The sequence below is a fragment of the Actinoplanes lutulentus genome, assembly GCF_003259845.1.
GTDB classification, from domain to species: Bacteria; Actinomycetota; Actinomycetes; order Mycobacteriales; family Micromonosporaceae; genus Actinoplanes; species Actinoplanes lutulentus.
Window position 1 is genome coordinate 399,514 of sequence record NZ_QLMJ01000003.1, and the last position, 57,671, is coordinate 457,184.

Here is a 57,671-nt window from a genome sequence, read left to right on the forward strand (position 1 = left end):
GAGACTCTTGACTCAATCCGCCCCCGGTCGGGGGTACGCCGATACGATCGGCGAAGTCGGGACAGCGCCGTCCTGGAGCCACCTGAGTCTAAGGAGCGCCCCGATGACAGAGCAGCCTGCCCATCTCGATCGAGAGGGTTCCGACGCAGCACTCCGTGCCGACATCCGCCGGATCGGCACGCTGCTCGGTCAAACCCTGGCTCGCCAGGAAGGCCGGCCCCTCCTCGACCTGGTCGAGGAGATCCGCGCGCTGGTCCGCCAGGACGCCCGCGCCGCCGCCGACCGGCTCTCGGCCATGGACATCACCACCGGTACGAAACTGGCACGCGCCTTCTCCACGTACTTCCACCTCGCGAACATCACCGAGCAGGTGCACCGCGCCCGTGACCTGCAGCGGCGTCGCGCCCGCGACGGTGGCTGGCTGGACCAGGCCGCCGAGCGGATCGCTGAGAAGGGTGTGCCCGCCGACGAGATCGCCGCGGCCGCCCGCCGCCTCGCCGTCCGCCCGGTCTTCACCGCGCACCCGACCGAGGCCGCCCGCCGCTCGATCCTGTCGAAACTGCGCCAGGTCGCCGACTCGCTCGACGCCGAGTCCGCCGCCGCCGCGCTGTACGGCGCGACCGACACGACGGTCTCCACGAAGCGGTTCGCCGAGCTGATCGACCTGCTCTGGCAGACCGACGAGCTGCGCCTGGACCGGCCGGACCCGACCGACGAGGCCCGCAACGCGGTCTACTACCTCAAGGATCTGTACGCCGAAGCGGCGCCGCAGGTCCTCGACGACCTGGCCGAGACGCTGCGCCGGCTCGGCGTGGAGACGGCGCCCACCTCGCGGCCGCTCACGTTCGGCACCTGGATCGGCGGTGACCGCGACGGCAACCCGTTCGTCACGCCGAAGGTCACCCGCGACGTCCTGCTGATCCAGCATGAGCACGGCATCCAGGCCACCGAGCGGGCCATGGACAAGCTGATCGACGAGCTGAGCGTCTCCCGCCGGCTTCGTGGCGTCTCGCTGGACCTCTCCGCGAGCCTCGCGCAGGACATGGACAACCTGCCGGAGATCGCCGACCGGTTCCGCCGGGTCAACGCCGAGGAGCCGTACCGGCTCAAGGTCCGCTCGATCAAGGCGAAGCTGGCGAACACCCGGGCCCGCCTCACGAACAACACCCCGCACGTGCCCGGCCGCGACTACCTCGGCAGCGACGAGCTGATCTCCGACCTGGAGCTGATGCGTGCCTCGCTGGCCCGCAACTCCGGTCAGCTCCCGGCCATCGGCATCGTCTCCACCGCGATCCGGCAGGCCTCCGCGTTCGGCCTCCAGCTGGCCACCCTCGACGTGCGTGAGCACGCCGAGAAGCACCACGAGGTGCTCCAGCAGATGTACACGCAGGTCGGCGAGATCGACGATTACGCGACGCTGGACCGGGCCGAGCGCACCAAGCTGCTCGCCACCGAGCTGACCGGGCGGCGGCCGCTCTCCAGCGCCGACACCCCGCTCACCGACTCGGCGCGCAAGACCTTCGACGTGTTCCACACGATCCGCGAAGCGCAGGACACCTTCGGCCCGGACGTGATCGAGACGTACATCATCTCGATGACCCTCGGCGTCGACGACGTGCTCGCGGCGGCCGTGCTGGCCCGCGAGGCCGGTCTCGTCGACATCCACACCGGTCGCGCGCGGGTCAACATCGTGCCGCTGCTGGAGACGCCGGCCGAGCTCGACGCCGGTGGTGACCTGCTCGACGAGATGCTGTCGCTGCCGGCGTACCGGGAGATCGTCCGGGCCCGCGGCGACGTGCAAGAGGTCATGCTCGGATATTCGGACTCCAACAAGGAGGCCGGTATCACCACGAGCCAGTGGCGGATCCACAAGGCGCAGCGGTCGCTGCGTGACGTGGCCGCCCGGCACGGTGTCCGGCTGCGCCTCTTCCACGGCCGGGGCGGCACGGTCGGCCGTGGTGGCGGTCCCACGCACGAGGCGATCCTGGCTCAGCCGTACGGCACCCTGGACGGCGCCATCAAGGTGACCGAGCAGGGCGAGGTCATCTCCGACAAGTACACGGTGCCCGCGCTGGCCCGGGAAAACCTGGAGCTCACCGTCGCGGCCGTGCTCCAGGCGACCCTGCTGCACACCAACATCCAGGTCGACCCGGTGCGCCTGAAGGTCTGGGACGCGGTCATGGACACCGCCTCCGACGCGGCGTTCGCCCAGTACCGCACGCTCGTCGAGGACCCGAACCTGGCCGCGTACTTCTGGGCGGCCACGCCGACCGAGCTGCTCGGCGCCCTGAACATCGGCTCCCGCCCGGCGAAGCGCCCCAACGCGGACGCCGGCCTGAGCGGCCTGCGGGCCATCCCGTGGGTGTTCGGCTGGACGCAGACCCGCCAGATCGTCCCCGGCTGGTTCGGCGTCGGCACCGGCCTCGCCGCGGTCCGCGCGGCCGGCCAGGGCGGCGAACTCGACGCGATGCACGAGAACTGGCAGTTCTTCCGCACGTTCCTCTCGAACGTCGAGATGATGCTGGCCAAGACCGACCTGTCGATCGCCCGCCGGTACGTCGAGACCCTGGTCCCCGAAGAACTCCACCCGATCTTCAACTCGATCGAGCGCGAGTACGAGCTGACCGTCCAAGAGGTCCTCGCCATCACCGGCCACACCGAGCTGCTGTCGTCCCAGCCGGAGCTGAACCGCACCCTGGGCGTCCGCGACACGTACCTGGAGCCGCTGCACCACCTCCAGGTCGCGCTGCTCCGCCAGTACCGCGAACTCGGCGAAGCCGGCCGCCAGATGCCGACCGCCCCGGGCGCCCGCCGAGGCCCGTCCGACTCGACGGCCCTGGAACGAGCCCTCCTCACCACCGTCAACGGCATCGCCGCCGGCATGCGCAACACCGGCTGATCACTTCCGATTCACCGCGACGGCCGGGGCACGGTGTGCCCCGGCCGTCTCTGTCTCATCGCTCCAGGTCAGGCGCGGCCTGCAGCCTCGACGGATTGGTCAGATAGAGCCGAGTCCCGCGTCGCACCAGGTCACCGCGAACGGAAACCGGCTGCATCTCCTCGTGGGCGCGGGTCGCCATGGAGTAATCGGTGTCCGGCAGATTCATCCAGACCCGGCGAAGCCGTTCATCATCGTCGATCGTGCCCGACACACTGATCTCCCCGGAGCCGGTTCCCTCTCGGTGCAGCCGGACGACATGACCGGTGACCAGCACATCCTCATCGGGCACGCGCTCCCGCAGTTCCTGCGCCGCCGACTCCAGCACCGGCAGGTGATCCCGCCGAAATCGGATGGGCCGCAACTGCCGCGCCCGCATCGGTCGCGAGGGAGCCAGCCGGAGTGCGACCTCGAACGCATGGCCGGCCTCGCCGCCGAGTCCCACCAGAGCCTCACACAGGTTGGCGCTGACGCCTGCCGGGACCGCCTGAGTGAAGCCATCGAGTCCGTCAGCGGTCATCAGGGCATCGCCCGCGGCGGTGTGCGCTGCGCGCACGGCGTCGTACAGCTTGAGGGAGACCTGCCGCTCGAACGGCTCGGCGGGCTCCAACGCATCGGAGACCTCGTCGTCGAAGAAGGTCGCCTGCTGCGATGAAAGCCTCGGAGGCACCGGTGTGTGCACCGACAGGACAAAGCTTCCCTCTGACGGCGAGCCGATCCGGACCTCGCGCAGGAACCGCAGCACCTCCGCCGTTTTCCGGGCTGGGTGGACCGCACGAGGCTGCTCCGCGCTCACCGCCGACGCCGCGGCGGCGACCAGGTTCCGGAGGCTCTCGAAGGCCTGGACCCCGTCATCCAAACCGATGGTTCCGGGAGCCCGGTCCGCAGGGAACGTCCGGACCGAGTGCACATCAGCTGACACCGTGGAGATGTCACCGAGCACGTCCAACTCGGAACGGTCCTCGGTCAGCGCCAGCACGGAGAGCAGATCCCGGACCCTCAGGGCGTAATCCCGCAGGCTCGAATCCTGCGGCTGCAGAGCTTCGAATTCGTCGCCGCCGACCGATTTCACCCAGTGAATTCCGCCGCCATCGCGGTCACGGATCACCCAGTCATTGGCCCGCAGGTACATCGCAAGCTCCGACGGCGACCGCGCCGCGAGGGCGGCCTGGTCGGTGACGTGAGCCCGGATCATTGCGCCGCTCCTTCCAGGTCGCCGGTCAGCAGGTGCCCGAGTGCTTTCACCGTCAACAGGTTGCGCAGAGGAACCTCGACCAGAACGCTGCCCGGAGAACCTTCGCCGGTCGGGAGGATCTCCCGGTCCGCCAATGAGAGCCAGTTTGCGGCGGTCGACAGCCGCATGTGCTCATTGGTACAGACTGCGTAGTCGGCGGCGTCCGAAGGAACGACGACCACAGCCAGGAATCTCGGGACCTGAAATCCGGAGCCGGCGAGATGGTTGTAGTGGCTGACCTGAAGCCTTTGCAGGATGATCGCGTCTCTGAGCACCGGCCCGGATGACGACTTGACCTGGACCTCGATCCGGGGTGATCGGAGTGAGCCGCGTGGCCCCGGGTGGGCGATCTGCCAGTCGACTCCGTCCAGGTCCAGGTTCATCCGTGCTGTCGTGAAGCCGCCCGCGCATGCCAGAGCATGAATGAAACCTTCACCGTGCAGGCCCTGATGAACGTTGCTGTTCAACGCTGATGACCCCCGACCACCGACAACAAGCGTCATAAGCCTAGTTGTCGGACGCCTAGATCACCAGCGGGAGATCTCGAGCGATCTGCCAGCGTCACAGGGGCGGCAGATCGCTCAAGATCTCGGGTTCAGCTGGTTTCGCCGGCGAGGCTGAAGCTGCCCAGGCGGTTGATGGCGGCCAGGGTGCAGCCGACCACGAAGACCGCGCTCATGATTACCGCTGTGCCCAGGCCGACCTCGGAGTCGAGGATCGTCGAGGGGTTGATCTTGTTGGCGATGGTGATGACGTACTGCTCGATGGAGAGGACCCTGGTGCCGCTCAGGAAGCGGCCCAGCAGGCCCTCCCAGACCAGGATGTAGACCAGGCCGAGCAGCACCGGGCGGCGGGTCACCAGGCTGAGCAGCACGAACAGGGCCGAGTACGCGAACGCGCCGACCACCGCTGCCACGGCCAGGGCCGCGCCGAACTTGGCCGAGTCGGCCAGGACACCGGCCACGAAGAGCGGCACGGCTGAGGTCACCGCGGAGGCACCGGCGGCCACCGCGTATTTCGCCAGGATGATGTCCCGGCGGGGCAACGGCTTCGTGAGGATGTGGACCAGCGTGCCGTCGTCCACCTCCGAGCCGAGGACGCCGGTGCCGACGATCAGCGAGACGACCGGGAGCACCACGGCGAAGCCGAGGCCGACGATGACCGCTTCGCCCCACTGGTCGCCGGGCAGGTCGTACGCCCGGCAGATCGCCGCCAGGCCGATGAGCAGCAGGGGCAGCGGCAGCAGGATCAGTGCCCGGCGCCGGCCGAAGAGGCCGCGCGCCGTGATGAGTGCGACGGTCGACATCAGGCCTCCAGCAGGTAGGAGAAGACGCTCTCCAGGGATTCGTCGGAGGGCACCAGCTTGTGCAGCCGGATGCCCTGCTCCAGGGCGATACGCGGCAGCGCGCGGGTGAAGCTGCCGTAGTCGGAGGCCCGCACGGTCATGCCGCCGGCTTCCATCTCGATGCCGCTCACCGATTTCTCGCCGATCAGCGCGACCGCGAGCCGGCGGTCGTCGGAGCTGCGCACGGCGAACACGTGCGGCCGGTTCGTCATCAGGCGACGGATCTTGCGGTAGTCGCCGGAGGCGGCGAGGCGGCCCGCCACGATCACCTGGACCAGGCCGGCGACCTGCTCGACCTCTTCCAGGATGTGCGAGCTGAACAGGATGGTGTGGCCGCGGTCGCCGAGCGAGTGCAGCAGCTCCATCATGTGCATCCGCTGACGCGGGTCCATGCCGTTGAACGGCTCGTCGAGCAGCAGCACCCGCGGGTCGTGCACGAGCGCCGCGGCGACCCGGGTGCGCTGCCGCATGCCCTTGGAGAACGTGCCGATCCGCCGGTTGGCGGCGCCGGTCATCTCGACCAGCTCCAGCGCCTTGCGGGCCGCGCCGGCCGGGTCCTTCAGCTTCTGCATCTTGGCGCAGGCCAGCACGAACTGCTCGGCGGTGAGGAACGAGTGGACCGCCTCGCGCTCGGTGACCAGGCCGAGGTCGCGGTAGACGGCCGGGTTGCGCCAGGTCGGCTTGCCGTCGATGGTGACGGTGCCGCGCGACGGCGCCAGGAATCCGGCCATCATGTGCAGCACTGTGGTCTTGCCGGCGCCGTTCGGCCCGAGCAGGCCGGTCACGCCGCTGCCCAGCGACATGGTGATGTCGTTGACCGCGACGACGTTGCCGTACCAGCGGGTCACGTTCGTCAGGTTGACCACGTCGGTGCCGGTGCTGGTCTCGGGGGTGAGAGTTTCGGTCGTCACAGCGCGGCCACCTTCCGGTAACGGGCGAGCAGCAGCAGGAGGCAGGCGGCGATCAGACAGACCGCTTCGATGCCGTAGATCGGGCCGAAGCGGCCGAGGTCGAGGCCCGACATGCTCTCCGGCTCGTTGGAGAGCCACTGGCCGACGCCGGCGATCAGCGACATCGGGCTGGCCAGCCCGGCCATGTGGTTGGCGGCGCTGGACGGCAGCACGCTGAGCACCACCACGATGGGCGTGGTGAGCAGGAAGATCGCGACGATGCCGCCGGCGGCGAACGCCCGCTTGCCGGTCAGTGACGCGACCAGCAGGCCGATGCTGCTGAACAGCAGCGCCCAGAGCAGGCTGTAACCCCAGCCGGGCGCCAGGTCGAGGAACTCGTTCCACACGCCTTTCGCACCGTCGTCGGTGGTGAACGCGGCACCCAGGAACATGATCAGCTGCGGTACGCCGAGCAGCAGCCAGACGGCGGTCACCATGGCGGCGAACTTGGCAGCCACGTAATCGGCGGCGCGCAGCGGGCGGCTGAAGTAGAGCGGCAGCGTGTTCGACCCGATGTCACGGGACATCAGCTCCGGCCCGAGGATCGCGACGAAGAAGATGATCAGCCAGGCCATCTGGTCGTCGAACTGCACGTACGTGAAGATCGTCTGGCCGGTCTGCGAGCGGACGGCCGCCAGGATCACCGCGACCAGCAGCATGATGCCGGCCACCATCCAGGGGAAGATCTTCGCCTTGGCCGAGCGGCCGAAGCCGAACGAGGCACGCAGGCCGTGCACGTAGAGAGCGAGCACGGCGGCGCCGCGGCCCAGCCGTGGCCCTTCGTACCGCTGGTATCCAATGTCGTGGATGACGCCGGTCTCAGACATCGGCCGTCTCCTTCGTGGTGAAGAGCTCGGCCACCCGGTGCCGGCGCTGGTCCAGGCGGTGCAGGGACAGGTCGAGATCGCTCACCGCGCGCAGGATCTGGTCGTAAGCGGCGTCCGAGTCCAGCGGGACGAGAAGCATCCGCCCGTCGCGGGTCACGGCCATTCCCCTCTCACTCAGAGCGGCGGCCAGTTCGTCCGTACCCTCGCTGACCTCGACCGCGAGAACGTCGGAGGCCTCGGTCATGCTCGAGATGCGGTCGGCGCGAAGCAGCCGGCCGCCTTCGATCGCGATGAGCGAATCGCAGATTCGCTCGACCTCGCCGAGCAGGTGCGAACAGACGACCACGGAGATGCCGAACTCGGTGCCGATGCGGTGGATGAGCGCCAGCATGGCGTCGCGGCCAGCCGGGTCGAGGCCGTTGGTCGGCTCGTCGAGCAGCAGCAGGTCAGGGTCGTGCACGAGCGCCTGGGCCAGCTTGACCCGCTGTTTCATGCCGGTCGAGTAACCGCCGATCTGACGGTACCGCTCCTCGTAGAGCCCGACGTGGCGCAGCGCCTCGGAGGCGCGCTCGCGGGCTGCCGTGCGAGGCAGCCCGCTCATCCGCCCCAGGTGGGTGACGAACTCGGCGGCCGAGACGTCCTGTGGCAGGCAGTCGTTTTCCGGCATGTATCCGACGCGCGCACGGACCTGGTCGGTCTGGACGACCGGGTCCAGGTCGAAGACCCGGACCGAGCCCGAGCTGGGCGCGATCAGCCCCAGCATGATCTTGATGAAAGTGCTCTTGCCGGCGCCGTTGGCGCCGACGAGCCCGATTACTCCCGCATCGACGGAGACGGTCAGGTCGGCTAGGGCGGTCACCCCGCCGCCGTACGTCTTGGTCAGCGCCTCTGTAGCGATGATGGTCACGGCCTCAGCCTAGAAAGGCATCGCACCCCAATGGATCCGGAAGTAACCCTGAGCGCTCTCAGGGTCTCTCAGGCTCCTCACAGCAAACCTAACCACCGACCGCCACCTGAAAGACCGGCAACTTGCCCAGTTTGCGGTATTCACGCAGGGCGGCCGGGGTGCTGTCGACCGACGAGTTCTGCCCCTTGTGGTTGTGCGGGGTCTCGAAGTGCACCATCGCCTTGATGCCTGGATAGCGGGTGATCCCCCGGCCCACCTCACGGTAGAACCGGGCCATGTGACCCGGGTTCCGTTTCGAGAACCAGACACCCCACTCGGCGACCATCAGCGGTTTGCCGGGGTGCTTCGCGCGTACCCAGTTGTAGAAGCCGGGCCAGCCGGGCTTGCTCGCCGACCGGCGGTTGAGCAGCTCCTCGAAGCCGCCGTGACCGTAACCGGGGTCGCTGTACGAGTACGTGTCGAACCCGATCCAGTCGACCACGTCGTCGCCCGGGTACATCTGGGTGAACCAGCTCTTCGTGGTGTGCGGGACATACGCCATGTGGATCAGCACGGTCACCACGTTGGTCGCGCCCCTGGCCCGCAGCCGATTCACCACGTGCCGGAACATCGCCGCGTAATCGCGAGCCGTGTAACCGGAGCCGGGCCTCTCGCGTACCTGGTCCTCGGCCTCGTGATGGATCGCGAAGAAGAACCGTTCCCGATAGTTCTTCCGCAGATGAACAGCAAGACGATCAAGAAAGGCATCGGTACGCCGATCGCCCCGCGCGATTCCGGCCCAGGTCGTGCTCTCCGGCTTCCAGTTGAGCAGCAGGATCCGCTTGCGACCCGGCTCCCGGGAGATCGAGATCTCCTGCTCGGTCGGGAAGACCCCGTTGATCCCCCGGTGGTACGCGTGGAACACCGCCTGATGCCGCCCGGTCTTGCGCTCGAACTGGCGCAGCGCCTGAAGCCCCCGCGACTCGGTCTTGGCACCCGGGGCGACACCCCAGAGCACCCCGCAGGTCGGTACGAGTTTGGCGCCGGCCTGGCAGCGCCGCGCCTCGACCCGGTCGGCCGCGTTCCGTACCCGCACCTGGGTGTCGTTTCCGCGCAGCACGGGGGCCTGGAACGGCCGTAGGCCCGCGCCGGGCTCGCCGGCCGAGCCCGGGCCGATTCCGCCGTACCCGTCCGGCAGCGGGGCGTACGGCGCCTCCAGAGGGGCCAGCATGCCGGGCATCGGCACGTCAGCAGCGGGGGCGCTGGCAATCGGGGTGCTGACCGTGGGGTCACCGGGTGGGTTGTCGCGCAGGCCGAGCTGGTCGATGCCGCCGGTGAACGCCCAGGAGAGCGTGACGATCACCGACATGGCGAAGGCCGTGATCATTGCTGCCAGATGCATTAGCCGGGGTTGGGTCAGTCTCACAACCACGCAGTATCAAACGAACACCCTATTTTGTCCAGAAATGACGCGAAATAATGCGTTATTGGGTTTAAGTCGTTTTCACTGCCTCGGCCGGGCTTCTCGTCAAGAAGATCCGCAGAAGGTAGTGAGCCCATCTCGACCGACTCGATCGAGGCTGCGAAACTGTCCCCCAAGTCGGGAGCAGGGGGATGCGAAGGTGAATGGTTCGGTACTGCCCGAGGACGTGCTGAGGGACGCTCCGTCCTTCACACCACGTCCGTACGAGTTGGCGGACCTCGAACTGCTGCTCTCCGGTGCCTACACACCGCTGACCGGCTTTCTCGGACGCGCTGACCTGGTGTCTTTGTCCCGCACCGGCCGGCTGGCCGACGGCACGCCGTGGCCGGTCGCGGTCACGCTGGAGATCCCGGGTGAGCTGGCACAGACGCTGGATCCTGGTGATCCGCGGCGGCGCACGGTCGTGCTGACCGACCCCGAGGGCGCACCGGTCGCAGCGATCGAGGTGACCGACGCCTGGCAGACGGGCGTCAACCGGTTCGGCATCGGCGGCCAGGTGCGCCGGATGGGCGACGGCGGGCACGGCCCGTTCCAGCGCCTGAGGCGTACGCCGGAAGAGGTGATCGCACTGCTCCCGCCGGGCCGGGTTCTCGGCGTGATCGCCGACCGGCCGCTGCACCGGCCACAGCTGGCGCAGATCGCGCACGCGGCCAAGACCCTCGCCGCGCACCTGCTGATCCTTGTCCCGGTGAGCGGCCCCGGACCGGACGGCCTGCCACCGGAGGCACTGGTCCGCTCGGTCTTCGCGGCCCGCGACCGGATGCCCCCGGCAACGATCGTGGCGGTGCCGTTGCTGACCCGCGGCGACGAGATGCGTGACGCGTTGCTGCGCGCGAAGGTCGCTCAGGCGTACGGAGTGACCCACGTCCTCTCCACCGAGCACACCCTCTCCGGCGCCGGAGTGCGGGTGCTGGTGCCCCGGGAGCTGGCGTACGACAACCGGGACGGCCAGTGGCGCTGGCGCGACGACATCCCGCCGCGCAACCGCCGTCTCGCGATGACGCCGGCCGAGATCGACGACCTGCTGGACCGCGGTTTCCCGCTGCCCGAGTGGCACACGCCGCCGGCCGTCGCCAAGGAACTGGCCCGGGTTCGCCCGCCGCGCCGGCACCGCGGCCTGGTGGTCTTCTTCACCGGCCTCTCCGGCTCCGGCAAGTCGACGATCGCCCGCAACCTGGCCGACGCCATGCGGGAGAACGGCGACCGGACCATCACCCTGCTCGACGGCGACGTGGTGCGCCGCGAGCTGACCGCCGGCCTCGGCTTCAGCAAGGCCGACCGGGACGCGAACGTGCGCCGGATCGGCTGGGTCGCGGCCGAGGTGGGCCGGCACCGCGGCATGGCGGTGGCCTGCCCGATCGCACCGTACGAGGCGGCGCGCGCGGCGGCCCGCCGGATGGCGGTGGAGGCCGGAGCCGGGTTCGTCCTGGTGCACGTGGCCACCCCGCTGGAGGTCTGCGAGCGACGGGACCGCAAGGGTCTCTACGCCCGGGCACGTGCCGGGCAGCTGCGCGGGATGACCGGGATCGACGACCCGTACGAGGAGCCCGGCAACGCCGAGTTGACCATCGACACCACCACCATGACCGTGCCGGAGGCGGTCGAGGTCGTGCTGGCGCACCTGGTGGAGAACGGCTGGGTGGAGCCGAAACTGGCGTAAACCCATCACTCGCGGCAGGAGTGTGACGTTAGCCCCCTGGGGCGAAACGCCCGAAACACTCCTATACCCGGAAGGGCCGCCGAACTCTGATGGAAGCGTCTCGTCCTGCATCCACCGATGTCTCTCAGTACCTGGGAGCGTTCCGCCGGCACTGGTGGATCGCCCTGGTGGCCACGGGTGCGGGACTGGGCGCGGGCACCGCCCTGTCACAGACCATGCCCAAGGTCTACGAGTCCTCGACCTCCGTGCTCGTCCAGTCCGTCGACCAGGACACCAACGCCCAGGGCGGCCGCACCAAGGGTGCGGTCAACCTGGACACCGAGGCACAGCTGGTCGGCTCCGGGGCGGTGGCCGTGAAGGCGGCCACCCTGATGCGCTCCGGCCTGTCACCGATCGAGCTGGCCCGCTCGGTGTCGGTGCAGGTGCCGGCGAACACCACGGTTCTGGTGATCACCTTCAAGGCGGAGAGCCCGCAGAACGCCCAGTTCGGGTCGCACGCGTTCGCTGAGGCGTACCTGCGCAACCGTGAGGAGACCGCGCGGGCCCAGCTGGACCGGCAGATCAAGTCGCTGAATCTGAAGGTCAAGCAGCTGACCGGCGCGCTCACCGGGATCAACACGAAGCTGGCGGCCGCCGCGGCGGGCAGCTCCACCGAGAGCAACCTGCTGAGCCTGCGGAACAACTCGCAGAACCAGCTGAACTCGCTGACCGGCCGTCTGAACGAGCTGACCACCACGATGGTGGGCGGCGGCAGCATCATCAGCGACGCCCGGCTTCCGGACCGCCCGACCAGCCCGAACACGATGATCAACATCGGTACCGGCGGGATGATCGGGCTGCTGATCGGGCTCTGTCTGGCGTACCTGCGGGAGCGCTTCGACCGGCGTCTGGTCACCGCGGCCGACGTGCGGGACCGGGGCCGGGTGCCGGTACTGGCAGCACTCGACGACCGGAGCACCCCGCACTTCGACGACGTGGTGCAGCCGTACGGTCCGGGCGGCCGGGTCTTCAACCGGCTCCGCAACGAGGTACTGGCGAGCCTGCGCGAGGGTGACCAGATCATCGTGGTCACCGGCATCAGTCGTGGATCGGCGAGCACGCTGGTCGCCGCGAACCTGGCTGCCGCGCTGGCGCGTACCGGAAGTGATGTGATCCTGATCGGGGCGCACCTGCCGGACAGCGTGGTGGACGCCGCGCCGCTGGCGCGGATGCTCGGGGTCTCGGCCATGCCGGGCCTCTCCGACCTGCTGGCCGGGCGGGTCACGCTGGCCCGGGTGCTGCAACGCACGCCGCGCATCCCGTCGCTGCGGGTGATCACCACCGGTGGCGCCGCCACCGCCGCCGGGCTGATGCAGTCGCAGCGGCTCAAGGACACCCTGTCGGCGCTGCGTCAGCACGGTGGGTACGTGGTGATCGAAGCGCCGTCGACCAGCAGCAGCGCCGACGCGCAGAGCCTGGCGAGCCTGGCCGACGCGGCGATCCTCGCGGTCGAGCTGCGCCGGTCGCGCAATCCCGCCCTGATCGACGCGACCGAGCAGTTGCAGCGGGTCGGCACCCGCCTGCTCGGCGCGGTGGTGATGCCGAGGCTCGCGCCGATGAAGCCGGGCGACTTCGTGGCCCCGGCGGTGACCCTGGCACCGGAGGAGGGCCACACCCAGCGGCTCCAGTTCGCCGGCTCGCCCCGCCAGCGCCCCGCCGAGAGCGCCATGGACGAGACAGCCATCATCGAACGCATTCCGGGCTCCGCGGACGGCGACGAGAAGTGACAACGGTCGCGGCGGTTCCATTCGCCGGGCCGGCCCACCGCAGCGTCAAGAACCGCTCTCTGCCGGCCTGGCCGGTCGCCGGCATCCTGCTGCTCTACCCGCTCTGGTGGGCGCTCGGCCTGGGCGTGCTGATCTTTCCGCTGATGGCGGCGCCGATGCTGTTCATGCTGGTGCGCCGCCGTGCGGCCGGGCGGCCGCTGCGCCTGCCACCCGGTTTCGCCTGGTGGGCGATCTTCCTGATCGCGGTGGTGGTCAGCGTCGCGGCGCTCGGCGCCGACCCGGCCGGCACGGTGGCGGAACGGGCGAGCGCCCGGCTTCCAGCCGTCGCCTACAAGCTTTCGATGTACCTCTCGCTCACCGTTCTGCTGATCTACGCCGGCAACCTCACCGAGGCGGAATTGTCCCGCCATCGTTTGGTACGCCTTCTCGGCGGCATGTTCGTCCTGACCGTGGCCGGCGGCCTGCTCGGCATGGTGGCCGGCAATTTCGAGTTCACCTCGCCGGTCGAGTGGCTGCTGCCCACAGGTGTCCGGAGCAAAGGTTTCGTGCGGTCGCTGGTGCACCCGTACGCCGCGCAGATCATGGACCTGGTCGGCGGGGAGAAACCGCGACCGGCCGCGCCGTGGGGTTACACAAACACCTGGGGCAACAACTTCTGCCTGCTGGCCGGATTCATGCTGGTGGCCGCCTGGGCCAGCCGCAGCGCCGGCAAGAAAGCCCTCGCGCTGCTCTGCGTCGCGATCTCGATCATCCCGGCGGTGGCGTCGCTCAACCGGGGCCTGTGGATCGGCATCGGCGTGCTTGTCGCGTACGTCGCGATCCGGTACGTCCTGGCCGGCCGGCTCTGGATCATCGCAGCGGTGCTGGTGGCGGGCGGCGCGCTGTGGGCCGCCATGGTCGCCACCCCGCTCGGCACGACCGTGCAGGCCCGCCTCGACAACGGCAAGTCCAACGGGGTCCGCTCGTTCCTCATCGAGAAGGCCGTCGAGGGTTTCGTCGCGTCACCGGTGATCGGGTACGGCGGCACCCGGAACACCCTCGGCGGGCGCAACTCGATCACGGTCGGCGAGAGCGCCGGATGCGAGCGCTGCGGCAACTTCACGGTGGGCGGCAACGGACAGATCTGGCAGTTGCTCTACTCGCACGGCGCGGTGGGCACTGTCGGATATCTCGGCTTCTTCGGGTACGGCCTATGGCGTTTCCGCCGCGACCGGAGCCCGATCGGGGTGGCCGCGAGCGGCGCGATCGTCACCTCGTTCTCGGCGATGCTCTGGTACAACTCCCTGGTCACCCCCCTTGCCTTCATGGTTCTGGCGTACGCGCTGCTCTGGCGCGACTGGATCGAGGGGAACGACCGAACATGAGTCCAGTGAGGACGGCACCGGCGGCGTTGAGCGCGGGCGACGCCGCGCTGCGGACCCAGTACCTGAACGAGGTGCTCGGGCTCCTCTACCCGCCACCATGTGACACCGGCGGCGGCCCCGGCCCTGTGATCACCGAGTATCTGGTGGTTCCGAACGCACGCCGGCCTCGGCTGCTCGTACCGTCGCTGAATCCCGCGGTCGCCGCGGCGGCCGTCCGCCGGTACGCCGAACCGCAGGGCCGCCTGGCCCGGCTCAAACGCGATGCCGTGGTGGCCGCCGTACACACCCGTGCCACCGGCCTCTTCTTCCGGGACCGGATCAAGATCACCGGACCGTCCTCGGCCGGCATCGACGGGTACCTGAGCGACGCCCTGCGCCGCGACCTGGCGGTGAGCATCCACATCGGTCCGGCCCGCGCCAACCGCAAGCCGGTGCTCCAGCTACTCAGCACCGAGGGCGAGACGTTCGCCTTCGGCAAGATCGGCACCGGGCCGCTGACCCAGGGCCTGGTACGCGCCGAGACCGCCGCGCTCTCCGTGCTGAACGACTGCGAGCTGACCAAACTGGCCGTGCCGCGCGTCCTGCACGCCGGACAGTGGCGTGGCCTCGAAGTGCTCGTCCAGTCCGCGCTGCCGGTCTGGCTGCCCCGGGCGCCTCTCACCCAGAAACGCCTGACCGCCGCGATGCTCGACGTGGCCGGCTGCCAGGGATTCACGTCCGGGCCGCTGACCGGCAGCGCGTACTGGCAGAAGCTGCGGGCGCGGCTGGCCGCCGTGGCGGACCGGCCGGAGGGCGCCGGGCTGGCGGCGGCCGTGGACGTGCTCGCCGCGCACTCCGGCGACACCACGCTGCGGTACGGCGCATGGCACGGCGACTGGGCGCCGTGGAACATGGCGAACCTCGCGAACGCGCTGCTGGTGTGGGACTGGGAACGGTTCGCCACCGGTGTGCCGGCCGGGTTCGACGCGGTGCACCACGAGCTGCAGCGCCGCATCCAGTCGACCGGGGACGCCCGGGCCGCGGTCGAGGCGACCGTGCGCAGCAGCGACGAGTTGCTGGCCCCGTTCGGCGTCGCGCCGGTGTCTCGCGAGATCACCGCGCTGCTCTACCTCGTCGATCTGGCCGTCCGTTACCTGACCGACCGGCAGGCCGAGGCCGGTGCGCGGCTCGGCGTGCTCGGCACGTGGCTGCTGCCGGTGCTCATCCGCCGCGTAGAGGAGCTCTAGACACCATGGACGTACGCAAACTGCCCGCACCGGTGAAGCGGGTCGTCCACCTGGGCTCCCGCTCGTACGGCCGGCTCACCTCGGAAAACCGGATGCTCCCGTCGTTCCTGATCTGCGGCGGTCAGCGGGCCGGCACCACCTCGCTGTACCGCGCGCTGGCCGCGCACCCGGTGGTGCTCAAGGCGGTGCTGCACAAGGGCGTGCACTACTTCGACACCGGTTACCACCGCGGACTCGACTGGTATCGCGCGCACTTCCCGCTGCTGCGCAGCGCCGAGAAGATCGCCGAACGGTACGGGGTACCGGCACGCACCTTCGAGTCGAGCCCGTACTACATGTACCACCCGCAGGCGGCCGCCCGGATCGCCGGCGATCTGCCGTACGCACGGCTGCTCGTGCTGGTCCGCGACCCGGTCGAGCGCGCGTACTCGCAACACCACCACGAGGTGGCGCGGGCCTTCGAGACGGAACGCGACTTCGGCGCCGCGCTGGCCCTGGAGCCGGCCCGGCTGCACCGCCAGGAGGAGCGGCTCACGATCGACCCGGGCTACTACAGCTTCGCCCACCAGCATCACGCGTACCGGGCCCGCGGCGAGTACGCCCGGTACCTGAGCGTGATGGCCCAGCACGTCGGCCGCGAGCGCATCCACGTGGTGGAGAGCGAGCGTTTCTTCACCGACCCGGAGCCGGTCTACGACGAGATCTGCGCGTTCCTCGGCCTGCCCGCCGGTCTCGAGAAGCCGGCGTTCGAGCGGCACAACGCCCGTCCCCGGGCCGGCGACATGGATCCCGGTCTGCGCCGGGAGCTGAGCGCGTACTACCAGCCGCACGACGAGGCGCTGGCGAGCTGGCTCGGGCACACGCCGATCTGGCGCCGCGCGTGACGGTGACAGCCCGGTCCCGGGATCCCGACCAGGCGGCCCGCGGCGCGGCGCGGGGCGGGCTCGCGAACATGGCGGGCTCGGCGCTGGCCGGCGGCACCGGCGTGGTCGTCACCTGGATCGTCGCCCGCGCCCTCGGGCCCGAGCCGGCCGGCGCGTTCTTCGCCGCCACCGCCGCGTTCGTGCTGGCCGGTGGCCTGGCGAAGCTGGGGACACAGACCGGCCTGGTGTATTGGCCGGCCCAGCTGCGCGCGACCGGGCGCAGCCATCTGCTCGGCGCCTGCCTGCGCACCGGCATCCCGCCGGTGGCCGTGTTCTCCCTGCTGCTGGCCGTGGTGATGTGGTACGCCGCACCGGAGATCGCCCGGCTCACCGCGGCCGAGTCGCCGCACGTGGTCGCCGACCACTCGGCCGGTCTGCGGGTGCTGGCCGTCTTCATCCCGTTGCAGGCGATGACCGACGTGCTGCTGACGGTGACCCGTGGTTACCGCATCATGCGGCCGACCGTGCTGCTGGATCGGGTACTGCGCAGCGGGCTGCAACTGCTGGCCGTCACGGCGGCCGGGGTGGCCACCCTCTGGATCACGGCGTCACTTCCGGTCTTCGCGCTGGCCTGGGCGGCGCCGTACCTTCCGGTGGCGATCCTCGCCGGGTGGGCCGCTCGTCGTGCGTACCGTGAAGGTCGTCCGGAGACGGTGACCACCCACCCGGAGGAACGCCGCCGGCTACGCCGGGAGTTCTGGCTCTTCACCGGGCCGCGCGCGGTCGCGGCGGTCGCGCAGCTCGCCCTGCAGCGAGTCGATGTTCTGCTGGTGGCCGCGCTCGGCGGCCTCGCGCCGGCGGCGGTCTACGCGGTCGCGGGCCGGTTCGTGGTGCTGATCCAGTTCGCCAACCAGGGTCTGTCCCAGTCGGTGCAACCGCGGCTGGCCGAGGCGCTGAGCACCGGCGACCAGGCGGCCGCGAACCGGCTCTATCAGACCGCGACCGGCTGGCTGGTGCTGGTCACCTGGCCGATCAACCTGCTGGTGATCGCGTGTGCGCCCTGGTACCTGCGGCTCTTCGGCGACGGTTATGCCGCCGGGCGGCCGGTGGTGCTGGTGCTGGCCGGCGCGATGCTCGTGGCGACCGGCTGCGGGATGGTCGACATGGTGCTCGCGATGGCCGGCCGCACCTCGCTGAACCTGGGAAACGTGCTGGCCGCGCTGGTCGTGATGGTCGGCATCGACCTGCTGCTGATCCCCCGCTGGGGCGCGCTGGGCGCGGCGACCGGCCTGGCCTGCGCGATGGTCGTGAACAACCTGTTGCCGCTCACCCAGATCTATCGCAGCGCGCGCCTGCACCCCTTCGGACCCGGAACCCGCGCCGCCGCGCTGCTCTCACTCGGCTGTTTCGGAGTGCTGCCGGCGGTGGCCGGCCCTCTGACCGGTCTCCTGCCGGTGCTGGCGGTGGCCGTGCCGGCCTACTGCGTGGGCGCCTGGCTGCTGCGCCGCGAGCTGTGCCTCGCCGCGTTCGCCCGACGATCTCATTTGGAGGACAGTTGACCAGCGATTACACCCAGGTGTTCCAGGACACCGACGCGGTCGAGAAGTACGAGACGGTCACTTACGCGCCGGACAGTTACGCGTCGCGGATCAACGAACGACAGCGGAACTACCTGCGTACGCTCGTGCGCCGCGAGTTCCCCGAACATCCACCGGTGCAACACGACTTCGCGTGCGGCACCGGGCGGGCGGTCCGGGCACTGCACGGACTGGTCCGGGAGGCGCATGGGTACGACACCTCGGCCGAGATGATGGCGAAGGCCGCCGACGTGGGATCCCGGGCGTACTGGCACCAGATCCCGATGGACGGCCCGGTGCCCAGCCCGGTGACGGCCGGATTCCCGTCGCTGGTCACCATCTTCCGGCTGCTGCTCAACGTCAACGACGGGGTACGCGACCGCGCCCTCGCGTTCGCCGCCAAAGCACTGCCGCACCGGGGCTCCGGCCTGCTCGTCGTGGAGAACCACGGCAACGCCGGCTCGCTGCGGCACCTGCGCGCCCGTCGGCACGACGGCGAGCGCTGGTTCGCCGAGCTCTCCCATGAGCAGGTCGAACGGCTGCTGGCCCGGCACGGTTTCGAGATCGTCGAGCGGCGCGGGTTCTCGATGCTGACGCCGTCGCTGCACGATCACCGGGTGGCCCGGATCGCCGACGCGGTGGGCCGCCGGCTGCCCGGCACCGACGGTTACGCGGTGAACGTGCTCTACACGGCGCGGCGGGTCCATGCGTAAGGCAGCGGTCGCCGTGGTCCTGCTGTCGCTGCTGCTGGCGGGCTGTACCGGCGACGACGAGAAGAAACCCGAGCCGGCGCCACCGCCGGATCTGAAGCGCCCGCCGGCGGCCGTCGCGGTCAACCCGGGACCGTACGAGAACGGGCCGTTCGAGCCGCCGGAGAAGGGCGCGTACCTGGGCGCCTGGATCAAGCCGGACGAGCTGACCCACGTGGGCCGGCTCGCGGCGGTCGGCGGCCTTGAGGAGTCGCTGGGGCGCCGGCTCGACTTCCTCAACACGTACCGTCGCTTCGACCAGATGATGGGCACTCCGTCGGACAAGGAGTTCCTGTCCCAGGGCGCGAACCTCATGATCAGCTGGGCGACCGGTGACAATCGGTCGATCCTCGCCGGTGATCACGACAAGCTGATCCGCAAGCAGGCGCGGGCGGTCCGGCGGATCAAGAAGCCGGTGATGCTGCGGATGCGCTGGGAGATGGATCGACCGAACCTGCGGGCCACCATGTGGTCCGGCGCCGATTACATCGAGGCCTGGAAGTACGTCCGGAACATCTTCCGCGAGGAGCGGACGAACAATGTGTCGTGGGTGTGGTGCCCGACGGCCGAGGGGTTCATGCGGGGCGAGGCGCCGGACTTCTACCCCGGCGACGACCAGGTGGACTGGACCTGCGTGGACGTTTACGCGGGTGCGCAGTTCCAGCCGATCGGCTCGCTGATGGGCCCGTTCCTGGACTGGGCGGCGAAGCGGCCGAAACCGATCGTGATCGGCGAGTTCGGTGTCGCCAAGGTGTGGGGATCGGCGAGCCGGGCGGCGTGGCTGAAGGACGCCGAGCGGACCTTCAAGGCGAACCCGCAGATCAAGGCGATCGCGTACTTCGAGTCGAACCCGGATCGGAACAAGGAGAACCAGCATTTCCAGCTGACCGGGGATGCTCCGGCGTTCAAGGCGTTCCACACGATGGTGAAGGACCCGTACTTCAACCCGTGAGTCCGATCGTCAAAAAGTGTCGTACACCTGTTCCAAGATGATCCTATGGACCTGGACGACTTCTTTGACGAGCAGAGCAGGCTGATCGACAAATACGGGTGGACCGTCGTGCACGTCGAGCCCACCGAGGAGGACCCGCCCGAGACGGTCCCGTTCGGCTACACGGTCGGCCTCACCGAGCTCGGGCATCCCGAGATCGCCATCGCCGGGGTCACCCTCGACGTCACCGGCTCGCTGCTGAACGAGGTGGCCTGGCAGATCCGCCACGAGGGCCTGCGCCTGGGCCACGGCCGGCGGCTCACCGGCCTGATCGCCGGCCACGACCTGCTGGTCGTGGCCGGCGAGCCGACTGACGAGGTCTTCCCCGGCTCCGCGATGTATCGGTACGGCGAGGACCGGGTTCGCCTCTGCCAGCTGGTCTGGCCCGATCCGGACGACCGTTTTCCGTGGCAGACGGGTTACCAGACGGCGGACTGGCCGCAGCCGACGATCGGCGTGGCACCCGTGCGGGCGGCCCGGCGGTGCGCCGGTTTCCGTGGCTTCCCTCAGGGCCGCACCCGCCGTGTGAGGTTTTGAGAGCGGGCCAGCAGCCGCAGGGCATAAGGCGCGTCATGTCGCAGATAACGTCCGGCCAGCCGGCGGGGCTCGGCGCCGAGGCGGTGTGCCCATTCCAGGCCGGTGCGCTGCATCCAGCGCGGTGCCCGGTGCACGTCACCGGCGACGAAGTTCACCGCGGCCCCGCACCCGATGAACCAGGTGGACGGCAACCGCTCCCGGAGCCGTTCGATCACGTGCTCCTGCTTGGGGAAACCCAAGCCGACGAAGACCAGGTCCGGGCGGGCTTCGATCACTTCGGTACGGAATCGCGCGTACCCGCTCTCGCGCCGCTCGAAGCCGAACGGCGGGCTGATCGCCCCGGCGATCCGCAGGCCGGGCGATTCGGCAGCGAGCCGGGCCGCGGCACGGGTCGCACCGCAGGCGACACCGTCGCCGGCCGGCGCGCCACCGATCACGAAAATCGACCGCTGGTCACGGCCGAGACCGCGGGACAGTGACCAGATGAGGCTGCTGCCGGCCACCCGTTCGGGCAGCGGGGCGCCGCCGAGCCGGCTCGCCCAGACCAGGGGCATGCCGTCGGCCACGATCAGATCGGCGTCGTCGAGATGGCGGCGCGCCCTCGGGTCAGCCGCCGCACGACGCAGGATGTCGATGTTCGGGGTGATGATCCGGCCGCCTCGCCCGTTCGCGAGCGCGTCCCTCACCACGGCCACGACCTCGTCCTCGGTGATCCGGTCGATCCCGGTGCCGTCCAGGTGGACGCGGTCGAAAGCCTCGATAGACACGTAACGCCTCCTTTTGCCTGCTTCACTCGTTACCAGAGCGAAACGAGCGAAGGCAGGCCAAAGTGGCACAGGTGCTTTTTCTGGGCGGATTAGGACGAAGCGGAACGACGCTCGTTGAACGCCTGCTCGGCGAACTGCCCGGGATGTGCGCTCTGGGGGAGGTCGTTCACCTGTGGCAACGCGACGTTCGCGACGACGAGCGATGCGGCTGCGGTGACCGCTTCTCCGCCTGCGAGTTCTGGAAGCGGGTCGGCAAGAGCGCTTTCGACGGGTGGGAAAACGTCGATGTGGACCGGGTTCACCGGTTGCGCGAGGCCGTCGAACGTACCCGGCACATCCCCCGGCTGGCCTCGGCCAGCACCGCGAGCGCCGAGGTCCGCGAGTACGCCTCCTTCTACTCCAAGGTCTACGCCGCCGCCGCCGAGGTATCCGGCGCCCAGGTGGTCATCGACTCGTCCAAGCACTCCGCTCTCGCCCATGTCCTGCGCTGGGCCGGCGACATCGATCTGCGCGTCGTGCACGTGGTCCGGGACGCCCGGGGTGTCGCGTACTCCTGGACCAAGAAGGTGGCCCGTCCCGAGTCGGACGGCACCGACGAGATGACCCGGTACTCCCCCGGCCGCTCGGCGCTGCTCTGGAACGCGCACAACGCCGCGTTCGGGCTGCTCGCCCGCCGGGGCGTTCCGGTACGCCGGATCCGGTACGAGGAGTTCCTCGCCGATCCACGTGCCGGGCTGATCCGCCTGGCCGACTTCGCCGGCGTCCCGCTGCACCCGGAGGACCTGGACTTCCTCCGCCCGGAGCACGCGGACCTGCGACCCGGGCACAGCGCCGCGGGCAACCCGATGCGGTTCACCGTCGGCCGCCTGCCGCTGCGCCACGACGACGCCTGGGTACGCGCACTGCCCAGCTCTCAGCGCCGGCTGGTCGGTGCCGTCTGCGGCCCGATGCTGCGCGCCTACGGCTACCCGATCAACGTCGCATCGGAGACACCATGAACTGGCCGTCCGTCGGAGTCGTCATCCCGACGCGCAACCGCCCCGAGCTGGTCCGCCGCGCGATCGCCGCGGTACGCGAACAGCGGTACCCCGGCGAGATCCGGATCGTCGTGGTGTACGACCAGACCGAGCCGGATTACCTGCTCGCCTCCACTCCGGCCGCCGCCTCCTCGGAGGGCGTACCGGTGCTGGTCCTGACGAACTGGCGCGCGTCCGGCCTGGCCGGCGCCCGCAACACCGGCCTGCTGGCGCTCGACACCGAGCTGGTGGCGTTCTGTGACGACGACGACCGCTGGCTGCCGGACAAGCTGCGCCGCCAGGTCGCCGCACTGCTGGCCGACCCGGACGCCGAGTTCGCGACGTGTGCGATCGAGGTGGAATACGAGGGTCACACCACGGCCCGCCTGGCCGGGCGCAGCCGGGTGACAGTGGACGATCTGGCGCGATCCCGGATGGCGATGCTGCACTCGTCGTCGTTCCTGATCCGCCGGGATTCCCTGGTCGACGGGGCGGTCGGCCTGGTCGCCGAGGACGCGCCGGGCAGCCAGAACGAGGACTGGGACCTGCTGCTGCGCGCGGCCCGCCGGGCGCCGATCGTGCACCTGGACGAACCGCTGGTCCAGGTCCTGTGGGGCCGCTCCTCGCACTACGCCTACGAGTACGCCACCAAGATCACTTCGCTGCGCTGGATGATGCGCCGGCACCCGGAGATCAGCGGCTGCCGCCCCGGCGCGGCCCGGGTTTACGGCCAGCTGGCCTGCTGGTCGGCCGCGACCGGCGACCGCAGCCAGGCCTGGCAGTACTCCAAGGAGGCGGTACGCGCGAACTGGCGGGAACCGCGCACCGCGATCGCCCTGGCCGCGATGACCGGCGCGGTGAAGGTGGAGAACGTGCTGTCCGCTCTGCACAGGCGCGGCCGCGGTATCTGAGCCCTTCCGCACTGACCCGAGCACAAGGTAGTGTTCGAGTGTGTTCGAATTAGTGCGGTATCGCTGATGCTAGCCCAGCAGCGTCAGTCCGCGATCCTCGATCGGGTGCGCTCCACCGGTGGCGTCCGGGTCAGCGAGCTCGCTGCGGAATACAACGTCTCCGACATGACGATCCGCCGCGACCTGGAAACTCTCGCCGACCGGGGCCTGCTCGCGAAAGTACACGGCGGAGCGACAACGGTCAGCCCAGGCTCGGCGCACGAGCCCGGCTTCGCGGCGAAATCGGTGCGTCAGCGTGGTGAGAAGACCGCGATCGCCATGCGAGCCGCTGCCATGGTCTCGCCCGGCGACGCCATCGCGCTCTCCGCCGGCACCACCACGGCCGAGCTGGCCCAGCGTCTCGTCGACGTGCCGGCGCTGACCGTGGTGACCAACTCGATCCCGGTGGCCGACGTCTTCTACCGGGGCGGCCGGCCCGACCAGACCGTGGTGCTGACCGGCGGTACGCGTACGCCGTCCGAGGCGCTCGTCGGCCCGGTGGCGGTGGCCGCGATCGGGTCCCTGCACCTCGACCTGCTCTTCCTCGGTGTGCACGGGATGAGCGAGCGCGCCGGATACACGACACCGAACCTGATGGAAGCCGATGCGAACCGAGCACTGGTCGAGGCGTCCGAGCGCCTCGTCGTGCTCGCCGACCACACCAAGTGGGGCACCGTCGGCATCTCCTCGATCGTTCCCCTCAACCGCGCGGATGTCCTGATCACGGACACCGGGCTGGAGGAGGACGCGCAAGCCCTCCTCTCGGAAACCGTTCCTGAACTCGTGGTGGTGACCCCCCAGTGACACCCATCCGCTCGACCGTCCAGCTCTCCGACGGCCGGGACCTCTTCTATTACGACGAGACCCCGGACAGTGGCCGGTCCGCGTACCCCGACACCCGGCACCTGCCCCCGCCCCCGCCCGCCTCGCAGCTGCGGTACGACCCGCTGGTCGACGAGTGGATCGCGATCGCCGCGCACCGCAACACGCGCACGTTCCTGCCGCCCTCGGACGCCTGCCCGCTCTGCCCGACGAACGAGCACTTCGCGAGCGAGATCCCGGCGCCGAGTTACGACGTGGCCGTCTTCGAGAACCAGTTCCCGTCGTTCAGCGACCGCATCTCGCCCGACGAGATCACGTCGCTGACCGATCTCGTACCGGTCAAGCCGGGTCTCGGCCGCTGCGAGGTGGTCTGCTTCACCAGCGATCACAACAGTGCGTTCGGTTCACTGCCGCCGTCGCGTGTGCGTACCGTCATCGACGCTCTCGCCGACCGGACCAGCGAGATCTCGCAGATGCCGGGCGTCGCGCAGGTCTTCCCGTTCGAGAACCGCGGCGTCGAGATCGGCGTGACCCTGCACCACCCGCACGGCCAGATCTATGCGTACCCGACAGTGCCGCCGCGCACGGCGGCGATGCTGCGGGCCGCTGCGAAGCACTTCGAAAAGACCGGCGGGCGCAATCTCTACGCGGACGTCCTCGCCGCGGAACAGGCAGCGAAGGTACGCGTCATCGCGTCCAACGAGCACTGGACCGCATACGTGCCGGCCGCCGCGCGCTGGCCGTTCGAGGTTCACCTGGCCCCGAACCGACAGGTTCTCGACCTGCCCGGGCTCACCGACGCCGAGCGGGACGCGTTCGGGCCGCTCTACCTCGACGTGCTGAAGCGTTTCGACGGGCTGTTCGGCAAGCCGATGCCGTACATCTCGGCGTGGCACCAGGCGGTCGTCGGTGAGGGCCGCGAGCTGGGTTACCTGCACCTGCAGCTGTTCAGCATCCGCCGGGCCGCCGACAAGCTGAAGTTCCTGGCCGGCTCGGAGTCCGCGATGGGTGCCTTCGTCAACGACGTGGTCCCGGAGAACGCGGCCCAGATGCTGCGCGACGCGGTCTAGCTTCGGCGTTTGGCAGGGGTCGTTCGACAAAGAAAGCCCGCCGGCATCGCCGGCGGGCTTCTTCATGTGTGCTGTCAGGCGCCGAGCTTGCGCGCCAGGTTCTCGTCGAGCGCGTTCATGAACTCGTCGGTCGAGAGCCACGGGGCGTCCCGGCTGATCAGCAGCGCGAGGTCCTTGGTCATCTGACCGCCCTCGACGGTCTCGATGCAGACCCGCTCCAGCGTCTCGGCGAACTCGGTCACCTCGGGGGTGCCGTCCAGCTTGCCGCGGTGCTTGAGGCCACCGGTCCAGGCGAAGATCGAGGCGATCGGGTTCGTCGAGGTCTTCTCGCCCTTCTGCCACTGCCGGTAGTGCCGGGTGACAGTGCCGTGCGCGGCCTCGGCCTCGACGGTCTTGCCGTCCGGGGTCATCAGCACCGAGGTCATCAGGCCGAGCGAGCCGAAGCCCTGCGCCACGGTGTCGGACTGCACGTCACCGTCGTAGTTCTTGCACGCCCAGACGTAGCCGCCCTCCCACTTCATCGCGGCGGCGACCATGTCGTCGATCAGGCGGTGCTCGTAGGTGATGCCGGCGGCCTTGAACTGGTCCGCGAACTCGGTCTCGAAGATCTCCGCGAACAGGTCCTTGAAGCGGCCGTCGTAGGCCTTCAGGATCGTGTTCTTGGTGGAGAGGTAGACCGGGTAGTTACGGGCCAGGCCGTACCGGAACGAGGCGCGCGCGAAGTCGCGGATCGACTCGTCGTAGTTGTACATCGCCATGCCGACGCCACCGGCCGGGAAGTCCGCGACGTGGAACTCCAGCGGCTCGGAGCCGTCCTCCGGCGTGAAGGTGACGGTGAACTTGCCGGCCTTCGGCGCGACGAAGTCGGTTGCCTTGTACTGGTCACCGTGCGCGTGACGGCCGATGATGATCGGCTTGGTCCAGCTCGGTACCAGGCGCGGTACGTTGCTCATGATGATCGGCTCGCGGAAGACGACGCCGCCGAGGATGTTGCGGATCGTGCCGTTCGGCGACCGCCACATCTTCTTGAGGCCGAACTCGTCCACCCGGGCCTCGTCCGGCGTGATCGTCGCACACTTGACGCCGACGCCGTGCCGCTTGATGGCGTTCGCCGAGTCGATCGTCACCTGGTCGTCGGTCTCGTCGCGGTACTGGATCGACAGGTCGTAGTACTCGAGGTTCACATCGAGGTACGGCAGGATCAGCTGCTCACGGATCTGCTTCCAGATGATCCGGGTCATCTCGTCGCCGTCGATCTCAACGACCGGGTTTTTGACCTTGATTTTCGCCATCGGCCGGCGCTCCTCTCCCGAAACACATGCTTAGCAGTACGAGCGTACTGCCCACCCGCAGAAGATCACCGGGCGGCCCTGTCATAGCGGTCCCCCTCCACCATTCCAGGAGATGGCTACGAAGGCGCTCCATGCGGTGAACTCGGGTGCTCCGTGCGTACAGAATCGGGCAAGAAGGACCACTGATCAGCGCGCGCCGTGCGCTGGGGCGTTGGGATCGAGCAGGCGGGTGCCCGGCTCGTAACAGACCAGGCCGTGCCGGGCCGCCAGGGTGCGGACCGCGTCGCCGAACTCGCCGGCGCGTGACCAAACACACGAGAGTGCCAGCAGCGAATCCGACTCTTCGGGCGTCGCGGCCCAGACGCCCTGTGGCGGGAAGTGCCGGAGCAGCTCGTCGCGCAGCTTCGGCACGGCCGGGTGCGAGCGGAAGATCCCCTCACGCACCTTCGCCTCAGCCGCGTCCGCACTGATCGGAGCCGGCTCATGCCAGACGAAGAGTTCGAAGCTCATCGCTCTGCCCGGTCCAGATTCATCGAAAATCCTCACGGCACGTCGACGACGTTGAAATGACCAGCGTAATTGCCGAGAGCGGGAACGCGCTTTCCGGCGCGGCCCACGGTAAGCCCGCAATTGGATCACCGTCAATATCCACAGGGCGGGGTTATCCACAGGCCTCGCACAGGATCACACCGAAATCCGCCATGCTCCCGGCCGTGCCGCGCTCTCCCCGTGTACCGCCCGAACTGACAACCGGCCCGTTCCGCGGCTCGCCGGTCGTCGCTTCCGGGCTGATCACCACGTCGATGCTGGCCGGCGCCTCGTGGCGCCGGCTCCTCCCCGATGTCTACGCACATCGGGACACCCTGCTCGACCACGGCGCGTGGTGCGCCGCGACGATGCTGGTCCTGCCGCCGACGACAGCGATCGGCGGGCCGAGCGCCGCACATCTGTGGACCGGCGAGTCACCGCCGGATCCCACCCCCGTGCACGTGGTCGCACCACGTGGCATCCGGTTGCGCCGGGATCCACGGATCGTCGTGCATTACACGGGGCTCAGTGCCGCCGATGTTTGCGTTCGAACTGAGCTCCGGCTCACCACCCCGGAACGAACCGTCTTCGACATGGGCCGCCGCGCCGCCCGCGCCGACGCCCTCGTGGCGCTCGACGCCCTGCTGCACCAGCACCTGATCGACCCGGCAACGTTGCGGCGGATGATCGCGAAGCGGAGCGGGTGGCCGGGCACGGCTCGCCTCGGCGCGCTACTCGCGCTGGCCGAACCGCGCAGCGAGTCACCGATGGAAACCCGGCTTCGGCTGATCCTCATCGATGCCGGAGTACCCCGGCCCGTCGCCCAGTTCGAGGTACGCGATCCCCTCGGCGGCCTGCTCGCGAGGGCCGACCTGGCCTGGCCGGAGCTACGGCTGGCGGTGGAGTACGACGGCGATCATCACCGTGATCAACGCCAGTTCCGCCAGGACGTGGGACGCCTCAACGCGCTGCGAATGGCGGGCTGGACGGTGCTCCGGTTCACCGCGGATGACGTGCTTCGGCGACCGGCGACAACGGCCCGGCTGGTGACGGCCGCGATAGCCGAGCTGAGCGGACACGCAAGCCGCAGCAGACACGCGGCCCCACCCCGCAAGCGCGAGCCGTAGCCCAGCCGCCCAAACCCGCGAGCCGTAGCTCAGCCCTGTTTTCAGCCCCGCATAACGTGCCCCAACGACGGCTCGCACGCCCGAGCCGTCGCCCAGCCACGAAATCAAGCCCTCGAAACACGCCTCAGCGACGGCTCGCACAACCGAGCCGCCGCCAGAGCGCACCCCCGCGAGCCGCCGCCGGAGCACGTAACAAGATCGTCAGTGGTAGAAGTGGCGCGTACCCGTCAAATAGACCGTCAACCCGGCCTTCTCCGCCGCCTCGATCACCAGGTTGTCCCGGATCGAGCCACCCGGCTGCACCACAGCCTTGACCCCAGCCTCGATCAGCACCTCAAGCCCATCCGGGAACGGGAAGAACGCATCCGAAGCCGCCACACTCCCCACAGCCCGCTCCGAACCCGCCCGCGACACAGCGAGGCGAGCCGAGTCGACCCGGTTCACCTGCCCCATGCCCACACCCACTGTCGCCTCGCCGGACGCCAGCAGGATCGCGTTGCTCTTCACGCTACGAATCGCCCGCCACGCGAACGCCAGATCGGCCAGCACCGAAGGCGAAGCCGCGTCTCCGCAGGCCAGCGTCCAGTTCGCCGGGTCGTCCCCGGAAGCGTCGATCCGGTCGGCCATCTGCACCAGCACACCGCCACCGACCTGCTTGATCTCCGCGGGCGGCGGGTTCCAGGCCGGCGCGACGAGCACGCGCAGGTTCTTCTTCTCCTTGAAGAGCGCGAGCGCCTCGGGAGCGAAAGCCGGCGCGACGATCACCTCGGTGAAGATCTCGGAGAGCTGCTGCGCCAATTCCACGGAGACCAGCTGGTTCACCGCGACGACGCCACCGAAAGCCGACACCGGGTCGCACGCGTGCGCTTTCCGGTGCGCCTCGGCCACGTCAGCGCCGATCGCGATGCCGCACGGGTTGGCGTGCTTGATGATCGCGACACAGGGCTGAGTGAAGTCGTTCGCACTGCGCCACGCGGCGTCCGCGTCGACGTAGTTGTTGTAGGACATCTCCTTGCCGTGCAGCTGCTCGGCCTGGGCGAGCCCGACCGGCGCCTCGGCATCGGAGTACAGCGCGGCCTGCTGGTGCGGGTTTTCCCCGTACCGAAGAACCGAGGTCCGACGCAGCGCGAGCCCGGCGAACTCAGGCCACTCCGAGGGCGCCAGCACTGTCGCACACCAGTTCGCCACCGCTACGTCGTACTCCGCGATGTCCGCGAACGCGCGAGCTGCCAGCAGCTTGCGCTGCGTCAGCGAGAATCCGCCGTCCTTCAAGGCCTCCAGGACCAGTGGGTACGCGGAAACGGCCGTGACAACAGCGACAGAGGCATGGTTCTTGGCGGCTGCGCGGACCATCGCCGGTCCGCCAATGTCGATCTTGGCGATGCACTCCTCTTCGCTCGCACCGGACGCGACGGTCTCGGTGAACGGGTAGAGGTTGCTGACCAGCAGATCGAACGGCTCGATGTCGAGTTCGCGCAGCTCCTGCACGTGGCCTTCGAGCCGCAGGTCGGCCAGCAGACCGGCGTGCACGCGCGGGTGCAGCGTCTTGACCCGGTCGCTCAGGACCTCGGGGAAACCGGTGAGCTGCTCGACCCGGGTGACCGGCACGCCGGCCTTCTCCACGGTCGCAGCGGTCGAACCGGTCGAAACGATCTCCACACCGGCGGCGTGCAGCGCCTGGGCGAGTTCGACGATGCCGTCCTTGTACCAGACGCTCAGCAGCGCCCGCTTGATCGGACGACGTCCCTCGTCGGAAGACGTGCTCACGGGATCCGTACCTTTCTGTCCTCGATGGTCCAGCCGTCCCGGACCAGCCGGCCGACGTGATCCACCAACTGGGCTCGTTCGGCCACCTTGATCCGCTCGGTGAGCGTCTCTTCCGTGTCGTCGTCGAGCACGGGAACGCTGACCTGGGCGATGATCGGGCCGGTGTCGACGCCGGCGTCGACGAAGAAGAGCGTCGCTCCGGCGATCTTGACGCCGTACGCGAGGGCGTCACGCGGGCCGTGGATGCCCGGGAACGCCGGCAGCAGCGCATTGTGCGTGTTGATGTACCGGTCGCCGAACGCGTCCAGGAACTTCTTGCCGACCAGCTTGAGGAAGCCGGCCGAGATGACCAGGTCGGGCCGGTGCTCGGCGACGTGCTCAGCCAGGGCCGCGTCCCAGTCGTCGCGAGTCGGGTACGCCTTCACCGAGTCCACGAAAACCGGTACGCCGGCGGCATTAGCGTGATCGAGTCCGGCGATGCCGTCCCGGTCCGCGCCGACGGCGACAACCTCGGCGCCGTACGCCGGGTCCTTCGTCGCTTCGAGAAGAGCTTGCAGGTTGCTGCCCGATCCGGAGATGAGGACGACCAGGCGGGCGGGCGCGGGGTCAGTCACCTGTGCACCCTATCGCCGCAGCCGGAACCGGCCGTTTCCAGGGCAGCTCAGCGGCGGGCCGACGGGCCGAACATCCGGGCCACCGCGGCGCCGACAACGATCGCGACACCGGCCACGATCGCGCCGACGACACCCATCGCGAGCGGGTCCGGCCCGATCTGGGAGAGCCGTCCGGCACCCAGCGAGCCACCGGAGAGCCAGGCGAAGACGCCGAGCGTGAGTCCGGCGACCGGGCCGGCGAGCACACCAGCGCCGATCAGCAGCGACCACGCCGGCTCGTCCGCGGAACCGCCGCCACGCCGGGTGGTGCGCCGGGCGTCACCGCGCCCGTGCCGCAGCCGCTGGGTGAGCAGCCAGCCCGCGGCGGCGCCGGCGATCACCGGAAGGAGCAGCAGCGCCGTGCCGGCCGCGCCGACCGGGCCCTCAGGCAGGCCGGCGACGAGCGGCAGCATCGGCAGCGGGCCCACCGAGACCTCGGTGATGCTGATCGCCGACGAGGTGCCGAGCGCGAACCCCGGCCCGAGCAGGTAGGCAGCCGCCCAGACCGAGGCGTTCACCGCGTACCCGATGCTGATCAGCGTGATGCCGGCCTGGCCGGCCACGCCGGTCTGATATGCCGCGATCATCTCGGCGGCCTGACCGCCGCCGAGCGCGACCGAGAGCCCACCGGCGACCGCTCCGGCGCCGAGGATGAGGAACGCGGCGACCAGCCCGGCCCGCAGCGCGTGCCGCAGGACCGGCGGGGAGCGCCGGGCCAGCGCGACGAGGGCGTCGGTGCCGCGCAGCGAGCCGATCAGCGCCCCGGCGATGCCGAGGACGAAGAAATGCAGCGCGGCCCGGGCGGCGGAGATCTGCGTGCCGCGACCGTCGGCCAGGACCGCCGCGAGCGCTCCCACCAGTGCGTACGCGAGAGCGATGGCACCGGCGACGGCCAGCGCCTTGCCGATCGAGCCGGTCCGGCGGGCGCCCACCGCGCGGGTGACGTGCAGCCCGGCCCGGTTGAGCCGCCAGATGATCAGAAGGGTGAGCAGCAGCGGGGTGACCGCGAGCGGGCCGATCGAGGTGCCGATCGGCAGTCCGTGCCCGAGCAGCCAGCCGGCCAGCCCGGCCTTGGCGGCGCCTCCGAGCCCGCCGGCGCCCTCGACGGTGCGAGCCAGGCCGATCACGGCGGCGATCGGCAGATAGCTGAGCAGCGCCGCCCAGAGGGTCGCGAACGCGGCCGCCACCGCCATCGGCGCCCGTTTCGGCGGCGGGGCGGGCCGGCGCTGGCTGGGCAGGCGAACCGTGTCCCGGCGGCCGAGCAGCTCGTCGTCGACGATCACGGTGTCCCGGCGGCCGGCGGCTTCCGCCTCGTCGCCACCGATCTCGTGCTCGGCGGGCCCTGCGCTCCGGCCTGGTCTGTCGCGGTCGATCTCCATGCCTTCGGTGTCCCGCAGAACAGACGGCAGCGCCTCGGCGACCGCGAACGGGTCTTCCGAGCCATCAGGCCGGTCGGTTGTGCTGGGCATCGCGACTACTTTTTCACGCCGCGGCGGTTCCGGCGATGCAGAAACAGCGGCGCGCCGCCGATCGGGTCTTCTCGACCTGTCCGGCGGCGCGCCATTTGTGCTGCTTCAGCTCATGATCTCGCGCATGAGGCGAGCGGTCTCGCTCGGCGTCTTGCCGACCTTGACCCCGGCCGCCTCAAGAGCGGTCTTCTTCGCGTCGGCGGTACCGGCCGAGCCGGAGATGATGGCGCCGGCGTGGCCCATCGTCTTTCCGGGCGGCGCGGTGAAGCCGGCGATGTAACCGACGACCGGCTTGGTGACGTTGGCCTTGATGAACTCGGCCGCACGCTCCTCGGCGTCGCCGCCGATCTCACCGATCATGACGATCGCGTCGGTGTCCGGGTCTTCCTGGAACGCCTTCAGCGCGTCGATGTGCGTGGTACCGATGATCGGGTCGCCACCGATGCCGACGGCGGTCGAGAAGCCGAACTCCCGCAGCTCGTACATGAGCTGGTAGGTCAGCGTGCCGCTCTTGCTGACCAGGCCGATCCGGCCCTGCGGGGTGATGTCGGCCGGGATGATGCCGGCGTTCGACGCGCCCGGCGAGGCGATGCCCGGGCAGTTCGGGCCGATGATCCGGGTCTTCTCACCCTTGGCGACGTTGTACGACCAGAAGGCAGCCGAGTCCTGCACCGGCACGCCCTCGGTGATCACGATGGCGAGCGGGATCTCGGCGTCGATCGCTTCGAGCACGGCGGCCTTGGTGAACGCCGGCGGTACGAAGATGACCGATACGTCGGCGCCGGTCTCCTTGATCGCCTCAGCGACCGTGGCGAACACCGGAAGCTCGGTGCCGTCGAAGTCAACCTTGGTGCCCGCCTTGCGCGGGTTCACACCGCCGACCACCTGGGTGCCCGCGGCGAGCATCCGCTTGGTGTGCTTGGAGCCCTCACCACCGGTGATGCCCTGGACGATGACCTTGGATTCCTTGGTGAGCCAGATAGCCATTAGTTCACTTCCCCGCAGCCGCGAGCTCGGCGGCGCGCTCGGCCGCACCGTCCATCGTGTCCACCCGCTCGACGAGAGGGTTGTTCGCACCATCGAGGATGGCACGGCCGGCCTCGGCGTTGTTGCCGTCGAGGCGGACCACGAGCGGCTTCGTGACGGACTCGCCGCGCTCGGCGAGCAGGGCGAGGGCCTGGATGATGCCGTTCGCGACCGCGTCACAGGCGGTGATGCCGCCGAAGACGTTGACGAAGACGGACTTCACGGCCGGGTCGCCGAGGACGATCTCCAGGCCGTTCGCCATCACCTGGGCGCTGGCGCCACCACCGATGTCGAGGAAGTTGGCGGGCTTCACGTTGCCGTGCCGCTCGCCCGCGTAGGCCACCACGTCGAGGGTCGACATGACCAGGCCCGCGCCGTTGCCGATGATGCCGACCTCGCCGTCGAGCTTGACGTAGTTGAGGTTCTTGTCCTTGGCCGCCTGCTCGATCGGGTCGACGGCGGACTTGTCCTCGAGGGCCTCGTGGTCGGGGTGCCGGAAACCGGCGTTCTCGTCCAGAGTCACCTTGGCGTCGAGCGCCAGCACGCGGCCGTCGCCGACCTTGGCCAGCGGGTTGACCTCGACGAGCAGGGCGTCCTCGGCCACGAAGGCCTGCCACAGCTTCACCGCGATGTCGACGACCTGCTCGGCGACGTCGGCCGGGAACTTGGCGAGGGCGACGATCTCCCGCGCCGTGGCCTCGTCCACGCCCTTGCTGGCGTCGATGGCGACCTTGGCGACCCGGTCCGGGTCGGTCTCGGCCACGGTCTCGATCTCCATGCCGCCGGCGACGCTGGCGATGCAGAGGAAGGTCCGGTTGGCCCGGTCCAGCAGGTAGGAGAAGTAGTACTCCTCCTTGATGTCGGCCGTCTCGGCCAGCATCACCTTGTGGACCGTGTGGCCCTTGATGTCCATGCCCAGGATGTCGGTCGCGCGGGCCTCGGCCTCGTCCGCGCCGTCGGCCAGCTTCACGCCGCCGGCCTTGCCGCGGCCACCGACCTTCACCTGCGCCTTGACGACGACCTTGCCGCCCAGCCGCTCAGCGATGGCCCGGGCTTCCTGCGGGGTCTCGGCGACGCCGCCGCCCAGCACGGGCAGCCCGTGCCGTTCGAACAGGTCGCGCCCCTGATACTCGAACAGGTCCACGTGTCTCCTTTCGCTCGCGACGCCAAGCGCCGGCAAGCCGCACCGTTGCGTCCCGACCTGTGTGCGCGGCGCGTCGCAGCTGCGCCGCCAGCGTGAGGATCGTTCGACCTTCCGCAGGATTACGGAACGGTCGTCATCCGCAGACTAGCGACCGTTTGGACCCTTGTGAGCGCGCGGGTGCGCGGTGTGCAAGACCGCACACCAGAGGTACGAAAACGCAGCTCCTGGGCGCTTGGGGAGGTCGTGCACGGTGTGCACACAGAGAATTCGCGAAGCGTTGTCCACAGGTCGTCCACAGGGGCTCGGTAGATCGATCCACTCAAGATCGGCATGCACGGGAGAGTGAACGAAAAAAGCCGCGCGGCCGTGCGTAACCCGGCCGAGAAGGACGTCGTTGAGTGTGATGTCGGAGCGCTCAGGCGCCCGCAAGGAAAGCGGCCGATGCCCTGTCGGTCGAGGGGTGGCGGCGGGGCATCGCGCATAGAGGGGCCGGACGTGTGAGGGGTGCGTCCGGCCTCTCCCCTTGCGGTGGCAGCCCGTGCCACCAGGGGTCCTATCGCTCAGGACACCGGGGTGGCGACATTGGCGCGAACCCATTCGACGATGGATCCGGTGGTCGCACCCGGAGTAAATAGCTTCGCTACGCCGAGTGTTTCCAATTCCTTGATGTCGTCCTCAGGAATGATGCCTCCGCCGAAAACGACGATGTCCTGAGCATCACGTTCCGCCAACAGCTCAATTACTCTCCGGAAGAGCGTCATGTGCGCCCCGGAGAGAATCGAGAGACCGATCGCGTCGGCGTCCTCCTGAATCGCGGTCTCCACCACCTGTTCGGGCGTCTGGTGCAGCCCGGTGTAGACGACTTCCATGCCGGCATCACGCAACGCCCGCGCCACAACCTTGACGCCGCGGTCGTGACCGTCCAGTCCGGGCTTCGCCACCACGACTCTGATCCGTGCTTGCATCCTGACCCCTTCGGGCTCCGACCCCGGTGCCGAGCGCCTCGTACGGGCAGCCCCCGCGGTCACCTGAACGAACGGTAACCCCCCAGCGCCGGAGCGGGGTAGCGGTCCGCCCGGGCGGGTGGCTGACGGAATAGTTCCTTGGGTCACATTACTTTCTGCATTCCAGGCCATTACACAGGGTCGCGATATCGCCAACCTGGAAAGGTAACCAATTCGGACAATCACTGATCAACCCTGACCAGGAACTGTCATGAAAATGGCGCTGCGACTTGTGACTCGGCGGCCGTTTCGTTACCGTGGCCCACGGCTGTCGCACAGGTTCACTCCAAAGCGATGGTCCGGCAAACCACCGTTCACCGTTGTTCCTGGTGCGTGATGCCGCCGCAATGCCACTGACCGGAGGGTTGTTCGTGCGCCAGCGCTTGTCGTCTGAGCCCGATCGATATCGCGGCCGTCGCCGCGTTCCGACCCCTCCCCGCAGCCGTTACGCCGCGGTCGTCACGTCAGCATTCGTCGGTGCCGGTGTCGTCGCTCTCGGCGCCGCCTCGAACCTCCCGGACGCGAAAGACGTCAGCCCCGAGGTCCTGCAGAACCTCAAGAGTTCGCAGATCGCGGCCGACGCACTGAACAGCCGCACCGACGACGCCAACCGCGCCTCCCGGAGCAACGACCGGTCTGAGGGCGCCGAAGAGGTCAGTGCCGACGTCTCGGCGGAGGACATCTACCTCCTGCCCCTCGACGACTACCAGTTCACCTCGGCCTACGGGGTCCGCTTCGGCAAGCTGCACGCCGGCATCGACCTGGCCGCCGCCGACGGGACGCCCTACAAGGCGGTTCACGCCGGCACGGTGACCAGCGCCGGCTACAACGGCGGCTACGGCTACTCGATCACCGTCCTGCAGAAGGACGGCACCGAGATCATCTACGCGCACTCGCGCCGCCTGCTGGTGAAAAAGGGCGACGAGGTGAAAGCGGGCCAGGTCATCGCCGAGGTCGGCAACACCGGGTACTCGTACGGGACGCACCTTCACCTCGAGATCCACGAGAAGGGCACCCCGGTCGACCCGATCGTCTTCCTCAAGGAACGCGGCGTCGACATCAAGCTTCAGATCGAATCGGTGTACGCGGGCCTCGCTGCTGCCGAAGCAGCTTCCTGACCTTTCCCGCCATATCGATCGCTACCCGGCAAGCCGGTGATCAAACTCAGCCCGGTTGCATTCCGGTAGAAACTCTCCCCCAGGCTTCACGAACCAGCCTCACCAGGCCGACAGGAAACGTGACAGGAAAAAGTCACGTCCGTCGGGAGGCACACGCGTGGGGCAGCAGTCAGGACGGCACCGTCAGGAACGACTGCACCGTCACCGCGCACCCGCGCTTCCCGCGCTCTTCGCCTCCCGGGGCCGTACCGCGCTCTTTGCCTCCCGGGGCCGTACCGCGCTCTCGGTCACCGCGCTGAGCGCCACCATCGTCGCCGGAGTGGGCGCCGCCGGTGTCGCCGCCTCGGCCGCGCCGAACGTCGTGTCCAACCCGATCGCGCAGACCGTCGTGTCGAACCCCGTCGCCCACGTCACCGCCTCACATCCGTACGTCGAAGCGCCGATCGTGGCGCCGCCCGGCGACGAGGCCCCGGGCAAGCAGTTCCCGCGCAGCGCCGTTGCGGGTTCCGGGGACGGCGGCCGGCTCGGGCTCGGCGACCGGCTCGGGCTCGGCAACCGGCTCGGCGAGGAGTCGGCCGCGCCGGCCGGTGTCGCTGTCCGGCTCAAGAAGCGCCCGGCCGTCACCGCGAAGGCCGCCATCGCCAGGTCCGCCACCAGCAGCGCCGCGGCGTGGGTGCACCCGATCCCGGCGGCCGGCGTCACCTCATGCTTCGGGCCGCGCTGGGGCCGGCTGCACGCCGGCGTCGACCTGGCCGCGGCGTTCGGCACCACGATCGTCGCCGCCGGTGCGGGCGTCGTCGTCACCGCCGGACCGGATGGCGGGTACGGCAACGCCGTGCTGATCCAGCACAACAACGGGTACCTGACCCATTACGGTCACATGTCCGAAGTCCTGGTCGTCGCCGGGCAGACGGTCGACGCCGGCGAGCGGATCGGCCTGGAAGGCTCGACCGGGCACTCGACCGGCCCGCACCTGCACTTCGAGGTGCACGCGGGGCACTACAAGAACCCGATCGAGCCAACCGCGTGGATGCACGCCCAGGGCGTCGAGATCTCCGGCTGCGCGGGCTAGAACCGTGCCGGCCAGATCTGGCCGACTGGATCTGGCCGGTTAGATCTTCTCGATCGGCGCGTGCCGGAGCACGAGCCACATCACCTGGTCGCCGAAGTCGATCTGGGCGCGGGCGCCCGGGCCCTGCCCCTCCACCGCGAGCACCCGGCCCAACCCGTACCGCTGGTGGTTGACCCGTTCGCCGGGCTCCACTTTCGGCACCGATTTCAGGTCGCTGGCCGTGGCGAGTTTGCTGGCGTCGATGCCGAGTCGTTCGGCGATGCGCTGGGCTTTGGGCGTACCCCCGGCGAAGCCGCCACCGCGCTGGCGGTCTCCCCCAGCGCGACCACCCACGCCCCCGCCGGTGCCGGACCAGGACGTGTACGACCCTCCGGTGCGCTCCCATCGCAGCAGCTCGGGAGGCATCTCGTCGGTGAAGCGGGACGGCGGGTTGTACTGCGGCTGGCCCCACGCCGAGCGAGTCACCGCGCGGGAGAGGTAGAGGCGCTGCCGGGCGCGGGTGATCCCCACGTAGGCGAGGCGGCGCTCCTCCTCCAGCTCGCTGTTGTCGCCGAGCGCCCGCATGTGCGGGAAGACGCCGTCCTCGAGCCCGGTCAGGAAGACCACCGGGAACTCCAGGCCTTTCGCCGTGTGCAGCGTCATCAGCGTGACCACGCCCTGGTGGTCGGGGTCGTCGCTGGGGATCTGGTCGGCGTCGGCGACGAGCGCCACCTGCTCCAGGAAGCCCGCGAGGGTAGCCGCCTGAACTTCGTCCTCATCAGCCAGCGACTCGACGCGCTCGGTGTACTCCCGGGCGACGCTCACCAGCTCCTGAAGGTTTTCCACCCGGCCCTGGTCCTGCGGGTCGAGGCTTTCCTCCAGCTCGCCGAGCAGGCCGGAGCGCTGGAGAACCGCTTCCAGCACCTCCTCGGGCGGGGCGGTTTTCGCCAGCTCGCGCAGGTCGTCGAGGAGCTGGACGAAGTCGGCGATGCTGTTGGCGGACCGGGTCGAGATGCCCGGCGCGCTTTTCGCCCGGCGCAGGGCCTGGCCGAACGAGACCCGGTCGCGGGACGACAGCGCCTCGACGCAGGCCTCAGCGCGATCGCCGATGCCGCGGCGAGGGGTGTTCAGCACCCGGCGGATGCTGACCGTGTCGTCGTCGTTCACGATCGCGCGCAGGTAGCCCAGGGCGTCCCGGACCTCCTTACGCTCGTAGAAGCGCACCCCGCCGACCACCTTGTAGGGCAGGCCGACCCGGATGAACACCTCCTCGAACACACGCGACTGCGCGTTGGTCCGGTAGAACACCGCCACGTCGCCGGGGCGCACCTCGTGGTTGTCGCTGAGCCGGTCGATCTCCCGGGCCACCCAGTCGGCCTCGGCGTGCTCGGTGTCGGCCACGTAACCGACGATCTGCTCGCCGGCGCCCTGGTCGCTCCAGAGCCGTTTCGGCTTGCGGGAGGTGTTGCGGTCGATCACCGCGTTCGCCGCGGAGAGGATCGTCTGCGTCGAGCGGTAGTTCTGCTCCAGCAGGATGGTCCGGGCGTCCGGGTAGTCGCGCTCGAACTCCAGGATGTTGCGAATGGTCGCGCCGCGGAACGCGTAGATCGACTGGTCGGCGTCACCGACCACGCAGAGCTCGGACGGCGGCAGCTCGGCCGCCTGGTCGAGACCGACCAGCTCGCGGATCAGCGTGTATTGGGCGTGGTTGGTGTCCTGGTACTCGTCGACGAGCACGTGCCGGAACCGCCGCCGATAAGCCTCGGCCACCAGCGGGTGCGACTGGAACAGGTGCACCGTCGTCATGATGATGTCGTCGAAGTCCAGCGCGTGCGCCTCGCCCAGACGGCGCTGATAAAGCTCGTACGCCTCGGCGACGGCCCGCTCGTTGGGCCCGGTCGCCTTGGCCTTGAACTCCTGCGGGTCGGTCAGCTCGTTTTTCAGGTTGGACACCTGAGCGGCCAGGCCACGGGCGGTGTACCGCTTCGGGTCCAGGTCGAGCTCGCGGGCGACGAGCTGCATGAGGCGGCGCGAGTCGTCAGCGTCGTAGATCGAGAACGTGCTTTTCAGACCCACGTGCTCGTGCTCGGCACGCAGGATCCGCACACACGCCGAGTGGAACGTGGACACCCACATGAGCCGGGCGCGCGGGCCGACCAGCTCGGCCACCCGCTCTTTCATCTCGCCGGCGGCCTTGTTGGTGAAGGTGATCGCGATGATCTCCCCGGGATGCACGTCACGCTCGGCCAAGAGGTACGCGATCCGGTGCGTCAGCACCCGGGTCTTGCCCGAGCCGGCGCCGGCCACGATCAGCAGCGGTGTGCCGGAGTGGGTCACGGCGTCGCGCTGAGGACCGTTCAGCCCGTCGAGCAGGGCCTCCGGGTCGAGCCTGCGCGGGCTCGGCCGGGCGGCCGGCCTGACCGGCGTCTGGGCAGCCTGGGCAGGCTTCTCCGGCGCCCGCACGGCGGGCCCATCCGGCACCCGCCCAGCAGGCATGGAGAACAGGGTTTCGGCAGGTTCTGAGGAAGGTCGCATCGCGGGAGCAAGTGTATGCCGACCCCCCGACAAGAATTCTCCGCCGACCCGCCCGTCGCATCGGTCGCAAGCAATCTATTTGTCACCGCGAAGTGGTGGCGATGAATCAACTGATCCACCAGGCTGTCCAGGTCGGCGAAAAAATCACTCCGATCGGGGGACCCATTGAAACGGTTGCGTCTCGCCCTACCGGCTGCCGCACTGGCTGCCGTCGCCACGCTTGCTGCGCTGCCGGCCGCCCCGGTCGCGGTCGCTGCTCCTCCGGCCGAGTTCAACCCGGTTTCCGCCTCGTTCGGCGTACCCAAGGGGAAGGTCGTAAAGGGTCAGTTCCTGAGCTATAACGACTTCCACGGCGCGATCGACCCACCGACCGGCAGCGGCGCGGTGGTGAACGCGAGCGGCACCAGCACACCGGCCGGCGGGGTGGAATACCTCGCGACCTGGCTGAAGAAGCTGCGCGCCGAGGCGAAGACCGAGGGCCGTCAGACGATCACGGCCGGCGCCGGTGACCTGATCGGCGCGACGCCGCTGGTCAGCGCCGCGTTCCACGACGAACCGACGATCGAGTTGATGAACGAGATCGGGTTGCAGGTCAGCTCGGTCGGCAACCACGAGTTCGACGAGGGCGTGACCGAGCTCCTGCGCATCCAGCGCGGCGGCTGCCACCCGACCGACGGCTGCCAGGACGGCGACGGTTTCCGGGGCGCCAAGTTCAGCTACCTCGCGGCGAACACGATCGACAAGAAGACCAATCTGCCGATCCTGCCGCCCATCGAGATCAAGTACGTCGACGGTGTGCCGGTCGGCTTCATCGGCATGACCCTCGAAGGCACCCCCGGCATCGTCAACCCGGCCGGCATCCAGAACGTGCGTTTCACCGACGAGGTCGAGACCGCGAACAAGTGGAGCAACCTGCTCAAGCTCTTCGGCGTGAAGGCGCAGGTGCTGCTCCTGCACGAGGGCGGTTCGCAGGGCAGCGCCACCCCGACGCCGGGTGTCTCCGACTGCACCGGCTTCACCGGGCCGATCGTGCCGATCGTCGCGGGCCTCAACCCCGAGATCAGCATCGTCATCTCCGGGCACACGCACCGCTTCTACTCGTGCAAGCTGCCGAACAGCAAGGGCGCCGACACGGTCGTCACCAGCGCCGGCACCAACGGCCAGATCGTGACCGACATCGACTACTCGCTGGACAAGCGGACCGGCCGGTTCACCGAGATCACCGCGAAAAACGTGATCGTCGAGAACGGCGTCCCGGACGGCAAGGGTGGCTGGCTGCGTGACGCGGCCGGGGCGTACCTGCGCAACCCGGACACCGTCGACGCTGCCGCCAAGAAGGTGGCCGACAAGTACCGCACCGCGGTCGCCCCGATCGCCAACAAGATCGTCGGCAGCATCAGCGCGGACATCGTCCGGACCACCACCCCGGCCGGCGAGAGCCCGCTCGGTGACGTGATCGCCGACGCGCAGCTGGCGTACACGTCCGCCGGCGGAGCACAGATCGCCCTGATGAACCCGGGCGGCATCCGCGCCGACCTGGACGCCGACCAGACGTCCGGTGAGGCGTACGGCCAGGTCACCTACGGCGAGGCGTTCACCGTCCAGCCGTTCAACAACCTGGTGGTCACACAGACCTTCACCGGCGCGCAGATCAAGAACGTGCTGGAGCAGCAGTTCATCGGCTTCAGCGGCCAGACCGCCCAGCGCATCCTCCAGGTGTCAGCCGGCCTGACCTACACCTGGAGCGCCTCGGCCGCCCCCGGCTCAAAGATCAGCAACCTAGCCCTCAACAGCGTGCCGATCGACCCCGCCGCCAGCTACCTGGTCACCACGAACGACTTCCTGGCCAACGGCGGCGACGGCTTCAGCTACCTCGCCCAGGGCACCGGCCGGGTCACCGCTCCGGGCTTCGACGTGGACGCCCTCGTGGCGTACCTCGCCACCGGCCCGATCGCCCCCGGCCCGGCCAACCGCATCAGCACCACGTCCTGACCAACGGGGATGGGAGCCCACGGTGGGTTCCCATCCCCCGACCACAAAAGCCCACCGTGTGCCCTCATCCCCCGGCCACGAAAGCCCACCGTGTGCCCTCGTCCCGGCGGGCCTCCGGCCCACCGTGTGCCTCTGGTCGCGCTGGGCGGCTCGCTTCCAGCTCCCCTTTCGGTACGCCCGGAGCACGGTGTCCCACGGTTCGGGCGGTTTCCTTGCGGGCTGGTCCGCGGCGGGGGCATACTCGGCTCGTGATCCAGCGGGCGCGATTTTTTTACTACGGCACCGGAAGTCCGGCAGCCGTAGGTCGCGTCTGATCCACAGACCTACATCAAGCCCCGGGCCTTCCAGCTCGGGGCTTGCTGCTGCCCGGGCCGGGTCGACCGGGGCGCGAGCACCCGAGGAGCACGACATGACCGCCGAGACGGTGGACCAGCAAAGCGCCGAAACGGCCGGCGAGGAAAGCGCCCCGACTGCCGGCAATCAAAGCGCCCCGACCGCCGGCGAGGAAAGCGCCCCGACTGCCGGCGAGCAGAGCGGCCCGACCGCTAGCCGGGAAAGCGGCCCGACCGCCGGCCAAGTCACCGGCGAGGACCTTGACCAGAAGACCGGCGCCGGCGCGGCGCCTGCCGCTGCGGCGATCCGTGCGAAGCGTGAGCGCATCGACGCTATCGACCAGGCGATCATCGACCTCTGGCTGGAGCGCGCGAGCCTCTCCCAGGAAGTCGGCAAGACCCGCATGGCCAGCGGCGGCACCCGCCTCGTCCTGGCCCGCGAACGCGAGATCGTCGAACGCTTCCGCAGCGCCCTGGGCCCCGATGGCACCCAGGTAGCCCTCCTGCTCCTGCGCTCAGGCCGCGGCCCCCTGTAACCACCAGCTCTCGCAGCCCGAACTCGACACGCACCAGCAGCCGTGTCGACTTCGGGCGCGCTCCACACCCCAACCCAACACAGGCCGACGAAAGCCCACTCCCGTGTCGAGTTGGGGCGCGCTCCACACCCCAACTCGACACACCACGAGTACAGGCGTCCTCCGTGTTGAGTTCGGGTTTGAATCGCACGTGTTGCCGCCAAAGTCGACCGGTGGTCGGCCCATGGCGGCGGTGAACGGACGCGAACAGGTTTTGCGTCCGTTCACCGCCCCTGGGAACGGCTTTTGGGTGCGTTCATCGCGCCGGCGCCGGCCCGTGTGGGCGTCAAAGCGCCTGTCCGGGTTCAAGCCCGACGCCAGCGCCGCGCTCGGTCTGGACTAGATCGCACGTATGCCGTGATCGGCGAGATGAGGTCGCACAGATCGAGGCGATTGGCGAGATCAGGTCGCACGTAGTGGCTCGGTGCGACTTCATCAGCGCTATAGCCGAGATGGGAGCACACGCAGGGGTAACGTGCGCCCTCATCTACGCTGCTGGCCGCTTGCATGCGCCCCCGTCTCGGCCAGTGCCTCGCCAGCCACAACCAAAGCCGGAGCCGGAGCTCGCGCCCGAATCCCGTGTCGACTTCGGGCGCGAATCGCACCCTAAATCGACACAGGCCAGCCGCCCCCGGAACGCGTGTCGACTTTCGGTTCGAAACGCACCCCCACTCGACACGGCACTTGGGCGGAGGGCTTGGGGTTGCGGGGTTTTGGGGGCTGGGGTGATAGGAAAAGGAGCGCTACCGCTTGCTCAGGTCGCGCGGTGGCTGGGCGCGGGATGGACGCGTAGCGGCCAGCGGCCGGTGCCGGGCCCTCGGCGGGAGCGGCGGTCTGTACCCACCACCCCGGTGCGACCGGAATTTGATCTTAAAAAGACTCGGCGGCGGTCCAGAGAGCTGGACCGCCGCCGTTGTCATTTTCGGTCAGCGACCGTGGACCACGTCGCGGATTTCGGCGAAGTGGCAGGCGCTCGGGTGGGGCGAGCGGTCGCGGAGTTGCAGCACCGGGTCCTGCTGGGAGCAGATGTCCTGCGCCTTCCAGCAGCGGGTCCGGAAGCGGCAACCTGACGGCGGGTTGGCCGGTGAGGGCACGTCGCCTTCGAGAACGATCTGGTCGCGGTGGCCGCGCAGGCGCGGGTCCGGGACCGGCACCGCGGAGAGCAGCGCCTGGGTGTACGGGTGGGTCGGCTGCTCGTAGATCTCGCGGTCGTAACCGTGCTCCACGATCCGTCCCAGGTACATCACGGCGACGCGGTCGGAGATGTGCCTGACCACCGACAGGTCGTGCGCGATGAAGATGTAGGACAGGCCGAACTCGTCCTGCAACCGCTCCAGCAGGTTGATGACCTGGGCCTGGATCGACACGTCGAGCGCGGAGACCGGCTCGTCGCAGACGATGATCTCGGGCTTGAGAGCAAGCGCGCGGGCGATGCCGATGCGCTGGCGCTGGCCGCCGGAGAACTGGTGCGGGTACCGGTTGATGTGGTCCGGGTTCAGACCGACCGTGTCGAGAAGGTCCTGCACAGCGCGCTGCCGGCCCTTTTTCGGTACGACCTCGGGGTGGATCTCGTACGGCTCACCGATGATGTCGCCGACCGTCATGCGCGGGTTCAGCGACGTGTACGGGTCCTGGAGCACCATCTGGATGTTGCGACGGGCCCGGCGAAGCTCGTTGCCCTTCAGCCGGACCATGTCCTGACCGCGGACCATGATCGAGCCGGAGGTCGGCTTGTCCAGGCCGACCAGCAGTTTCGCCAGCGTCGACTTGCCACAGCCGGACTCGCCGACGACGCCCAGCGTCTCGCCGCGGCGAAGCTGGATGTCGACGCCGTCGACCGCGCGGACCGCGCCGACCTTCGTCTTGAAGACGATGCCCTGCGTGATCGGGAAGTGCTTGACGAGATTCTTGGTCTCGAGAACGACGTCACTCACCGAGGACCTCCCGGAAGAAGTGGCAGCGGGCGGTACGGTGCGGCGCGACCGAGTAGGCCGGCGGCGCCGGGTCCTGGCGGCACGCGTCCTTCGCGTACCGGCAGCGGGGGTTGAACGCACATCCACGCGGGACGTCGGTCAACGCCGGCGGCAGGCCGCGGATGACGTTGAGCTGCTGACCCTTCATGTCGAGGCGAGGAATCGACTCGAGCAGGGCACGGGTGTACGGGTGTGCCGGACGCGCGTAGATGTCGTAGACCGGCGCCTCTTCGACGACCTTGCCCGCGTACATCACGGAGATCCGGTCGGCCACGTCGGCGACCACGCCCATGTCGTGCGTGATCAGGATGAGGCCCATGTTGCGCTGCTTCTGCAGGTCCGCCAGCAGGCCCATGATCTGCGCCTGCACGGTGACGTCGAGCGCCGTGGTGGGCTCGTCGGCGATCAGCACCTCGGGGTCGAGCGCGAGCGCCATGGCGATCATGACGCGCTGGCGCATACCGCCGGAGAACTGGTGCGGGTAGTCGTTGATCCGGTCCTTCGCACCCGGGATCTTGACCTGGTCGAGCAGCTCGATGGAGCGCCGCTTGGCCTCCGCCCGGGACATGCCGCGGTGCATGCGGAACAGCTCGGCGAGCTGGAATCCGACCGTGTAGACCGGGTTCAGCGCGGAGAGTGCGTCCTGGAAGATCATCGCGATCCGGTTGGCGCGCACCTTGCGGCGCTGCTCTTCCGGGATGCCGAGCAGGTCGACACCGCGGTACATGATCGAACCCTTGGTGATGTATCCGGGAGGGCTCTCCAGGATGCCCATGATCGCCTGAGCGGTCACGGACTTGCCACAGCCCGACTCACCCAGGATCGCGAGGGTCTCGCCCGGGGAGAGCCAGAAGTTCGCGCCGTTGACGGCCTTGGCGACGCCGTACTGGGTGCGGAACTCGACGTGCAGGTCGGTCACCTCAAGAAGAGGTGCGCGCGGATCAACGCCGGGTACGACGTCCATTTGCGCCTTGATATCAGTCACAGGGTCACCGCAACTTCGGGTCGAAGGCGTCGCGGATGGCGTCGCCCAGCATGATGAAGGCCAGCACGGTGGCGGCGAGGAAAATCGACGGCCAGACCAGCGGTTCGGTCGCCACTCGAGCGTACGGCGAAGCCTCCGAGATCGAGATGCCCCAGCTGATCGCGTCGTTCTTCAGGCCGACGCCGAGGAACGACAGGGTCGCCTCGCTGGCGATGTTCGTACCCAGCAGGATCGTGAGCACCACGATGAAGGATGCGATCGAGTTCGGCAGGATGTGCCGCGCCATGAGCCGGTACGGGGTTGCCCCGAGCATCCGGCCGGCCGCCACGTAGTCCTGGTTCTTCGACGCGATCACCGCGGAACGCATCACCCGGGCAGCCGAGGTCCAGGTGAGCAGGCCGAGCGTGAGCGTCACCGCCAGCACACCGTCCGACTTCTCGGTGACCAGACGGTTCGACAGCACGATCGCGCCGAGCAGGAACGGGATGCCGAGCATGATGTCGACACCACGGGACAGGACCGCGTCGACCCAGCCGCCGAAGTAACCGGCGGCAAGCCCGAAGAACAGGCCGATCACGCCGGCGAGCAGCGTCGACATGATCCCGACGATGATCGAGTTCCGGGCGCCGTAGACGGTCTTCGCGAAGACGTCACAGCCCTGGAAGTCGTACCCGAAGTACGCGGTGCCGGTGGCGCCGCCGTGCTGGTTGGCCAGCGTGCAGGCGCGCGGGTCGGCCGACGTGAAGAGCGTGGGCCAGGCCGCCATCAGCAGAATGACGGCCACCAGGACGACCGACACCCAGAAGATCTTGTTCCGGCGGAGGTCGATCCAGGCGTCACCGGCAAGGCTTCGTGGCTTGTCGGACGACTTACCCCGCCGTCCACGAGGGCCCGCGGGTTGTAGCGAGGGCGCCTCGACGGCGGTGATGGCGTTGGGGTCACTCATAGCGGATCCTGGGGTCGAGGGCGGCGTACAACAGGTCGACGAGAAGGTTCACGACCAAGAAGATGATCACCAGCACGCTGACGAAGCCGACCACGAGCGGGCCGTCCTCGGTCGTGATCGCGCGGGCGATGTTGAAGCCGACGCCGGGGATGTTGAAGATCTTCTCGGTCACGATGGCGCCGGACATCAGGCCACCCAGGTCAACGCCGATGAGCGTCACGACCGGGATCAGCGAGTTGCGCAGCACGTGCACCCAGATGACGCGCCGGCGTGTCAGGCCCTTGGCCCGCGCCGTACGCACGTAGTCGGCACGAAGATTCTCGACGACCGAGGTACGGGTGACCCGCAGCTCGGTGGCGATGACGAGACTGCCCAGCACCAGGGCCGGCAGCAGCAGGTCCCAGAGTGAGGCGTCCCGGGTCGCGGTCGGCGGGAACCAGCCCAGCTTGATACCGAAGATCAGCTGCGCCAGGGGCGCGAGCACGACGATCGGCATCGCCAGGACGACCAGCGTCGCGATCAGCGTGACGTTGTCGAAGAGACCGCCCCGCTTGATCGCGGAGTAGACGCCCGCGGTGACCGCGATGGTGGCCGCGATGACGATCGCCAGCAGCGCCAGCTTCACCGTCACCGGCCACGCGTTGGCGAGCATGGCCGAGATCTTCTGACCCGTCAGCGACGTACCGAGGTCACCGGTGAGCAGGCCCTTCATGTAGTACCAGTACTGAGTGAGGAAGCTCTCGTTGAGGTGGTAACGCTCGGTCAGCGCAAGACGCTGACTCTCAGTGATGGGGCGTTCGCCCGCCAACGCCTGGAGGGGGTCGTCCTGGTTGGCGAACGTCAGCGCGAAAACCACAAATGTAGCCCCGAAGAATGTCAGGACCATCTGCAGTAGGCGCCGCACGATGTAGCGGAACATACGGGTTCTAGCCTCTTCCGCGGAAGAGCGCCGGCCTCGTGAGCACGGCGACGAGGAGGTTGGGGTTAACGCAGGCTAACGCAGCGGTGGCGCCACGGTTTCACATGCTCCGTGACGCCACCACCGTTCAAGCGGTTAAATCAGCTGACTACTTCGATCTCGTACAGGTTCACCTTCTGGAAGAGGTCGACGTTCACGTTCGTGACCTTCTCCGAGAAGCCGAAGACGTTCTGACCGTTGCGCAGCGGGATCACCGGCATGTCCTTCGCGAGGATATCCTCAGCTGCCTGCCACTTCGCGATGGCCTCCTCCGGAGTGGCGGCCGAGCGACCCGCGGCGACCAGGTCGTCGAAGGCGGTGTTGCTGTACCCGTAGTAGTTGGAGGAACCGTCGGTCGCGTACAGCGGGCCGAGGTAGTTCTCCATCAGCGGGTAGTCCATCAGCCAGCCGAGACGAATGAGGCCAACCGGCTCCTTCTTCTCGACCTTGGTCAGCAGGTCAGCGAACTTGGGCTCGCCAACACCGGTGCAGTTCACGCCGAGCGAAGCCTTGATCTGGTTGCACGTCGCGTCAACCCACGCCTTGTGCGGGCCGTCAGCGTTGTACGTGATCTTCAGCTCGGCCGGGCCCTTGGCCTCGGTGTAGAGCGTCTTGGCCTCAGTCGGGTTGTACTCGCAGTTCTTGCCACAGGTGTTCTCGCGGTAACCCGCGACCACCGGGGAAACGAACGAGGTAGCCGGCGTCTGCGAACCGAGGAAGACCTGGTCCGTGATCTCCTGGCGGTTGATCGCCATGGAGATGGCCTGACGCACCCGGACGTCCTGGAACTCCTTCTGGAACGTCGGGAAACCGACGAACTGGAAGGCGGAGTTCGGGGACTTCTGGAACCGGTCGCCGAGGTCGGCGGAAGCCGACGCGAGGCTCTCGATCGGGATCTGCGTCTGCACGTCGAGGTTGCCCGCGACGAGGTCAGCGTACTGAGCGGCGTCGTCCTGGTAGATCTTCCAGGTGATGCCGTCGACCTTCGGGACCTGGCCCTTGAAGTCGGCGACCTTCTCGACGACGATCTGGGCGTCGTGCTCCCACTTGCCCTTGATCTTGAAGGGGCCGTTACCGATCACGGCGTCTTCGAAGCCCTCGGCGAGAACGCCGTCAGCGGAGAAGGCGGCCTTCGGCAGCGGGTAGAAGACGGTGTAGCCCAGCAGCGAGGCGAAGCTGGCGAACGGCGCCGCGAGCTTGATCTCGAGGGTGCTGTCGTCAACGGCCTTCAGACCGGTGAGCTTCTTGGCCTTGGGGTCGGGGGCCGTCTTGGGGCCCTCTTCGCCGTCCGGGTCTTCGCTCTGCAGGTCGGCGTAGCCGGCGATGCTCGAGAAGAAGTAGGAACCGCCCTGACCGTTCGGACCGTAGGCGCCGTAGTTCCAGGCGTCGACGTAGTTCTGTGCGATGACCGGCTCGCCGTTGTGGAAGGTGAAGCCAGGCTTCAACTTCACGGTCCAGGTCGTGTTGGTCTTGTCCGCCGTGATCGACTCGGCCGCGACCGGGGTCGGGTTGTTCTTGGCGTCGAAGTCGACCAGCGGGTAGAACAGCGAGTTCAGAACCTCAGCACCGTTCGACTCCGTCGTGTTCGACGGGATCAGGTGCTGGGGCTCGGCGATTCCGATAACCACAGTATTGGAAGTACCGGACGACTCGTCTGAGTCACCGCTACCGCAACCGGCGGCCAACAAGGCGATGGCGGTCGCTCCGACCGCCATCTTCCATGGGCTTTTCCCAAGCATGGGAGTGCCTCCTTCAGGGGCGCTCACGAGGGGTTGTGTGAGTAGCTGCCACTGTGACACAGAGGCACGGAAACCAATGAGCGCCGTTATCAAGCCGATATTAGCCGTTTACGTCCGTACGCAGACCCAAAGATCGTTCTTTCGCCGGATTCGACCGGCCTGAGCTGCGCGTACGTCCGCACGTGTCCGCTCGGATACCCAGAGCGGCGAAACGGTTGAAGTTCGGCGACGGGAGGCGGAGGTCAGACCAGGCGCCGGTCGGCGGCCCATCGTGACAGCTCGTAGCGGTTGCTCATCTGAAGCTTCCGAAGCACGTTGGAGACGTGCGTCTCCACGGTCTTGATGGAGATGAACAACTCTTTAGCGATCTCCTTGTATGCGTAACCCCGTGCGAGCAGTCGCAGAACCTCGCGCTCGCGGTTGGTCAGCTGGTCCAGCTCGGGGTCGGCGACCGGCACGTCGGGCCGGGAGGCGAACGCGTCCAGCACGAAACCGGCCAGCCTCGGGCTGAACACCGCGTCACCGTCAGCGACCCGGCGGACCGCAGCGGCCAGCTCGTCCGGCGAGATGGTCTTCGTCACGTAACCACGCGCGCCGGCCCGGATCAGGCCGATCACGTCCTCGGCCGCGTCGGAGACCGACAGCGCCAGGAAGCGGACCTGAGGATGGGTACGCCGAATCGTCTCCAGCACCGCGCGGCCACCGCCGTCCGGCATGTGCACGTCGAGCAGGACCACATCGGGGCGGATCGTCTGGATCCGGCTGATCGCCTCGGCCACCGTGCTCGCCTCACCCACCACGTCGACGTGCGCGCCGAGCTCGGCGCGCACCCCGGCACGGAACATCGCATGGTCGTCGACGAGGAAGACGGTCAGCCTGCTTGTCTCGCCGGCAAGCTCGGTGGGCTCCACGGGCTCGGTCATCGTGCCTGCTCCTTACCAGCGGTCACGCTCTCTCTGGAAACGGAGAGCATGAGCCGCACCTCGGTACCGTCGCCGGGCGCGCTGCGGATCTCGGCGCGCCCGCCGTGGCGTTGCATTCGCCCGATGATCGACCCCCGGACGCCGTGCCGTGTCTCCGCCACGCCGTCCAGCTCGAAGCCGGCGCCGCGATCCCGGACGAAGACACTCAGCTCGTCCTCCTCCACCTCGGCGTAGAGGGAGACGGTCTGCACACCAGCATGACGCGCCGCGTTGACGAGCGCCTCCCGAGCGGCCGCGACGAGCGCCGCGACCCGTTCGTCGCACTGGGTGTCGCCGACCACCACGGTCTCCACCGTGATCGCGTAGGTGTCCTCAACCTCGGCCGCGGCCTGCTCCAGGGCCGCCGCGAACCGCTCGGTCGGCGAGGCGGTCGGTTTGTACAGCCAGTTACGTAGGCTGCGCTCCTGGCCGCGGGCGAGCCGCTGGACTTCTTTGATGTCGGTGGAGTTGCGCTGGATCAGCGCGAGCGTGTGCAGCACCTGGTCGTGGATCATCGCGGCCAGCTCGGCGCGCTCCTGCTCCCGGATCCGGCCCTCACGCTCCGCGCGCAGCTGCCCGAACGTCCGCCAGAGCAGCGGCGCGACGACCACGCCGACGCCGGCCAGGCCGACGAACGCGAAGATCACACCGTTGAAGACCGCGGCGATCGAGTTGTCCGGAGCGTAGACCGCGACCACACCGATCAGGCCGACCGCGACGAGGATGCCGCCGCCGATGAAGCGGAAGATGAAGGAGCGCCGATCATTCTCGGACACGATTGCGGCGAGCCACGGTGTCGAGGCGATGTTGTAATCGGCGTCGCCCCCGCGGCGGCTCGGGTCCGACTGGTGCCAGATCACGCCGGCGCCGACCGCGATCACCGCGATCATCCAGCCGGCTGTGGTGGCCACCTGGTCGTCGAAGACCAGGGCCTGCAGCAGCACCACGCCGAGGCCGATCGCGGCGAAGGGCGCCAGCGAGGAGAGATCACGAGGGGCCGGTTCCTCGTCGCCGCGGGCCTCCTGCGGGAGGACTGCCCAGTACGCGGCGTACAGAAGAAGGCCTAGAGCGTTGAAGCCCAGAAGGACCACGAGGGCGATCCGGACCGCCAGCACCGGCAGGCCGAGATGGCGCGCCAGTCCGGCGGCGACACCCGCGACGATGCGGTGGTCACGCGGCCGGTACAACCGGCGCAGCTGAGGTACGGCGGTGGTGGTGATCGCACTTCTCCCTTCCTGCCCTTCGATCGTCACACGTCCTGCCGCCGTGAGCCACGGGTTACCACCCTGGGAAAACGGGCGCCCGGATCTCAGGGTGGCCTCAGGGTCGGTTCCGGAAGCGACTGGGGTGACGAGTCGAGCACGATCGAAGCATGAACGACGAAGCTGCCGAGTCCCGCGGACCTTCCACGCCGGGCGCCGGTCCACAGGGCGCCACGGCACCTTCCTCTCCCACGCCCACCGAACCTCCGCCCTATGGTGCGAACGTCCCCCCGTGGCTCGCCAACGCCGGCGCCGCCTTCGCCCGCCAGCAGCTGGTGCGGCCGCGTAACGGGCGATACGTCGCCGGTGTCTGCGGCGCACTCGCCCGGGCCACCAACACCGACCCGATGCTGTGGCGGGTGCTGCTCGGTGTGCTCGGCATCCTCGGCGGCACCGGCGTGCTGCTCTATCTGATCGGCTGGCTCGTCATCCCGTCCGAGGGCGACACCGCCTCGCCGGTCGAGTCGCTGCTCGGCAAGGGCCACTCCGGGATGGCGCCGCTCTCCGTGGTGCTGCTCGGCAGCGCCGCGCTGCTGACCTTCGCGTTCATCGTGGATTCCGGCGCTCGGGCCAGCATGCTCGCGGCCGCCGTGATCCTCGGCGCGTTCCTGCTGATCAAGCGTGGCGGGGTCAGCAGTCCGGGGCAGGCACCCCCGCCGCCCCCGCCGCCGGCTCCGGCACCCACGGAGGATCCGACGCTCGCCTTCACGCCGCCGCCGGCTGCTCCGGAGACGCCGGTGGCGAAGGCCCCCGAGGCGGAGATCCCGCCGCGTTACGAGCCGCCGCTGTTCAGCCCGCCGGCCCCGCCGGCCGAGGGATACCGTCCTCCGTTCGCGCCGCACGGCCCGTACGCGACAGCGACCGTTCCGCCCACGCCGCCGATCCCGCCCAAGCCCCCGAAGCCGCCGAAGCCGCCGAAAGAGCGCTCGGTTCTCGGCCGCCTGACCTTCTTCGCGGTCGTCGTGGTGATGGGCCTGCTCGCCGTGCTCGACATGGCCGGCCTGAGCGTGGCGGTCTCGGCGTACTTCGCGGCGGCCCTGGCCACCATCGCCCTCGGCCTGATCGCCGGCGCCTGGTTCGGCCGTGCTCGCGGCCTCATCGCGCTCGCCCTGATCGCCAGCCTGGGACTGTTCGTCTCCACCGGCACCGAGCGCTGGGGCGGCGAGTTCCGCGACAGCGTCTACCGGCCGGCGAACCTGACCGAGCTCGCCGATCAGTACGACTTCACGTTCGGCAACGTCACCCTCGATCTGCGCGACGTCGACTTCACCGGCGCCGACCAGATCACCGGGGTGAACATGACGTTCGGGCAGCTGCGGGTGCTGCTCCCCCCGAAGGTCGACACCACAGTCGACGTCTCGGGCGGCGGAATCCGTACCGTGCTGTTCGGCACCGAGAGTTCCAGCTCCGACTCGGGGCACCAGACCGTGACCGACCTCGGCAACGAGGGACCCGGCGGCGGCAAGCTCCAGCTCGACCTGCGTCTGGACACCGGCAACCTGGAGGTGGCCCGATGAAGCCGCACCGCATGGATGGCGTTTCCCTGACCTTCGGCCTGATCTTCCTGGGCATCGCCTTCTGGTGGGCGATCTCCCGGGTGATCACGGTCCACCTGCCCGCCGTCGGCTGGATCGTGGCCGGCGCCCTGATCTTTTTCGGGTTGATCGGACTGCTCGGCGCGATCCGCTCCAACCGCCGCGAGGAGCCCGTCCTGGTCCCGGTCGCCGCCGAGGCCAGCATCAGCACCCCGGGCGATCTGCCCCCGGAGATGCACGCCTCGATCGTGCAGGAGCTGTTGGACGACCCCGCCGTCAAGTTCGCTCAGGAAAACCCGGAAGACGCCCCGGCCCGGCCCCGGCAGGACTGATCGGCACGCCAACGCCCCGCCCACCGGGAAACAACCGGCGGGCGGGGCAATATGCTCGCTGGATGACCCCGTATCCCGCCGTGTCCACCACGCCCGTAACCGGCGTGGGTGCCCGGGCCGCCCGTGCCCTGACCGCCGAGTTCGCCCGGCAGAACGCGGCCGCGTCCGCCCTGCTGATCGGCGCCGACCACGCCTCGACCGTGGTGGCCGCCGCCGTCGAGGCTCTTCTGCCCGGCGACACCCTGACCCTCGTCCCCGGTGAGCACAGCAGCGCCGACCTGCTGCGCGGTCACATCACCGGCCTGGGCAGCTGGGTCGCCGAGCGGGTGAGGATCGTTGAATCGCTGGACGAGGCGCAGCCCGCGGACGTCGTCATCGTCACGGAGCCGCTCGTCGGCACCGCCGAGGAGACCCGCACCCTGATCGACCGGCTCGGCAAATATCTGGCCGACGGCGGCGTGCTGTCGGTCGCCACGCCGGCCGCGCCGGGCCGTACCGGAGGCGCCGCCGCGGAGCTCTTCCGCCAGGGCGCTCTCTTCGGTGTCGGCTCCGACCTGGTGGTGCGCAACCAGCCGCCGCTGCGCGTGCACAAGTTCCGCTTCTCGCCGGCCGACGTGTCGGCCGCGGCGACCCTCGCGCCCGCTTACCGCACGTCGAGCGTGCCGGTCACCCGGACGATGCACATCGACTCCAACGGCGTGGCCGCCGCCGGCATCGCGCTCGGCCTGGCCGTCCTCGCCCGTCGCGCCCGGCCGAAATCAAAGCTCTGGCTGCTGCCGGCGATCGCCGCAGCGCCGGTCGCCGCGTTCTTCCGGGACCCGGAGCGTGACGTGCCGACCGACGCGTCCGCCGTGGTCGCGTCCGCCGACGGCAAGGTGCTGTCGGTGGAGCGGATGCACGACGAGCGGTTCGGGCCCGGCGAGTTCCTGCGCATCGCGGTCTTCCTGTCCGTTCTCGACGTGCACGTGAACCGCGCGCCGGTGGCCGGCCGGGTGGCCGACTACTTCGTCGAGGAGGGCGGGTACGCGAACGCGATGACCGCCGCAGCCGAGCACAACGTGGCCGCGTACACGGTTCTCGACACCGAGAACGGCACGGTCGTGGTGGCGCAGCGGACCGGTCTGATCGCCCGCCGCATCGTGCAGCGCGCACCGGTCGGCACGCTGCTGGCCAAGGGCGAGCGGTACGGCCTGATCCGGTTCGGCTCGCGGACCGACATCTACCTGCCGGCCGACAAGGCGGAGTCGCTGGTCAGCGTCAACGAGCGCGTGGTCGGCGGCTCGACCGTGATCGCCCGCTGGAAGTAAGCCCAAGAAAAAACCGCCTCCCCTGAGTCAGGGGAGGCGGTTTTTTCTATGCGGAGAAGATCAGACCCGCTTGGCGCGCATCCACAGGACCGGGCCGCTGGCCAGGTACGTCGCCACGATCAGCACGAACGCCATCCGCGGCTCGATCAGCGCGCCGACGACCGGCAGCAGCAGGAGCCACGGCGGCAGCTTCACGATCCGGGCGAGTTTCGCGTAAGGGAAGCTCGACACCATCGCGAAGGCGAGCAGCGTCACACCGCCGACCAGGGCCATGCCGGGCAGCTCGTCGAGCCCGATCAGCACGGTGAGCGCCAGCACTGCGGCGGCCATCGTGGTCGGGACGCCGCTGAAGAAGCGGCCGTCTTTCGGCGAGACGTTGAAGCGGGCCAGGCGGATCGCGGCGCAACCGGCCACGAACGCGCTGGCGATGCCGGCGGCGACCGGCGGAACCGAGTCGGCCAGCGAGGCGTAGACCACGACGGGCGCGGCCAGGCCAAACGAGCACATGTCGGCCAGCGAGTCCATCTGGGCGCCAAACGGGCTGGAGACACCCAGCTTGCGGGCGAGAGCGCCGTCCAGGCCGTCGAACACGACGCAGGCGACGAGGCAGGCAGCCGCGATCCGGACGTCGCCGTCCATGGCCAGGAAGATCGCCAGGAGGCCGAGGCCCAGGCTGGACAGGGTGCAGGCGTTGACGAGCGCGAAGCTCGCCTTGCGGGAGAGCGTGTGCTCTCCGGGAAGCAGCGAGATCGAGTCAGGCTCCGGCTCGGGGGCGGTGACCGTGACGGGCACCGGAACAACGAGGGTCCGCACCGGCTCGGCCGGGGTGTAGAGCACCTCGGCGCGGGTCGCGGTCGCGGCGCGACCGGTGTCGGCGGAGCGGCGGCCCACCCGAACCATCAGGGCTTGCCGCGCGAGAGACCCGCCCCGGCGCAGCCGGCCAGTCCAGCGACGCCCGGCCGGACGGGGACTATCCGTCGATCGGCGCCGGCGCCAAGGGGTACTCGGCACGCTCTTCCTCCATGGAGTTCAGGTGTTCCACCGGTGACCGGCGAAATTGCGGGTTACACCATCGCACAGCGGAACGGCCTTGGCGAGTGGCGACTGATCCTGGAGTACAACGCCGACAGCCGACGGTTTCATCCCCCGCGACTGCCGGAGGACACTCCCTCAACCTTCCGTGCCCTTGATTTTAGCCCTTCCGGGCCAGCGCATCCCGTGACAGTTCGGTGAGAGACAGTCCGGCGACCTGATCCGGGGTGAACCAGGCGGCCTCGGAGGTCGAGCCGCCGGCACCCTCGGTGACCGCGGCGGCGGTGGGTTCGTCCACTCTGACCTCGTACAACACTCTGATCACATGCCAGTCGATCGGTACGCCCTCGGGTCCGAGCGCGGACGGGTCGTATCGATGCGAGGTGCCCAGGAGACCGACGACACGCCCACGTTGCGACGTCTCCTCGAACAGCTCGCGGGCCAGGCCCTGCTCGGGGGTCTCACCGAGGTCGGTGCCGCCGCCGGGCAGGTGCCACAGTCCCCCGCCCGGGTACCCGTCGGAGATCCGGGTCAGCAGGATCCGCCCGTCCGGGTCACTCGCCAGGGCGTAGGCGCCGAAACGCTGCACCGGGCCCGGCGGCCTCTCGCGGGACATAACCGGCAGATCAACGACATAAGCCTCGAAAGGGACGCCGAGGACATCCGCCGTAAACGGCAGCAACGGCACATCATCCGGGGCCACCCACGCCGCCAGGTCACTGGTGCCGTCCGCCTCGGGCCGCAACTCCCCGCCGATCACCTCGACGTCGTAGATGATCCGGTCGGTGTGCTCGATCGAGTCGTCGGGCAGCCGGGCCAGGTCGGCGGTGGCGGAACGCACCCCGGCGATCCGTACCGCAAGGCCGCTCTCCTCGGCGAACTCCCGGACGACGGTGTCGTCCGGGTGCTCACCGTGATCAATGCCACCGCCGGGCAGCGACCAGAGGCCCGGGAACGCGGAGGCGTCCGAGCCACGGGTCAGCAGCACCCGGCCGCCGGTGTCGCGGCAGACGCCGTACGCCGCCGCCCTTCTCCTGATCTTCACCGGACGAACACTAGAGGACTAGATCAGCCGTGCGGCCCGGAGCGCGTCCGCGGTGACCTCGGTGAGCTGCTCGGCGGCGAGCTCGGCCACCTCCTTGAGCGGCATCCACCTGGCCTCGTCGGTCGAGCCACCCACGTCGTGGATGGTGACCTCGGTGGGGTGGTCGACGACGACCCGGTAGAAGGCGCGGACACCGTGCCAGTCGATCGGGTAACCCTCCGGGCCGAGCGAGGCGGCGTCGCGGTGGCTGGCCACGCCGAGCAGCTCGATGAGCCGGCCCTCCTGACCGGTCTCCTCGACCAGCTCACGGATGAGCGCGGCGCCCGGCTGCTCGCCGTAATCGGTGCCGCCGCCGGGCAGGTGCCAGCAGCCGGCACCCGGATATCCGGGCGAGATCCGAGTGAGAAGCAGGTTCTCGTACGGATCGGTCGCGATCGCGTACGCGGCGAAGCGCTGCGCCCGGTGCAGCCCGTCCGGCCCTTCGTACGCGTAGAACGACGGGAACGTCGGCGGCACGTCGGGACGCAGGTCCGCGGAGGCGGCCGGTAGCCCGAGCGCATCGGCGGCGAACGGCCGGAGCTTGAGCCGCCCGGCCTCTTCCAGCGTGTGCCAGCGCGCCAGGTCGGTGGGGTGGCCGACCCGGTCGATCAGGTTGCCACCACGCACCGACACCGAATAGATCAGGCGGTCGGTGTGGATGGTGACGCCTCGGTGCGGCATGGAGCGCATGTCGGCGAGGACGTCGTGCAACCCGGTGACGGCGACCGAGAGCCCGGTCTCCGCCGCCGTCTCGCGAACAACGGTGTGATTGGGGTCTTCGCCGTGATCAACGGCGCCGCCGGGCAACGACCAGACTCCGGGGGTGCCGGATTTGGACGAAGCCCGGACCAGGAGGACGCGGCCCTCGTCGTCGCGAGCGACGGCGTAGGCGGCGATCCTGCGGAGCGGTTCCAGTGCGGGG

At 69.1% G+C, this 57,671-nt stretch carries 48 protein-coding genes and 1 pseudogene (1 of these 49 running past the window's edge); 22 read left to right on the top strand and 27 right to left on the bottom strand.

The features are described 5' to 3' along the window. Nucleotides 1-103 precede the first annotated feature (103 nt). Nucleotides 104-2,899 (top strand): phosphoenolpyruvate carboxylase, encoded by a 2,796-nt coding sequence (gene ppc / locus B0I29_RS08800; RefSeq protein WP_111648386.1) that lies wholly within the window; start codon nt 104-106, stop codon nt 2,897-2,899. 55 nt (nt 2,900-2,954) lie between these two features. Here the strand turns inward: ppc and B0I29_RS08805 are convergent, their stop codons facing one another. The 7 genes from B0I29_RS08805 to B0I29_RS08835 form a co-directional block, all read right to left on the bottom strand. Continuing rightward, nucleotides 2,955-4,133 carry a hypothetical protein gene (locus B0I29_RS08805; RefSeq protein ID WP_111648387.1) on the bottom strand — a complete coding sequence of 393 codons (1,179 nt, stop codon included), beginning with the start codon at nt 4,131-4,133 and terminating at the stop codon, nt 2,955-2,957. After that, nucleotides 4,130-4,675 carry a DUF4365 domain-containing protein gene (locus B0I29_RS08810; RefSeq protein ID WP_245972353.1) on the bottom strand — a complete coding sequence of 182 codons (546 nt, stop codon included), beginning with the start codon at nt 4,673-4,675 and terminating at the stop codon, nt 4,130-4,132. Before B0I29_RS08810 ends, B0I29_RS08805 begins: the two co-directional genes overlap by 4 nt. A 92-nt stretch (nt 4,676-4,767) precedes the next feature. Then, nucleotides 4,768-5,478: an ABC transporter permease gene (locus B0I29_RS08815; RefSeq protein WP_111648389.1), complete on the bottom strand. Its 711-nt coding sequence runs from the start codon at nt 5,476-5,478 to the stop codon at nt 4,768-4,770. Further along, nucleotides 5,478-6,428: an ABC transporter ATP-binding protein gene (locus B0I29_RS08820; protein WP_111648390.1), complete on the bottom strand. Its 951-nt coding sequence runs from the start codon at nt 6,426-6,428 to the stop codon at nt 5,478-5,480. The genes B0I29_RS08815 and B0I29_RS08820 overlap by 1 nt, the downstream gene beginning before the upstream one ends. Further along, nucleotides 6,425-7,294 (bottom strand): ABC transporter permease, encoded by an 870-nt coding sequence (locus B0I29_RS08825; RefSeq protein WP_111648391.1) that lies wholly within the window; start codon nt 7,292-7,294, stop codon nt 6,425-6,427. The genes B0I29_RS08820 and B0I29_RS08825 overlap by 4 nt, the downstream gene beginning before the upstream one ends. Beyond that, nucleotides 7,287-8,201, bottom strand: a complete 915-nt coding sequence (locus tag B0I29_RS08830; RefSeq protein WP_111648392.1) for an ABC transporter ATP-binding protein — start codon at nt 8,199-8,201, stop codon at nt 7,287-7,289. Before B0I29_RS08830 ends, B0I29_RS08825 begins: the two co-directional genes overlap by 8 nt. A gap of 88 nt (nt 8,202-8,289) precedes the next feature. Next, a complete protein-coding gene (locus B0I29_RS08835) occupies nt 8,290-9,582 on the bottom strand; it encodes a glycoside hydrolase family 26 protein (RefSeq protein WP_245972355.1) in 1,293 nt (430 codons plus the stop codon). Between the two features lie 220 nt (nt 9,583-9,802). On the opposite strand from B0I29_RS08835, the gene cysC reads away from it, so the two are divergent. The 9 genes from cysC to B0I29_RS08880 all read left to right on the top strand — a co-directional run bounded on the left by cysC (nt 9,803) and on the right by B0I29_RS08880 (nt 20,396). Then, nucleotides 9,803-11,323 carry an adenylyl-sulfate kinase gene (gene cysC / locus B0I29_RS08840; protein WP_111648394.1) on the top strand — a complete coding sequence of 507 codons (1,521 nt, stop codon included), beginning with the start codon at nt 9,803-9,805 and terminating at the stop codon, nt 11,321-11,323. 89 nt (nt 11,324-11,412) lie between these two features. Next, nucleotides 11,413-13,089: a Wzz/FepE/Etk N-terminal domain-containing protein gene (locus B0I29_RS08845; protein ID WP_111648395.1), complete on the top strand. Its 1,677-nt coding sequence runs from the start codon at nt 11,413-11,415 to the stop codon at nt 13,087-13,089. Continuing rightward, entirely contained in the window at nt 13,086-14,453 is a 1,368-nt protein-coding gene (locus tag B0I29_RS08850; RefSeq protein WP_111648396.1) for a hypothetical protein, read from the top strand. Before B0I29_RS08845 ends, B0I29_RS08850 begins: the two co-directional genes overlap by 4 nt. After that, a complete protein-coding gene (locus tag B0I29_RS08855) occupies nt 14,450-15,679 on the top strand; it encodes a hypothetical protein (protein ID WP_111648397.1) in 1,230 nt (409 codons plus the stop codon). Before B0I29_RS08850 ends, B0I29_RS08855 begins: the two co-directional genes overlap by 4 nt. A 5-nt stretch (nt 15,680-15,684) precedes the next feature. Continuing rightward, on the top strand, nt 15,685-16,563 hold the full coding sequence (locus tag B0I29_RS08860; RefSeq protein ID WP_111648398.1) for a sulfotransferase family protein: 879 nt from the start codon (nt 15,685-15,687) through the stop codon (nt 16,561-16,563). Then, nucleotides 16,560-18,101: a lipopolysaccharide biosynthesis protein gene (locus tag B0I29_RS08865; RefSeq protein WP_245972357.1), complete on the top strand. Its 1,542-nt coding sequence runs from the start codon at nt 16,560-16,562 to the stop codon at nt 18,099-18,101. The genes B0I29_RS08860 and B0I29_RS08865 overlap by 4 nt, the downstream gene beginning before the upstream one ends. Next, the gene (locus tag B0I29_RS08870; RefSeq protein WP_111648399.1) at nt 18,098-18,832 is read left to right on the top strand and encodes a methyltransferase domain-containing protein; all 735 of its coding nucleotides are present in this window, start codon (nt 18,098-18,100) and stop codon (nt 18,830-18,832) included. Before B0I29_RS08865 ends, B0I29_RS08870 begins: the two co-directional genes overlap by 4 nt. Next, nucleotides 18,825-19,820: a glycosyl hydrolase gene (locus B0I29_RS08875; protein ID WP_111648400.1), complete on the top strand. Its 996-nt coding sequence runs from the start codon at nt 18,825-18,827 to the stop codon at nt 19,818-19,820. Before B0I29_RS08870 ends, B0I29_RS08875 begins: the two co-directional genes overlap by 8 nt. Before the next feature lie 45 nt (nt 19,821-19,865). Continuing rightward, on the top strand, nt 19,866-20,396 hold the full coding sequence (locus B0I29_RS08880) for a DUF4262 domain-containing protein (RefSeq protein ID WP_111648401.1): 531 nt from the start codon (nt 19,866-19,868) through the stop codon (nt 20,394-20,396). Here B0I29_RS08880 and B0I29_RS08885 read toward each other — a convergent pair. Further along, nucleotides 20,366-21,163 (bottom strand): WecB/TagA/CpsF family glycosyltransferase, encoded by a 798-nt coding sequence (locus B0I29_RS08885; RefSeq protein ID WP_111648402.1) that lies wholly within the window; start codon nt 21,161-21,163, stop codon nt 20,366-20,368. The genes B0I29_RS08880 and B0I29_RS08885 overlap by 31 nt on opposite strands. A 62-nt stretch (nt 21,164-21,225) precedes the next feature. Here B0I29_RS08885 and B0I29_RS08890 point away from each other — a divergent pair, with 62 nt between their 5' ends. The 4 genes from B0I29_RS08890 (at nt 21,226) to galT (ending at nt 25,021) form a co-directional block, all read left to right on the top strand. Then, on the top strand, nt 21,226-22,161 hold the full coding sequence (locus B0I29_RS08890) for a sulfotransferase (protein ID WP_111648403.1): 936 nt from the start codon (nt 21,226-21,228) through the stop codon (nt 22,159-22,161). Next, on the top strand, nt 22,158-23,090 hold the full coding sequence (locus tag B0I29_RS08895) for a glycosyltransferase family 2 protein (protein WP_111648404.1): 933 nt from the start codon (nt 22,158-22,160) through the stop codon (nt 23,088-23,090). The genes B0I29_RS08890 and B0I29_RS08895 overlap by 4 nt, the downstream gene beginning before the upstream one ends. Before the next feature lie 66 nt (nt 23,091-23,156). Beyond that, the gene (locus B0I29_RS08900) at nt 23,157-23,933 is read left to right on the top strand and encodes a DeoR/GlpR family DNA-binding transcription regulator (RefSeq protein WP_111648405.1); all 777 of its coding nucleotides are present in this window, start codon (nt 23,157-23,159) and stop codon (nt 23,931-23,933) included. After that, nucleotides 23,930-25,021 carry a galactose-1-phosphate uridylyltransferase gene (gene galT, locus B0I29_RS08905; protein WP_111648406.1) on the top strand — a complete coding sequence of 364 codons (1,092 nt, stop codon included), beginning with the start codon at nt 23,930-23,932 and terminating at the stop codon, nt 25,019-25,021. The genes B0I29_RS08900 and galT overlap by 4 nt, the downstream gene beginning before the upstream one ends. A gap of 74 nt (nt 25,022-25,095) precedes the next feature. On the opposite strand, the gene B0I29_RS08910 is transcribed toward galT, so the two are convergent. Both B0I29_RS08910 and B0I29_RS08915 read right to left on the bottom strand, forming a co-directional pair. Then, complete coding sequence (locus B0I29_RS08910; protein ID WP_111648407.1) at nt 25,096-26,313, bottom strand: NADP-dependent isocitrate dehydrogenase; 1,218 nt, start codon at nt 26,311-26,313, stop codon at nt 25,096-25,098. A gap of 186 nt (nt 26,314-26,499) precedes the next feature. Next, nucleotides 26,500-26,823, bottom strand: a complete 324-nt coding sequence (locus B0I29_RS08915; protein WP_181557738.1) for a hypothetical protein — start codon at nt 26,821-26,823, stop codon at nt 26,500-26,502. A gap of 203 nt (nt 26,824-27,026) precedes the next feature. Between B0I29_RS08915 and B0I29_RS08920 the strand changes: the two genes are divergently transcribed. Continuing rightward, a complete protein-coding gene (locus B0I29_RS08920; RefSeq protein WP_245972359.1) occupies nt 27,027-27,968 on the top strand; it encodes a DUF559 domain-containing protein in 942 nt (313 codons plus the stop codon). Between the two features lie 201 nt (nt 27,969-28,169). Here the strand turns inward: B0I29_RS08920 and purH are convergent, their stop codons facing one another. From purH to icmB, 6 genes are all read right to left on the bottom strand, one after another. Then, the gene (gene purH / locus B0I29_RS08925) at nt 28,170-29,735 is read right to left on the bottom strand and encodes a bifunctional phosphoribosylaminoimidazolecarboxamide formyltransferase/IMP cyclohydrolase (protein WP_111648409.1); all 1,566 of its coding nucleotides are present in this window, start codon (nt 29,733-29,735) and stop codon (nt 28,170-28,172) included. Then, a complete protein-coding gene (gene purN / locus B0I29_RS08930; RefSeq protein WP_111648410.1) occupies nt 29,732-30,349 on the bottom strand; it encodes a phosphoribosylglycinamide formyltransferase in 618 nt (205 codons plus the stop codon). Before purN ends, purH begins: the two co-directional genes overlap by 4 nt. Nucleotides 30,350-30,396: 47 nt before the next feature. Next, on the bottom strand, nt 30,397-31,857 hold the full coding sequence (locus B0I29_RS08935) for a cell division protein PerM (protein ID WP_111648411.1): 1,461 nt from the start codon (nt 31,855-31,857) through the stop codon (nt 30,397-30,399). 105 nt (nt 31,858-31,962) lie between these two features. Further along, a complete protein-coding gene (sucD, locus tag B0I29_RS08940) occupies nt 31,963-32,844 on the bottom strand; it encodes a succinate--CoA ligase subunit alpha (RefSeq protein WP_111648412.1) in 882 nt (293 codons plus the stop codon). A 4-nt stretch (nt 32,845-32,848) separates the two neighbouring features. After that, nucleotides 32,849-34,027 (bottom strand): ADP-forming succinate--CoA ligase subunit beta, encoded by a 1,179-nt coding sequence (gene sucC / locus B0I29_RS08945; protein WP_111648413.1) that lies wholly within the window; start codon nt 34,025-34,027, stop codon nt 32,849-32,851. A gap of 560 nt (nt 34,028-34,587) precedes the next feature. Next, a complete protein-coding gene (gene icmB, locus B0I29_RS08950; RefSeq protein WP_111648414.1) occupies nt 34,588-34,992 on the bottom strand; it encodes a coenzyme B12-dependent isobutyryl CoA mutase small subunit in 405 nt (134 codons plus the stop codon). Between the two features lie 410 nt (nt 34,993-35,402). Here icmB and B0I29_RS08955 point away from each other — a divergent pair, with 410 nt between their 5' ends. Beyond that, nucleotides 35,403-36,149, top strand: coding sequence for a M23 family metallopeptidase (locus B0I29_RS08955; RefSeq protein ID WP_111648681.1), 747 nt, complete (start codon nt 35,403-35,405; stop codon nt 36,147-36,149). A gap of 157 nt (nt 36,150-36,306) precedes the next feature. Then, nucleotides 36,307-37,221 carry a M23 family metallopeptidase gene (locus tag B0I29_RS08960; RefSeq protein ID WP_111648415.1) on the top strand — a complete coding sequence of 305 codons (915 nt, stop codon included), beginning with the start codon at nt 36,307-36,309 and terminating at the stop codon, nt 37,219-37,221. Between the two features lie 39 nt (nt 37,222-37,260). On the opposite strand, the gene pcrA is transcribed toward B0I29_RS08960, so the two are convergent. Next, nucleotides 37,261-39,696: a DNA helicase PcrA gene (pcrA, locus tag B0I29_RS08965; protein WP_245972361.1), complete on the bottom strand. Its 2,436-nt coding sequence runs from the start codon at nt 39,694-39,696 to the stop codon at nt 37,261-37,263. Nucleotides 39,697-39,900: 204 nt separating this feature from the next. On the opposite strand from pcrA, the gene B0I29_RS08970 reads away from it, so the two are divergent. Continuing rightward, nucleotides 39,901-41,727 (top strand): bifunctional metallophosphatase/5'-nucleotidase, encoded by a 1,827-nt coding sequence (locus tag B0I29_RS08970; protein WP_111648417.1) that lies wholly within the window; start codon nt 39,901-39,903, stop codon nt 41,725-41,727. 604 nt (nt 41,728-42,331) lie between these two features. Next, a pseudogene (locus B0I29_RS08975) lies at nt 42,332-42,595 on the top strand (chorismate mutase); the annotation flags it as partial. A gap of 965 nt (nt 42,596-43,560) precedes the next feature. On the opposite strand, the gene B0I29_RS08980 reads toward B0I29_RS08975, so the two are convergent. The 7 genes from B0I29_RS08980 to B0I29_RS09010 all read right to left on the bottom strand — a co-directional run bounded on the left by B0I29_RS08980 (nt 43,561) and on the right by B0I29_RS09010 (nt 51,393). Beyond that, the gene (locus B0I29_RS08980) at nt 43,561-44,568 is read right to left on the bottom strand and encodes an ABC transporter ATP-binding protein (protein ID WP_111648418.1); all 1,008 of its coding nucleotides are present in this window, start codon (nt 44,566-44,568) and stop codon (nt 43,561-43,563) included. Further along, nucleotides 44,561-45,571: an ABC transporter ATP-binding protein gene (locus tag B0I29_RS08985; protein ID WP_111648419.1), complete on the bottom strand. Its 1,011-nt coding sequence runs from the start codon at nt 45,569-45,571 to the stop codon at nt 44,561-44,563. The genes B0I29_RS08980 and B0I29_RS08985 overlap by 8 nt, the downstream gene beginning before the upstream one ends. A gap of 25 nt (nt 45,572-45,596) precedes the next feature. After that, nucleotides 45,597-46,538 (bottom strand): ABC transporter permease, encoded by a 942-nt coding sequence (locus B0I29_RS08990; RefSeq protein ID WP_111648420.1) that lies wholly within the window; start codon nt 46,536-46,538, stop codon nt 45,597-45,599. Further along, nucleotides 46,531-47,457, bottom strand: a complete 927-nt coding sequence (locus B0I29_RS08995) for an ABC transporter permease (protein ID WP_111648421.1) — start codon at nt 47,455-47,457, stop codon at nt 46,531-46,533. Before B0I29_RS08995 ends, B0I29_RS08990 begins: the two co-directional genes overlap by 8 nt. 140 nt (nt 47,458-47,597) lie before the next feature. Next, on the bottom strand, nt 47,598-49,235 hold the full coding sequence (locus B0I29_RS09000) for a peptide ABC transporter substrate-binding protein (protein ID WP_111648422.1): 1,638 nt from the start codon (nt 49,233-49,235) through the stop codon (nt 47,598-47,600). A gap of 242 nt (nt 49,236-49,477) precedes the next feature. After that, nucleotides 49,478-50,158, bottom strand: a complete 681-nt coding sequence (locus B0I29_RS09005; RefSeq protein WP_111648423.1) for a response regulator — start codon at nt 50,156-50,158, stop codon at nt 49,478-49,480. Continuing rightward, a complete protein-coding gene (locus B0I29_RS09010) occupies nt 50,155-51,393 on the bottom strand; it encodes a PspC domain-containing protein (RefSeq protein ID WP_111648683.1) in 1,239 nt (412 codons plus the stop codon). The genes B0I29_RS09005 and B0I29_RS09010 overlap by 4 nt, the downstream gene beginning before the upstream one ends. 176 nt (nt 51,394-51,569) lie before the next feature. Here B0I29_RS09010 and B0I29_RS09015 point away from each other — a divergent pair, with 176 nt between their 5' ends. The 3 genes from B0I29_RS09015 (at nt 51,570) to B0I29_RS09025 (ending at nt 54,633) form a co-directional block, all read left to right on the top strand. Beyond that, entirely contained in the window at nt 51,570-52,976 is a 1,407-nt protein-coding gene (locus B0I29_RS09015) for a PspC domain-containing protein (protein WP_111648424.1), read from the top strand. Next, the gene (locus tag B0I29_RS09020) at nt 52,973-53,326 is read left to right on the top strand and encodes a tetraspanin family protein (protein WP_111648425.1); all 354 of its coding nucleotides are present in this window, start codon (nt 52,973-52,975) and stop codon (nt 53,324-53,326) included. Before B0I29_RS09015 ends, B0I29_RS09020 begins: the two co-directional genes overlap by 4 nt. Nucleotides 53,327-53,388: 62 nt before the next feature. Next, nucleotides 53,389-54,633 carry a phosphatidylserine decarboxylase gene (locus B0I29_RS09025; RefSeq protein ID WP_111648426.1) on the top strand — a complete coding sequence of 415 codons (1,245 nt, stop codon included), beginning with the start codon at nt 53,389-53,391 and terminating at the stop codon, nt 54,631-54,633. A 60-nt stretch (nt 54,634-54,693) separates the two neighbouring features. Here the strand turns inward: B0I29_RS09025 and B0I29_RS09030 are convergent, their stop codons facing one another. The 3 genes from B0I29_RS09030 to B0I29_RS09040 form a co-directional block, all read right to left on the bottom strand. Next, nucleotides 54,694-55,569, bottom strand: a complete 876-nt coding sequence (locus B0I29_RS09030; RefSeq protein ID WP_111648684.1) for a CDP-alcohol phosphatidyltransferase family protein — start codon at nt 55,567-55,569, stop codon at nt 54,694-54,696. A 256-nt stretch (nt 55,570-55,825) separates the two neighbouring features. Continuing rightward, nucleotides 55,826-56,710 (bottom strand): NUDIX hydrolase, encoded by an 885-nt coding sequence (locus B0I29_RS09035; RefSeq protein ID WP_111648427.1) that lies wholly within the window; start codon nt 56,708-56,710, stop codon nt 55,826-55,828. An 18-nt stretch (nt 56,711-56,728) separates the two neighbouring features. Next, nucleotides 56,729-57,671, bottom strand: partial view of an NUDIX hydrolase gene (locus tag B0I29_RS09040; protein ID WP_111648428.1) — the 3' portion only. 5 nt of this gene lie beyond the right edge of the window; 943 of the gene's 948 nt are visible here — the last part of the coding sequence; its start codon lies beyond the right edge, outside the window; it ends in the stop codon at nt 56,729-56,731.

Excerpts from the sequence above, each read along its gene's own strand:
- B0I29_RS08805 (WP_111648387.1), bottom strand. The coding sequence starts at position 4,133 with ATGATCCGGGCTCACGTCACCGACCAGGCCGCCCTCGCGGCGCGGTCG.
- B0I29_RS09000 (WP_111648422.1), bottom strand. The coding sequence starts at position 49,235 with ATGCTTGGGAAAAGCCCATGGAAGATGGCGGTCGGAGCGACCGCCATC.
- B0I29_RS08810 (WP_245972353.1), bottom strand. The coding sequence starts at position 4,675 with ATGACGCTTGTTGTCGGTGGTCGGGGGTCATCAGCGTTGAACAGCAAC.
- B0I29_RS08895 (WP_111648404.1), top strand. The coding sequence starts at position 22,158 with ATGAACTGGCCGTCCGTCGGAGTCGTCATCCCGACGCGCAACCGCCCC.
- icmB (WP_111648414.1), bottom strand. The coding sequence starts at position 34,992 with ATGCAAGCACGGATCAGAGTCGTGGTGGCGAAGCCCGGACTGGACGGT.
- B0I29_RS08900 (WP_111648405.1), top strand. The coding sequence starts at position 23,157 with ATGCTAGCCCAGCAGCGTCAGTCCGCGATCCTCGATCGGGTGCGCTCC.
- B0I29_RS08875 (WP_111648400.1), top strand. The coding sequence starts at position 18,825 with ATGCGTAAGGCAGCGGTCGCCGTGGTCCTGCTGTCGCTGCTGCTGGCG.
- B0I29_RS08880 (WP_111648401.1), top strand. The coding sequence starts at position 19,866 with ATGGACCTGGACGACTTCTTTGACGAGCAGAGCAGGCTGATCGACAAA.
- B0I29_RS08995 (WP_111648421.1), bottom strand. The coding sequence starts at position 47,457 with ATGTTCCGCTACATCGTGCGGCGCCTACTGCAGATGGTCCTGACATTC.
- B0I29_RS08985 (WP_111648419.1), bottom strand. The coding sequence starts at position 45,571 with ATGGACGTCGTACCCGGCGTTGATCCGCGCGCACCTCTTCTTGAGGTG.
- B0I29_RS09020 (WP_111648425.1), top strand. The coding sequence starts at position 52,973 with ATGAAGCCGCACCGCATGGATGGCGTTTCCCTGACCTTCGGCCTGATC.
- B0I29_RS08910 (WP_111648407.1), bottom strand. The coding sequence starts at position 26,313 with ATGGCGAAAATCAAGGTCAAAAACCCGGTCGTTGAGATCGACGGCGAC.
- B0I29_RS08860 (WP_111648398.1), top strand. The coding sequence starts at position 15,685 with ATGGACGTACGCAAACTGCCCGCACCGGTGAAGCGGGTCGTCCACCTG.
- B0I29_RS08815 (WP_111648389.1), bottom strand. The coding sequence starts at position 5,478 with ATGTCGACCGTCGCACTCATCACGGCGCGCGGCCTCTTCGGCCGGCGC.
- B0I29_RS08845 (WP_111648395.1), top strand. The coding sequence starts at position 11,413 with ATGGAAGCGTCTCGTCCTGCATCCACCGATGTCTCTCAGTACCTGGGA.
- pcrA (WP_245972361.1), bottom strand. The coding sequence starts at position 39,696 with ATGCCTGCTGGGCGGGTGCCGGATGGGCCCGCCGTGCGGGCGCCGGAG.
- ppc (WP_111648386.1), top strand. The coding sequence starts at position 104 with ATGACAGAGCAGCCTGCCCATCTCGATCGAGAGGGTTCCGACGCAGCA.
- B0I29_RS08825 (WP_111648391.1), bottom strand. The coding sequence starts at position 7,294 with ATGTCTGAGACCGGCGTCATCCACGACATTGGATACCAGCGGTACGAA.
- B0I29_RS08835 (WP_245972355.1), bottom strand. The coding sequence starts at position 9,582 with ATGCATCTGGCAGCAATGATCACGGCCTTCGCCATGTCGGTGATCGTC.
- sucD (WP_111648412.1), bottom strand. The coding sequence starts at position 32,844 with ATGGCTATCTGGCTCACCAAGGAATCCAAGGTCATCGTCCAGGGCATC.
- B0I29_RS09015 (WP_111648424.1), top strand. The coding sequence starts at position 51,570 with ATGAACGACGAAGCTGCCGAGTCCCGCGGACCTTCCACGCCGGGCGCC.
- B0I29_RS08915 (WP_181557738.1), bottom strand. The coding sequence starts at position 26,823 with ATGAGCTTCGAACTCTTCGTCTGGCATGAGCCGGCTCCGATCAGTGCG.
- B0I29_RS08935 (WP_111648411.1), bottom strand. The coding sequence starts at position 31,857 with ATGCCCAGCACAACCGACCGGCCTGATGGCTCGGAAGACCCGTTCGCG.
- B0I29_RS09005 (WP_111648423.1), bottom strand. The coding sequence starts at position 50,158 with ATGACCGAGCCCGTGGAGCCCACCGAGCTTGCCGGCGAGACAAGCAGG.
- B0I29_RS09025 (WP_111648426.1), top strand. The coding sequence starts at position 53,389 with ATGACCCCGTATCCCGCCGTGTCCACCACGCCCGTAACCGGCGTGGGT.
- B0I29_RS08855 (WP_111648397.1), top strand. The coding sequence starts at position 14,450 with ATGAGTCCAGTGAGGACGGCACCGGCGGCGTTGAGCGCGGGCGACGCC.
- B0I29_RS08990 (WP_111648420.1), bottom strand. The coding sequence starts at position 46,538 with ATGAGTGACCCCAACGCCATCACCGCCGTCGAGGCGCCCTCGCTACAA.